The sequence below is a fragment of the Brevundimonas sp. Root608 genome (assembly GCF_001427825.1).
Classification (GTDB): Bacteria; Pseudomonadota; Alphaproteobacteria; order Caulobacterales; family Caulobacteraceae; genus Brevundimonas.
In genome coordinates, this window is sequence record NZ_LMGT01000007.1 from 1 (window position 1) to 56,663 (window position 56,663).

Below are 56,663 nucleotides of genomic sequence, written 5' to 3' on the forward strand. Positions count from 1 at the left end.
GACGTTTCCCGCTCGTTCGCACCCCGCCGCACGTTGATGGCCCTGGCGCCAGACGCCCTCCCCCGCGACGGGATGCAGATATTATGGGCCCGCCGGGAGGCGGTGCTGACAATAGAGTTTGGGAAAAGCGGAAGCAGTTGATCGGGGAGGATATTTTCCCGCCAACCCGACTATAGATCCGGCGAGCAGCGTCACGCCTTCGCGGGGATGCACGGTTGGAGGGGCGGTTTCACGCGGGAGAGCGGGCGGCCTATACCGCCAGCGTCCCCGTCCGTTCCACCACCACCGGGCCGGTCATCAGCACATGGCCGGTCGCCTCGTCCCAGACGATGGACAGGTCGCCGCCGTCGACCTCGACCGTGGCCGACCGGCCGGTCAGGCCCCGGCGCGCGCAGGCGACGAGGGCGGCGCAGGCGCCGGTGCCGCACGCCCTGGTCAGGCCCGCGCCGCGTTCCCAGACGCGCAGGCGGATATGATCGGGGGCGACGACATGGGCGAAGCCGACGTTGACCCCCTCGGGGAAGCGCGGGTGATGCTCGATCAGCGAACCCGTGCCGCGGACGAAGCCGTCGTTCGGGGCGTGATCCATGAAGAAGACGACGTGGGGATTGCCCATGGAGACGGCGCCGGGCGTATGCAGAACCGGGTCGTCGATCGGTCCGACCTGAAGCTCGATGCCCCGGGTGTCCATCTCCTCGTCCAGCGGAATCTGCGCCCAGTCCAGCCGCGGCGCCCCCATGTCGACGGTGATCCGGCCGTCGCTCTCGCGCCGGGCCGTCGTCGGGCCGCCGAGGGTGTCGATGACGACGCGGTCCTTGCCGGTCGACTCCATCAGCAGCCAGCCGACGCAGCGCAGGGCGTTGCCGCAGGTCTCGACCTGGCCGCCGTCGGCGTTCCACACCCGCATGAAGGCGTCGCCGGTCGAGGAGGGTTCGATGGCGATCAGCTGGTCGCAGCCCTCGCCCGTCTCGCGGTCGGCGATGGCGCGCGCCTGATCGGCCGTCGGCGCGAACGGCGTCTCCAGCGCATTGACGACGACGAAGTCGTTGCCGGCGCCGTTCATCTTGACGAAGGATCGGGTCATCGCAGACCCGATATAGAGACGGACTGGACCTTAGGCGAGGGAACCGCGTTAAGCGGGGCCATGAGCCCCGCCCCTCCCGCGTCCAAACCGGCTCCCGTCAAGGCCGAAGGTCTGCGTCTGCGGGCCCGGCTGCGCTATCTCTATCACGGCGCGTCGCCGCTGGCGGTGCGGTTCCGGCTGGCCGTCATCGCCATCGATTTCGCCATCATCGGCTTCTTCCTGGTCGCCCCGATCCTGCACGAGGCGGGGCGGGTCTTCTACGTCATCGACTATGTCGTCGCCGCCGTTCTGGCGGCCGATCTGGCGGCGCGGGCCTATGCCCACACCGATCTGAGGGACTGGCTGCAGAAGCCGGGAACCTGGATCGATCTGTTCGTGCTGGCGACCCTGCTGTTTCCGGCCTGGCTGTTCAACTTCGGCTTCCTGCGCCTGCTCAGGCTGTGGACCCTGCTGAACTCGGAGTTCTTCTGGCGGACGGTGGGGCGCAAATACGACGACACGCGGGTGGAGGAGATCACCCGGGCGCTGGCCTCGCTGGTGACCTTCATCTTCGTCGTGACCGGCTTCGTCTACGCCACCTTCCGCGGCAGCCATCCCGGCATCAGCGGCTATCTGGACGCCCTGTATTTCACCGTTGCGACCCTGACGACGACCGGATTCGGCGACATCACCCTGCCCGGCAACTGGGGCCGGGTGCTGTCGATCGTGGTCATGCTGACCGGCATCACCCTGTTCCTGCGTCTGGCCCAGACCATCTTCAAGCCGCACAAGATCCGGTTTCCCTGTCCCGTCTGCGGCCTGCAGAAACACGATCCGGACGCGGTGCACTGCAAGGCGTGCGGGGAGATTCTGTGCATCCCGGACGAGGGGGCGTGAAGGGGAGGGGCCAGGTTCCAGGGGCCAGGGGTCAGGGGTTGGGGCGGCGTCGATCTTCTTCCCGAGAACCTGGCCCCTGGAACCTGGACCCCCTTCCAACATGACAAAGCCGTAACCTCCGTCCGCTCCAGCTTGTGGCGGGCCCGTCGCCCGGTAAGGTGCCGCCCGACTTCCGTCGGGGACACCACATGATCCGCACCGCCGCGCTCGCCGCGCTTCTCGCTTCCACCGCCCTTTCGAGCGCCGCCATGGCCCAGACCTCCGTTCCCGCCCCGGCCGTCGCCGGGAGTTCGGGCGGCTTCGCGACCTCGGACGCGACCGACCCCTACCTGTGGCTGGAAGAGATCGACGGCGAGCGGGCCATGGCCTGGGTCAACGCCCACAATGAGCATTCGCTGGGCGTGCTGCGCGGCGATCCGCGCTTCCAGACCCTGCACCAGCAGGCGCTGGAGATCGTCCAGTCGCGCGACCGGATCCCGTCGCCGGGCTTCAATCACGACGGCACGATCGACAATTTCTGGCAGGACGCCGAGCATGTGCGCGGCATCTGGCGCACCACGACGCTGGACAGCTACCGCACCGAGGCGCCGCAGTGGGAGACCATCCTCGACTTCGACGCCCTGGCCGCGGCCGAGGGCAAGAACTGGGTCTACAAGGGCGCGACCTGCCTGCCGCCCGAGGAGACCCGCTGCCTCGTCTCCCTGTCGGACGGAGGCAAGGATGCGGTGACCATCCGCGAGTTCGACCGCGCCACCCGCACCTGGGTTGAGGGCGGTTTCGTGCTCGAGGAATCCAAGGGCGGGGCGTCGTGGGTGGACGCGGACACCCTGCTGATCGCGCGCGATTTCGGCCCGGGCACCCTGACCAGCTCGGGCTATCCGATGATCGTCAAGGTGCTGAAGCGCGGCCAGACGATCGATCAGGCCCAGACGGTGTTCACCGGCCAGCCGACCGATGTCTCGGTCTCGGGCTATACGCTGCGCGACGCGGACGGCGTGGTGCGGGCGACCCTGATCAACCGCGGCGTCAGCTTCTATGAGGGCGAGACCCACCGGCTGAACGCCGACGGCACGACGACGAAGCTGGAGCTGCCGGCCAAGTCCAACATCAATGCGCTTGTCCGTGGACAGATGGTCTTCACCACGGATCAGGACTGGACCGCGCCGTCGGGTCAGGAATTCAAGACCGGCGACGTCATCGCCTATGATCTGGCGGCCTGGATGGCCGACCCGACCGTGCAGGCGCAGCTGGTCATCCGCCCCGGGCCGCGCGAGGCCATCGAGGGCATCTCCAACACCCGCAACAAACTGGTCGTGGCCCTGTACGAGAACGTGCGCGGCTCGGTCTATGTCTATGAGCCCAACCCGGCCGGCGAATGGAGCCGCACCCGGCTGGACCTGCCGCAGAACGTCTCGGTCGGCGTCGGCTCGGCCAGCGAGCGCGACGACCAGGTGTTCGTCAGCGTCACCGGCTATCTGAACCCCTCCAGCCTGTTCCTGGCCGATGCGGCGACGGGCGAGGCGGACCTGACCAAATCCCTGCCGGCCAAGTTCAACGCCGAGGGGATGACGGTCGACCAGTTCGAGGCCCGCAGCGCCGACGGGACGATGATCCCCTATTTCGTCGTCCATCGCGGCGACATGGCCATGGACGGCTCGAACGCGACCCTGCTGTACGGCTACGGCGGCTTCCAGTCGTCGCTGCTGCCCGGCTATTCGGCCACGGTCGGCAAGCTGTGGCTCGAGCGCGGGGGCGTCTATGTCATCGCCAACACCCGCGGCGGCGGCGAGTTCGGCCCCAACTGGCACCAGGCGGCGCTGCAGCAGAACCGCCAGCGGGCGCACGAGGACTATCAGGCCGTGGCGCTGGACCTGATCGCGCGCGGCGTGACCAGCCAGCCGAAGCTGGGCATCATGGGCGGCTCGCAGGGCGGGCTGTTCATGGGGGCGATGCTGACCCAGCGGCCGGACCTGATCAACGCGGCGGTCATCCAGGTGCCGCTGTTCGACATGCTGCGCTTCCACAAGCTGCTGGCCGGGGCCTCGTGGATGGCCGAGTACGGCAATCCGGACGTGCCGGAAGAGCGGGCCTGGATCGAGCGCTATTCGCCCTATCAGAACCTGCGCGCGGACCAGCCCTACCCCGAGGTCTTCATCCACACCTCGACCAAGGACGACCGCGTCCATCCGGGCCACGCCCGCAAGGCGGCGGCGCGGCTGGAGGAGCTGGGCTATCCGGTGCTGTTCTACGAGAACACCGACGGGGGCCATGCGGCGGGGGCGAACCTGCGCGAGACCGCCCGGCGCCTGGCGCTGGAATACACCTATCTGACGCGGCGGCTGATGGACACGCAGATTCCCGCGCCGGAATAGCCCGGGACCATACGCTCATCCCGGCCAAGCCGGGACCCAGCGCCTTCGTGAGGCATCGGCGGCTGGGATCGAGAGACGGCAAGCGTGGGCGGCGCCGATCGCCCAAAGGTCTGGGTCCCGGCTGGCTGCTACGCGCCGCCCGTCGGGTTGCCGGGATGAGCGGAGTTGAAAATGCGTCACCTGATCCTGGCCGCCGCGATCCCGGCGCTTGTGCTCGCGGCCTGCGCCGCCGGGCCCGATCCGGTTGTTCCGATCCGGCCGCTGGATATCGCCGAGGTTCCGTCCGTCATGCCGGCCGCTCCCCCGCCGCACATGCCGGCCGACCTGACCCCCGCCGGGGTGCGCGCCGCCGACGACCATCTGGCGCTGGAAGAGGTCAACGGAGCCGAGGCCATGGCCTTCGTGGCGGAGTCCAACCGGCGGGCGCTGGCGGCGCTGGAGGGCGACCGGCGCTATGAGCCGTTCCGCCGGCAGGCCGAGGCGATCCTGACGGCGACGGACCGGATCCCGAGCCCGAGCTTCCTCGGCGAGGGGATCGGGAATTTCTGGCAGGACGCGGCCAATCCGAAAGGCGTGTGGCGGCGCACGACATTGGACAGCTACCGCTCGGCGAACACCCGGTGGGAGACGATGCTGGACATCGACGCCCTGTCGCGGGCCGAGGGCAGGGACTGGGTCTGGAAGGGCGCGGACTGTCTGGCGCCCGACGAGACGCGCTGCCTGGTCAGTCTGTCCGACGGCGGCAAGGACGCGGTGGTGGTGCGCGAGTTCGATACGTCTACGGGGCTGTGGGTCGAGGACGGCTTCATCCTGCCCGAGGGCAAGCACCGGCTGGAATGGCTGGACCGGGACACGCTGCTGGTGGCCACGGACTTCGGGCCGAACACGCTGACGGAGTCGGGCTATCCCTTCATCGTCAAGTCGCTGAAGCGCGGCCAGACGCTGGCGCAGGCGACCGAGGTCTATCGCGGGGATATCGGCGACGGGGGGTATGGGGTCAGCCCGTCGGTCTATCGCGACAGGGACGGGATCGTGCTTGGCGTGCTGATCAACCGGCCGCTCGACACCTTCCGCAGCGAGACGTGGGAATTGGTGGACGGGACACCGGTGAAACTGAGCCTGCCCGAGCGGGTCAGCATTCGCGGCATGATGGATGGGCGGCTGGTCCTCACGCTCGACGAAGCGTGGAGCCGGGACGACGACGTGATTCCCGCCGGCGCCTTGATGGCGGTCGTCATCGACAAGCTTCGTCCGCTCGGACCCGACGAGATAATCGTCTCCAACGCCGCCGAGACGGTGTTCACCCCGACGGCCCGTCAGTCGGTCGAGGATGTGGCGGTCATGGACGATCGGATCGTCGCCAGCATCTATGACAATGTCCGTGGCCGGACGGCCGTGTTCCAGAACCGCGGCGAATTCGGCTGGCCCGAAACCGCCCTGCCGGCGCCGGCAAACGCCGCCGTTCATCTGGGCTCGTCCAGCCGGGAGTCGGGCCGCATCTTCTATTCCTATGAAGGCTTCCTGACGCCTTCGACGCTCGCTCTCGCCGATGCGCGGGCCGGGACCGCCGAGGTTCTGCGCGCCGCGCCCGCCCGCTTCGACGCCTCGACCCATGTGGTCGAGCAGTTCGAGGCGACGTCGTCGGACGGGACGAAGATCCCCTATTTCGTGGTCCGGCCGAAGGACCTGGTCATGGACGGGCACGCCCCGACGATCATCTATGGCTATGGCGGGTTCCAGGTGTCCAAGCCGCCGATCTACATCCCCGAGATGGGCAAGCTGTGGCTCGAGAACGGCGGGGTCTACGTCAACGCCAACATCCGCGGCGGGGGCGAGTTCGGGCCGGCCTGGCACCAGGGCGTGCTGAAGGAAAACCGGCAGCTGGCCTTCGACGATTTCGCGGCGGTGGCGCGGGACCTGCAGACGCGCGGGATCAGCTCGCCGCGCCGCACCGGCATCTACGGCCGGTCGAACGGCGGGGTCCTGACCTCGGTGTCGATCACCCAGCATCCGGAGCTGTTCAACGCGGCGGTGATCGAGAGCCCGCTGATCGACATGCTGCGCTACCACGAACTGCCCGCCGGGGCCTCGTGGATCGGGGAGTACGGCGATCCGCGCATCCCCGAGGAGGCGGCCTGGATCGCCCGCTATTCCGCCTATCAGCAGCTTCGTCCGGAGGCGGAGTATCCGCGCGTCTACATCACCACCAACACGCGCGACGACCGGGTGCATCCGGGCCATGCGCGCAAATTCGCCGCCCGCCTGGCCGAGCAGGGGCACGACCATCTGTATTACGAAGAGACGTCAGGCGGGCATTCCAATGACGCCGACCCGGTCGCCAACGCGAGGCGGTGGGCAAGGCATTATGTGTATCTGAGCCAGCAGCTGATGGATTGAGCCAAACCGGCCTTCCCCCATCTCGGGGGGAAGGTGGGCCGCGGAGCGGCTCGGACGGGGGCTGCCGGCGGCGCGTTTGCGCCCACCGGTCTGGATGCGGGCAGAGCCCCCATCCGTCAGGCTTCGCCTGCCACCTTCCCCCGAAATGGGGGAAGGGCCCGCCCGTCAGGCCGGTTCCACCACCTTGGTCTTCTTCGGCTTGGGGGCCTTGGCCGGTTTTTCGGCCTTGGGGAGTTTGGCCGGCTTGTCCGCCTTCTTCGCCAGCTTTTCGGCCTTCTTCGCCTCGCGCGCGGCCTTCTTGGCGGCGCGGGCGTCGGCCTTGGCCTTGGCCGGGGCGGCGTCGGCCTCGCCGGCCAGTTCGGCCAGCAGGTCGAGGAAGCCGTCGCGCTTGCCCTTGGGCAGCAGGGCCATGATCCGCTTGTCGGCGGCCTCGACCTTCGGTCGGGCGGCGTCCAGCGCGGCCTGACCGGCGACGGACAGCCGCACCGCCTTGGCGCGGGCGTCGATGGCCGACTTCTCGCGGTCCAGCAGACCCTTGGTCGTCATGCGCGAGACCAGATCGGCCAGGGTCGAGCGGTCGATCCCGGTGGCGCGGACCAGATCGGTCTGGGTCAGGCCGGACTTGTGGCTGACCGCCTCAAGCACGGCGAACTGACGCTGGGTCAGGCCGTCCGCGCCCGTCTCTTCGGAATAGATGTCGAGCGCCAGCTGCAGCACGCGGTGCATCAGATGGCTGGGCGAGGCGCCCAGTCCGCCGCCGCGTTTCGCCTTGTTTCCGGACTTGACCATGGACCGTATCCCCTCGGTGTGACGCTACAGCTAGCAGCCGCGTTTTACGGTTTGACGACGGACGATCCGGCGGCGGTTCACGGCGCCCGGTCCGGCTCGGCCGGCGCCATGGGATCGACCGGGGCGTCGGTCGAGGTGAGGTTTTTCATGATCAGCGGAATCTGCGACAGGCCGAACACCGAGGAAGCGACCCACAGCACGCCGCGGAAGCTGACCCAGACGTCGGCCGGATCGATGTCGCCGCGGCCCATGCGGGCGGCCGCCCAGCCGACGAGGGCCTCGCTGCGCACCAGTTCGTTGACGATGGCGACCGCCAGGAAGAAGAGGCCGTAGCGGAAGGTCAGGACGCGCCAGGCCCGGTCATTGATCGGGATCACCGTGCCGAGCAGGGCCCGCAGCGGCTGCTTGCCGAGCCACAGGCCGCCCAGCAGGGCGATGGCGAGGCAGGTGTTGAGGATGGTGACCTTGAGCTTGACCCACAGGCCGTCGCCCGTGAACAGGGTCAGAAGGCCGAAGACCAGGGCGAATCCGCCGACCAGCAGGGGCAGCAGGGCCAGTCGCTTCTCGACGATCAGGCCGATGGCGACGCCGATGGCGGAGCCCGCGACGAGGAACCAGGTGGCGTTGACCAGGGCCGCGTCGCCGTCCAGGCCGCGCAGACGCATCACCAGGAAGGCGAGGCCGAAGGCCAGCAGGCCGCTGAAATCGACCGCCTGGCGCAGGCGGGACTCCTTCGGCGCCGGCGGCGGCAGGGTCTCGGCGTCATTCATGCGTCAGTCCTCAAGCCCCACCAGTGATCTTGAAAAGGCCCGCGCGTCGAAGGGTTGCAGGTCGTCGATCCCCTCGCCCACCCCGATCAGCTTGATCGGGGCGTCCGAGGCCTGGGCGACGGGCACCAGAACGCCGCCGCGCGCCGTGCCGTCCAGCTTGGTCATGACGAGGCCGGAGACATAGGCGGTGCGGCCGAAGATCTGTTCCTGGGCGAGGGCGTTGCGGCCCACGGTGGCGTCGAGCACCAGCAGGGTCTCATGCGGGGCCTCCGGATCGATCTTCTTCAGCACGCGCACGATCTTGAGCAGTTCGTCCATCAGGGCCGACTTGTTCTGCAGCCGGCCGGCGGTGTCGATCAGGACCACGTCATAGCCCTCGGCCCGGGCCCGGGTGTAGGCGTCGAAGGCGAGGCCGGCGGGATCGGCCCCGTCGCGGCGGCTTTCGAAGGTCGCGCCGGCGCGTTCGGCCCAGACCTTGAGCTGCTCGCGGGCTGCGGCGCGGAAGGTGTCGCAGGCCACGATCATCACCTTCGCGCCCTGGCCGGTCAGGTCGGCGGCGATCTTGCCGAGGGTGGTGGTCTTGCCCGAGCCGTTGACGCCGACGAACAGGGTGACGAAGGGGCGGGGGCCCGACAAGGGCTCGTAACGGGCCTCGTGGTTGACCAGTTCGGCGGCGACGGCCTCGGCCAGGGCTTCCTTGACCTCGCGCTCGTTGGCGCCGGTCCCGAAGCGCAGTTCGCGGAAGCGGGCGACGATGCGGTCGGTCGCGGCCGGCCCCAGATCGCTCTCCAGCAGGTGCTCTTCCAGCTGGTCGAGGGCGGCTTCGGAGAGCGGTTCCTTGACGAAGGCGGCGACGACCTGCTCGGTCATCTGTTTCGAGGAGCGGGAAAGGCCCTCGCTCAGGCGCGAGAGCCAGCCCTTTTTCGGCGTGTCGTTCATGGGTTGGCTTTAGCGGGGCAATGCGGGCGCGTCACGTTATCTCGCGTCGCCTTCCCTCCTTCCGTCATCCTCGGGCTTGACCCGAGGATCAGACGTCGGGCCGGGCTATGCGGTTGAGACGGCCACGCGGGTGGGTCCCCACGTTCAACGACGGAGCGCCGGACGGTCCGATCCTCGGGTCAAGCCCGAGGATAACGGTCCGGGAGCCGGGATCGGGGGGGCGCCAGGAGTGACCGCCGCGCGTTGTCACGCTAGAACGCCCTGAGCCAGGAAGCCCGCCCTTGACCAAGCCCCACCCGTTCCATTCCCCCGCCGCCCACGGCTTCGTCCGCGTGGCCGCCGCGACGCCGGTGGTGCACACCGCCGACCCGGTCGCCAATGCGGAGGAACACATCGCCCTGATCCGTCAGGCGGGCGCGCAGGGCGTGGACCTGATCGTGTTTCCGGAGCTGTCGCTGAGCGGCTACGCCATCGACGACCTCGTGATGCAGGCGGCCCTGCTGGACGAGGTCGAGCGGCAGATCGACCGCATCGCCCAGGAGACGAAGGACGTCGGCGTCATCGCCGTCATCGGCGCCCCCGTCCGGCACGAGGAGCGGCTCTACAACACCGCCGTGGTCATGTCCCACGGCTGGCTCTGGGGCGTCGTCCCCAAGACCTACCTGCCCAATTACCGGGAGTACTATGAGAAGCGCTGGTTCTCCGCCGCCTCGCCTGAGCTGTATTCCGGCAGCGGCTGCAATCTGGCCGGCTTCTGCACCGGCTTCGGCGCCAATCTGATCTTCAGCGTTGAGGACCGGCCGGGTTTCGTCTTCGGCGCGGAGATCTGCGAGGATTACTGGGCTCCGCTTCCGCCCTCGACCCGTCAGGCGCTCGCCGGCGCCCGCATCCTGCTGAACCTCTCGGCGTCCAATGTGGTGATCGGCAAGTCCGACGACCGGGCCATGTTGTCGTCCAGCCAATCGGCGCGGGCGATGGCCGCCTACGTCTTCACCGCCTCGGGCTGGGGCGAAAGCACCACCGACCTCGCCTGGGACGGACAGGCCACGATCCACGAACTGGGCGCGAAGCTGGCCGAGGGCGAGCGGTTCTCGATGGAGAGCCACCTGACCATCGCCGACATCGACGTCGAGCGGATCGGCCTCGAACGCCAGCGCAACGGCACCTTCGCCGATTGCACGCGGCGAGAGGTGAAGCCGGGCGATTTCATCGACGTTTCCATTCGCGACGCCGGGCGCGGGCGCGCTTCCGGCGACCTGATCCGTCCGCTGGACCGTTTCCCCTTCGTGCCCGACGACCCGGCGCGGCTGGACCAGGACTGCTACGAGGCCTTCAACATCCAGGTCCAGGGCCTGATGCGCCGGATGAAGGCGACCAACGGCGAGCGCGTCGTGATCGGCGTCTCGGGCGGGCTGGATTCGACCCAGGCCTTGCTGGTCGCCTGCCGGGCGTTCGACCGGCTGAATCTGCCGCGGTCGAACATCCTGGGCTTCACCCTGCCCGGGTTCGCCACCTCGGAAGGGACCAGGTCCAACGCCTGGACCCTGATGAAGGCGCTGGGGATCACTGGGTCCGAGATCGACATCCGTCCGGCGGCGACCCGGATGCTGAACGACATCGGCCATCCGTTCGCCATGGGCGAGCCGGTGCATGACATCACCTTCGAGAACGTGCAGGCCGGTTTGAGGACGGACTATCTGTTCCGCCTGGCCAATCGGCACCATGCCTTCGTGCTGGGCACGGGCGATCTGTCGGAGCTGGCGCTGGGCTGGGCCACCTATGGCGTCGGCGACCACATGAGCCACTACAACGTCAACGGCGGGGTGGCCAAGACCCTGATCCGGCACCTGATCCGCTGGGTGGCGGCGAAGGAACTGGTCGGCGCGGACGCCAGCCCGACGCTGCGCGCCATCCTCGACACGGAAATCTCGCCCGAACTGGTGCCCGCAGGCGCGGACGGAAAGATTCAGTCCACGGAAGAGACCGTCGGCCCCTATGCGTTGAACGACTTCTTCCTGTTCTACGTCACCCGCTTCGGGCTGAGGCCGTCGAAGGTGGCGTATCTGGCGCACCAGGCGTGGAAGGACGCGGCGACCGGCCACTGGCCGGCGGACACGCCGGAGGCCGAGCGGGTCGCCTATGACCTGCCGGTGATCAAGGCGTGGCTGCGGAAATTCCTGTTCCGCTTCTTCCAGACCAGCCAGTTCAAGCGCTCGGCCCTGCCCAACGGGCCCAAGGTGGTGACCGGCGGCTCGCTGTCGCCGCGCGGCGACTGGCGCGCGCCGTCCGACGCCACGGCGCGGGTGTGGCTGGACGAGCTGGACGCCAACGTTCCGGATTAGGGATCATGCAGCAGGAATAGAGCGGCCCGATCTGCTGCTGCCTGCTGCCTCGTTCAGGGCAGCTCGTTCAGGAACGGGAAGATCGCCGCCTTGACCTCGGCCTCGTCCAGCATGGGCGCGTGGCCGATGCCGGGGGCCTCGACATAGTCCATCTTCGGGGCCCGCTTGCGCATCTTCGCCGCGATCCCGGGGCTCAGCAGGTCCGAGTTTTCGCCACGCACCAGCAGGACGGGACGGCCCCTGGCCAGGCGGTTGAACATCGGCCACAGGTTGGGGACCAGGGCTTTCGCGCCGGCGGCTCGGATCGGCACGGCGATGTCGGGATCATAGTCCAGCACCGGCGCGCCCTCGGTCCCGATCCTGAAGGTGCGGCGGGCGAAGGCGTCCCAGTCGGCGTCCGTATAATGGGGGAAGGCGACGGCGTTGATCGTCTTCACATAGGCCGCGGCCTCGGGCCAGCCGGGGGTGTCGACGGGCTGGCCGGAATAGGCGGCGATGCGCATCAGCCCCTCCTTCGCCACCTCGGGGCCGATGTCATTGAGGATGGCGCCGGCGATGACCTTCGAACGGATGGCGGCCAGGGCCATGGTGATCAGGCCGCCCATGGAGGTGCCGAGGAAGACGGCGCGCTCGATCCCCGACTGGTTCAGCAGGGCCAGCACGTCCTGGGCGTAGGTCGCGGGCTGGTAGGTCATCGGGTCCGGCGCGCGGTCGGACCGGCCGCGGCCGCGGATGTCGACGGCCAGGACCCGGCGGCCGCTCTGGGCGATCAGGGGGGCGATGGCGTCGAAATCCGCCGAATTGCGCGTCAGCCCATGGATGGCGATGACCGGCAGTTTCGCGGGACCCGCCGCCGCCGCATAGTCGCGGGCGTAGAGGCTGAGGCCGTCGGCGCTGGTCCAGCGGCGGTCGGCGAAGGTCTGGGTCATGCGAGGCTCCGGGCGGTCAGACCCCAGCTTATTTCATCAGGGAAGGAAATCCCACAGCCGGGGCTGCGGCTAATGGCCGAGCAGGTCCCGGACGAAGGCGTCCAGATCTCCGCCCTCGAACAGGAAGCCGGGGACGCCGGCGCGCCGGGCGGCCTCCAGGTCGGACGCCTGGTCGCCGATCAGGAAACTCTTCGCCGGGTCGATATTGTGATCGGCGACGGCCCTCAGGATCATGCCGGGATTGGGTTTGCGGTCGGGATGGTCCGGATGGATCCAGGCCTCGACCCGGCCCTCGGAATGGAAGGGGCAGGCGTAGACGGCGCCGATGATCGCGCCCCGGGCCGCCAGCCGCCGCACGATCAGGGCGTTGAACGCCTTCATCTGCTCTTCGGTGAACAGGCCGCGCGCCACGCCCGACTGGTTGGTGACGATGACGCACAGATAGCCCAGCTGGTTCAGGCGCCGCACGGCCTCGCCCGCGCCGGGCGTCAGGCGCAGATGCTCTTCCAGATGGGGATAGCCGGTGTCCTCGATCAGCACGCCGTCGCGATCGAGAAACACGGCGGGAACGCCGGTGGTCATGGTCGTTGCGCATACGGCGCCGTACACCCTCGTTGCAACCCGTCACGCGAAGTGACGGGCGGCGGTTTGGCGTGGCGGCGTCCGATTTGGTAGGAGGCGCGACCAAAGCGTCGCCCTCCGGGGCGGCGTCGCTTTCGCCATGCGCGACCGGAGGACCAAGCCGCCATGACCATCCCCTTCATCGACCTGCAGGCCCAGCGCCTTCGCCTGAACGGCAAGATCGAGGCCGCGGTGCAGGAGGCCGTCGTCGCCGGCGCCTGGGTCATGGGGCCGCAGGTGCGCCAGTTCGAAGCCGACCTCGCCGCCTTCGGCCAGGCGAAACACGCCCTGGGCTGCGCCAACGGCACCGACGCCCTGGCCCTGCCGCTGATGGCCTGGGGGATCGGGCGCGGCGATGCGGTCTTCACGCCCAGCTTCACCTTCGCCGCCACCGCCGAGATCGTGCCGTGGTTCGACGCCGAGCCGGTGTTCATCGACGTCGACGCCACGACCTACAACATGGACCCCGGCCATCTCGAGGCGGCCATCGAGGCGACACTGAAGGAAGGCCGGCTGAAGCCGCGCGTGGTCATCGCCGTCGACCTGTTCGGCCAGCCCGCCGACTACCCGGCCATCAAGGCGATCTGCGACAGGTACGGCCTGAAACTGATCGCGGATTCGGCCCAGGGATTCGGCTGCACCATTGATGGCGAGCATCCGCTGAAATGGGCCGACATCACCACCACCAGCTTCTTCCCGGCCAAGCCCCTGGGCTGCTACGGCGACGGCGGGGCGGTGCTGACCAATGACGACGACCTGGCCCAGATGATCGATTCCCTGCGCGTGCACGGCAAGGCGGTGGCGCGCGATCTGGAAGGCAAGACCTTCGACCACGACCCCAAATACCTGAACATGCGCATCGGCCTGAACAGCCGTCTGGACACCATCCAGGCCGCCGTCCTGATCGAGAAGCTGAAGGTCTTCGGTCAGGAGATCGAATGGCGCAACCGCATCGCCGCCCGCTACAATGAAGGTCTGCGCGCGCACGTGGCGGCCGTGCCGGACGTGCCCGCCGGAAACGTCTCCAACTGGGCCCAGTACACGATCGAGCACGAGGACCGCGACGGTCTGGCGGCGCATCTGAAGGACCAGGGCGTGCCGACCGCGGTCTATTATCCGATCCCGCTGCACCTGCAGCCGGCCTACGATCGGTATCCGCGCGGGCCGCAGGGTCTGCCGGTGACCGAACGGCTGATGCAGCGGGTGATCAGCCTGCCCATGCACGCCGACCTCGACGAGGCGACGCAGGACAGGATCATCGCGGCGGTCGCCAGCTTCGACTAAGGTTCGCGCATGACCCAACATCTTCCCCCGCTCAGGATCGGCGTCGCCGGCGTCGGCGTCATGGGGCGCAACCACGCCCGCGTGCTGTCGGACATCCGCGACTTCGACCTGACCGCCGTCTTCGACCCGGACGCCGCGACGTCCGGGGGCGTGGCCGGCCTGTATGACGCCGCGGCCTTCACCAGGGCGGCGGACTTCATCGCCGCCGGTCTGGACGCCGCCGTGGTCGCCACGCCCAACCGGCACCACGCCGACCTGGGCGTCGCCCTGCTGGAGGCCGGGGTGCATGTGCTGGTCGAAAAGCCGATCGCCGCCACCGTCGCCGACGCCCGGCGCCTGATCGACGCGGCCATGGCCAACAACCGCGTGCTCATGGTCGGCCAGGTCGAACGCTTCAATCCGGCGGTCGAGGCGGTCAAGCGCGCCATCGACGGCGAGGACGTCATCTCGATCCAGATCACCCGCGTCGGACCCTTCCCGCCGCGCATGGGCGAGGTCGGGGTGGTCATCGATCTGGCGGTGCATGACATCGACATCATCCGTCATCTGACGGAGTCCGAGATCGTCGAGGTCCAGCCCCAGCTGGCCCGCACCAAGGCCGAGCGCGAGGACACGGCCCTGCTGCAGTTCAGGCTGGAGAACGGGACCATCGCCCACATCACGACCAACTGGGTCACGCCCTACAAGGTGCGCACCCTGCAGGTCGCCACGAGGAACAAATTCGTGGTCGCCGACCTGATCACCCGTCAGGTCACGGAGTATTTCGGTCAGCAGCCCGACGGCTCCTACCAGACCCGCGCCGTCAACAGCTGGCCGGCCGAGCCGCTGAAGAAGGAGCTGGAGGCCTTCGCCCACGCGATCCGCACCGGCGAGCCCCCGGCGGTGACGGGCGAGGACGGGTTGAGGAACCTGGAAGTGGCGTTGCGGTGTCTGGGGGAGGGCTAGGCCTGCCTCCATAACGCTCATCCCGGCGAAAGCCGGGCTTTCCGGCGGGGCCCGGCGGTCCGAAGATTCATCACAAAGCACACGAAGCGACTCCACGAAGGGCACAAAGGGGCCCGTGCCCGGCGCTGATACCTTCGTGCCCCTCCTGACCCTTGGTGTCCTTTGTGATGAACCTCCGGGCTTCGAACCACGACGCATCGGTTCCGGCTTCGCCGGGATGCAGGATCAACCCTGTCCCACCACCTGCATCCCCAGCCATTCCGCCACCAGCGCGGGCTTGTCCGCCCCCTCGATCTCGACCGTGACCTCGTGCTTGAGCAGCCAGCGGCCGCCGCCCTTGTCCTCGGCGGACAGGAGCTTGAACCGTCCACGGACGTTTGACCCGGTCAGCACGGGGGCGAGGAAACGCAATTTGTCGAAGCCGTAGTTGACGCCCATCACCACCCCCTCCAGCGGCGGGACGGCGTCATAGGTCATGGCCGACAGCAGGCTGAGGGTCAGGAAGCCGTGGGCGATCGTGCCCCCGAACGGGGTTTTCGCCGCCGCCACGGGATCGACGTGGATGAACTGCCGGTCCTCGGTGATCTCGGCGAAGGCGTTGATGCGGGCCTGATCCACGCGGATCCAGCGACTGACGCCGACCTCCTGGCCGATCAGGCCGGGCAGGTCGGCGACGGGGGTGGGCGTACCCTTGCGTTCGGTGCGGCTCATGGACGGTTCCTCAGGCGACCGGGGTGAAACGGTCTTCGATGATGGCGGCGAACAGGGCCGGGTCGACATTGCCGCCCGACAGGACGAGGGCGGTGGCGCGCCCGCGGGTCTCGACCTTGCCGGCCAGGACGGCGGCCAGCGACACCGCGCCGCCCGGCTCGACCACCAGCTTCAGGGTGTGGAAGGCGTAGCGGACGGCCTCGGCCACCTCGGCGTCGGACACGGTCTCGACCCTGTCGACGCGGCGGTTGATGGGGAAGGTCAGCTCGCCGGGCCGGTCGGTCATCAGGGCGTCGCAGATGGTGCCGGGGGCCGGCGCATAGGTCACCCTCTGACCCGCCGCGATCGACAGCTGCATGTCGTTGTAGTGCCGCGGCTCGACCGCGATCACCGGCACGTGCGGGGCCAGGGCGGCCATGGCCAGGTTGATGCCGGCGATCAGGCCTCCGCCCGAGGCGCCGCAGACCAGCTGGTCCAGCGGGGCGGCGCCCGCGGCCTTGGCCTGTTCGATGATCTCGAGGCCGGTCGTGCCCTGACCCTCGATGACGAAGGGATCGTCGAACGGGCGCACCAGAACCGAGCCCCGGGAGGCGGCGATCTCCTCGCCGATGGCCTCGCGGCTCTCGGTGTAGCGGTCGTACATCCGCACCTCGCCGCCGAAGGCGATCACGCCGTCCACCTTCACCTTCGGACTGTCGGCGGGCATGACGATGACGGCGCGGGCGCCCATCAATCGCGCCGCGCAGGCGACGGCCTGGGCGTGGTTGCCGGACGAATAGGCCACCACCCCGCGCTTCAGTTCGTCGGGCGTCAGGCGGCTGATGCGGTTGAAGGCGCCGCGGAATTTGAAGGCCCCGGCCACCTGCAGGGTCTCGGCCTTCATCAGGACGCGGCCGCCGACGCGTTCGTTCAGCGCCGGGCTCTCGATCAGGGGGGTGCGGACGGCGTGACCGGCGATCTGGCGGGCGGCGTCCTGAACGCCGGAGAAGGAGGCGGTGTGCATGGACCGACTCATACCGGTCCGCCTGTCCCGGCGAAAGCCGGGCTTCCCAAGGTCGGAAGGTTCGTCACAAAGGGCACGAAGGGTGACGAAGGGCACAAGGAAACCTGTGCCTGGGTCCGACCCCTTCGTGTCCTTCGTGAGCCTTGGTGTTCTTCGGGATGAACCGGGCTCGCGGGCCGAGGCCAATGGGTTGCGGCTTCGCCGGGATGCACGGTTTGAGGTTTGGGGCGGGCGTTCTAACGTCGCCCGATGAAGTCTCTCATCCTCGCCATCGACCAGGGCACGACCTCCACCCGCGCCATCGCCTTCGAGGCCGCGCCCGAGGGCGGGCTGCGGCCCGTCGCGGTGAGCCAGATCGAGCTGGAGCAGCATTTCCCGCAATCGGGCTGGGTCGAGCACGACGCCGGCGAAATCTGGACCGCGACGCTGCAGACCTGCCGCGAGGTCATTCGCAAGGCCGGCGGCGTCGGACGGTTCGCGGCGATCGGCATCACCAACCAGCGCGAGACCTCGGTCCTGTGGGATGTGGCGAGCGGGGAGCCGCTGCACCGCGCCATCGTCTGGCAGGACCGGCGCACCGCCGCCGCCACCGGCCGGCTGGCCGCCGCGGGACATGAGCCGATGGTGCAGGCGGCGACGGGCCTGATCCTCGACCCCTATTTCTCGGCCTCGAAATTCGCCTGGCTGCTGGACGCGGTTCCGGGCGCCCGGGACCGGGCCGCGGCGGGCATGGTCAAGGTCGGCACCATCGAGACCTGGCTGATCTGGAAGCTGACCGGCGGCGTCAGCCATGTCACCGACGCCACCAACGCCAGCCGCACCTCGCTGATGGATCTGGCGACCCGCCGATGGCGGCCCGATCTGGCCGACCTGTTCGACGTGCCGATGGCGGTCCTGCCGGAAATCCGGGGGTGCGCCGATCTTCTGGGGGACTGCGAGCCGTCGCTGTTCGGCGCCGCCCTGCCGATCCACGGCGCGGCCGGGGACCAGCAGGCGGCGCTGGTCGGGCACGGGGCGCTGAAGGCGGGGGACGCCAAGATCACCTATGGCACCGGGGCGTTTCTGGTCGCCAATGTCGGCGCGGCGCCGGTGGCCTCGACCAGCCGGCTGCTGGGTACGCTCGGCTACGCCGTCGGCGGGGACGTGGCCTGGGCGCTGGAGGGGTCGATCTTCTCGGCGGGGTCGGCGATCCAGTGGCTGCGCGACGGGCTCAAGGTGATCAGCGAGTCGCGGCAGTCGGAGGCGCTGGCGCAGACGCTGAAGGACAACGGCGGCGTCTATCTGGTCCCCGGTTTCACCGGCCTGGGCGCGCCGTGGTGGGAGCCGGAGGCGCGGGGGACGATCACGGGTCTGACCCGGGACAGCGGTCCGGCGCATATGGTGCGGGCGGCGCTGGAGAGCCTGGCCTACCAGACCCGCGACCTGCTGGACGCCCTGGCCAGGGACGGGGCGCCGAGGCTCAAGGTGTTGAAGGTCGACGGCGGCGTCACCGCCAACGCCTTCGCCATGCAGTTCGTGGCCGACATTTGCGAGGTGGTGGTCGAGCGCCCGGCGTTCCAGGAAATGACGGCGCTGGGGGCGGCCAAGCTGGCGGCCCTGGGCGTCGGCCTGATCGGCGATCTGGAGGACCATCCGGTCGAGGCGCCGGCGCGCTGGACGCCGAAAATGGAGGCGGGCGAGCGGGAACGGCTGCTGAAGGGCTGGCGCGCCGCGGTGCGCGCGGCCATCATCGCCGCCCATCCGGAAGACGCATGACCCAGCCCCTCGACGACGCCCAGGCGACCTTCTCCGGCACCCGCGAGGTCGATCCCCGCTATGCCCTGGACGAGGCGGCGCTGGATCGCTGGCTGTCGGCCCATGTCGAGGCCTACGCCGGGCCGCTGACGGTGCGGCAGTTCAAGGGCGGCCAGTCCAATCCGACCTATGAGCTGGCCACGCCGGGGCGAACCTATGTGCTGCGCCGCAAGCCCCCCGGGACGCTGCTGGCCAGCGCCCATGCGGTCGACCGCGAATTCACCGTCATCTCGGCCCTGCACAGGCAGGGGTATCCCGTTGCGCGACCCTATGCTCTGTGTACGGACGATGCCGTCATCGGCTCGATGTTCTATGTCATGGACAAGGTCGAGGGCCGGATCCTGTGGGACCTGAAACTGCCCGGCATGGAGCCGGTGCAGCGGCGGGCCATCTATGACGCCCAGGTGGATGCGCTGGCGGCGCTGCACGCCTTCGATCCCGCCGCCATCGGCCTGGGCGACTACGGCCGGCCGGGCAACTATTTCGAACGGCAGGTCGGGCGCTGGACCAAGCAGTATCGGGCGTCGGAGATCGAGCCGATCCCGGCCATGGACCGGTTGATCGAATTCCTGCCCGCCACCCTGCCGCCCGCGGGCCCGACGCGGATCGTGCATGGCGACTTCCGCCTCGACAATCTGATCCTCGCCCCGGATGCGGCGGAGGTGCGGGCGGTGCTGGACTGGGAGCTGTCGACCCTCGGCGATCCGATGGCGGACTTTTCCTATCTGCTGATCGCCTGGGTGATCCCGGCCACGGCGCGCAACGGTCTGGCGGGCGCCGACATCAAGGCGCTGGGCATCCCCTCCGTCGAGGAGACGGTCGAGCGCTACGCCCGGCTGACCGGGGCGAGGCCGGAGACTCTGGACTGGCTGTTCGCCTACAACCTGTTCCGGCTGGCGGCCATCTGCCAGGGCATCGCCGGGAGGGTGCGCGACGGCACCGCCGCCAGCGCCCACGCCCGCACCATGGCCGCCCAGGTTCCGATGCTGGCCGCCGGGGCCCTGGGCTTCGCGAAAAAGGCCGGGGCCTGAGCCCTAGCCGGGCGGCAGGACGGCGCCGTTGAGGATGCGCCGGTCGGCCTTGGCCTGGACCAGGATGGCGACCGCCTGGGCCGGATCGCGCGCGGTGGGCAGGGCGTAGAGGCGCGGCTGGCCGGTCCAGTCGCCCAGCGTCCGGACCGAACGCACGACATTGGTGTGGCGCACGCTGCGGCCGCGGTTGTCGCCGCGGGCGATCTCCACCGTCTGGGGGCCCGGGGTGTAGAGCACGGCCACGACCTCGGCCCCGCCGGCGGGGGCCGGACCCGAGCCGACGCCGACCCGGTCGCCGCCCTCGCGGAACTCGATCTCGGGCGGGAAGATGCGGCGCGCGGCCTCCTCGTCGATGGCGCCCTGCAGGGCGGCGCCGCTCGCTCCCGCGACCTGGCGGCGGCCGTCGATCACGACTTGCGGCGTCGACACGTCGCGCAGCCGCAGCGGCCGGCGATAGGCGCGCTGGCGCTGGGCGAACTCGGGCCGGGCGAAGGTGTCCTGCCAGCCCAGATAGTCCCAGTAGTCGACGGCGTAGGTCAGGGCGATGACGCCGGGCTCGCCCGCCACGGCCTCGACCCGGGCGTTGGCCTCGGGACAGCCGGCGCAGCCCTGGGCGGTGAACAGTTCGACGACCACGGGCTCGGGCGGGGGCGCGTCGCGGCGGGCCACGCGCGTCGGCGACGGCTGGGCTCCCGCCCCCGCCGCCAGCAATGCGGCCGCGAGGGCCGCCGCAGGGATGATCCAGCCCCTTGTGCGCATGGCGGCGAGGTTAATCACGGCAGGCGAAAAGGCGCCGCTCATTTTCGCGTGAAGGCCGAATATCTAGACGCGGATGTCCAGCAGGGCGCCCGGACGGGCCGGACGGTCCTCGAAGGCGGCGGCGGTCGGCTGCGGCGTGGCGGCGCGGAGGGTCGGCCCGGCGGGCGGACCCTGAACGGCGTCGAGCGCCGTCTTGAAGAAGTCCGAGCGCGAGGCGCGCACGGGCGAGGCGCCGGCGGGATGCGCCGGGAACAGGGTCGAGATCAGGTCGGGACGAATCGCGCTCATGCCGACAGGGTTAATCAAAACCGTCGAAAAGGGGTTAACGCCGTGTTGCGGTGGGCAGCGGGCGGGGCGGGGCCTGGATGGCGTCGACCAGCCGCTCGACCTCGGCGTCGTCGACGAGGGGGCCGGATGACTTGGCCGCGACCTCGCCCATGGCGTTGACCGCGAAGGTCTCGGGCGCGCCCGAGATGCCCAGGTCAAGCCCGGCGCGGCCCTCGCGGTCGACCAGCACCATGGAATAGGGATCGCCCAGTTCGTCGAGGAAGCGACGGGTGTCCGCGGGATCGTCCTTCCAGGCGACGCCGACGACGGCGACGCCGCGCGCCTTCAGCGCCATCAGCTTCGGATGCTCGACCTTGCAGGGCAGGCACCAGCTGGCGAAGACATTGACCAGCATCGGCTTGCCGACGCCGGCCGTCTTCAGGTCGACGTGGCCGGGTCCGGGGATGACGCCGTTCAGTATGGGCAGGACGGTTTCCGGGACCGGCTGGCCGACGAGGGCGTCGGGCTTGACCGCCGGGTCGCGCTGCAGCGACCAGCCGACGAACAGGACCGCGAGGGCGGCCAGGATCACCAGCGGAATGAGGGAGACCCAGCGGCTCATGGTCGGGGCTCCACCGGGCTTCGCCCTGTCGGGGCCGGGGCGGCGTCGTTGTCGAGGCGCTTCAGCTCGGCGTTCCAGCGGCGGGCGGCGATCACGGCCCGGACGGCGAGGGCCGCCAGCACGGCGGCGCTGATGCCCCAGGCGGGCCAGACGAAGGGGGCGTAGGCGCCCATGTCGAGGTCGATCATCTCAGGCCTCCTGGGCGCGGCGGGCGCGAAGGGTCAGAACCCGGCGGCGCACGATCTCGGTGCGGATGGAGGTGATCCAGACGGCGAGGAAGAAGACGCCCCAGGCCGCCATCATGGTCAGAAGCGGAGCGAGGAAGGCGGCCGGCATGGCCGGGCCGTCGGCCCTCAGCAGGGAGGCGGGCTGGTGCAGGGTGTTCCACCAGTCGACCGAGAATTTCACGATCGGCAGATTGACCAGCCCGACCAGTCCCAGGACGGCGGCGGCGCGCGCGGCCTTCGTCTCGTCGTCGATCGAGGCGCGCAGGGCCATGTAGCCGAGGTAGAACAGGAACAGGATCAGCACCGACATCAGCCGCGCGTCGCCCCAGGCCCACCAGGCGCCCCACATCGGCTTGCCCCAGAGGCTGCCGGTGATCAGGGCCAGGGCGGTGAAGGCGGCCCCGGGCAGGGCGGCGGCGCGCGCGGCGGCGTCGGCCAGCGGATGGCGGAACACCAGGGCGAAGAAGCTGGAGACGCCGAGGGCCGCATAGATCATCAGCCCGACCGAGGCGGCGGGCACGTGCACGAACATGATCCGCGCCGTGTCGCCCTGCTGATAGTCCTCGGGCGCGGCGAACGAGAGCCAGGTTCCGACAGTCAGCAGGACGGCGGCCAGCCCCCACAGCGCCGGCGTCAGCGGGCGGGTGAAGCGCAGGAAGCGGTCGGGGTTGGCGAGGAACATCAGGGAGGTTCTTAGTGGGCTATCGCGCTTCGCGCTACTTGAGGCTGGCCTGGTGCGCTATCGCGCTTCGCGCTGGTTGAGCCCGTCGTCTTGTCGTGTGCTAGAGCGTCGCGTCTGGAAAGAGGCGAGCCATGACCGACGATGTGACCAAGGATTCCAACGGCAACGTCCTGGCCGACGGCGACAGCGTGACCCTGATCAAGGACCTCAAGGTCAAGGGCTCGGGCGGGGTGACCCTGAAGCGCGGCACGCTGGTGAAGAATATCCGCCTGACCGGCGACACGGACGAGATCGAGGCCAATGTCGACAAGGTGCGCGGCCTGGTGCTGCGGACGGAGTTCGTCAAGAAGGCCTGAGCGGTCCTCCTTTCCCGGCGAAGCCGGGCCCCGATCCATTCCCGGGTTCATCACCAGGGACACGAAGGGTTCACCATCGATTCCGGCTAGGCCGCGACGAGGCTCAGCCCTGTGCGTTCCGGATCGCCGCCGCCGCCGCGAAGGGCGTGACCACCCCGGCGAACAGGACGTAGGCGAAGAGGAAGGCGAGGGCCGGCGTCGGATCGAGCCCGTTTGTGGCCCGCTCCAGAGCCCCCGCGCCGAACACCACCGGCGGAATGAACAGCGGCAGGACCACGACCGCGATCAGCAGGCCGCCGCGTTTGGCGCCGAGGGCGAGGGCGGCGCCCAGCGCCCCGGTCAGGGCGAAGCCGAGCGCGCCGATCAGGGCCGACAGGCCGACCAGCGGGGCGAGGGCGGGCGGCAGGCCGAGGGTGACCGCGGCGACCGGGGCGGTGATGGCCAGAGGCGCGCCGACTGCCAGCCATTGCGCCTTGGCCTTGGTCAGGACCACCAGCTCCAGCGGGACGGGGCCGAGGGTGATCAGGTCGAGGGCGCCGTCCTCATGGTCGCGCTCGAACAGGCGCTCGAGCGACAGGATCGAAGACAGGGCGAGGGCCAGCCAGGCGATCCCGCCCGCGACGGGTTTCAGCCCCGCCGGATCGCCGCCTGCCGCCAGCGGCACCAGCACGGTCAGGCACAGGAAGAAGCCGCAGGCCAGCAGGGGGCCCCCGCCGCCGGCCCAGGCCAGGGCGAGTTCGCGCCGCCACAGGATGAGCAGCGCCCTCATCGCCCGGCTCCGATGTCGAGCGCGCGCGCGGGCAGCGGCAGCGGATCGTGCACGGCGGCGATGAGGCCGCCGCCCCTGTCGAGATGCGCCTGCATCAGCAGGCCGAGCGCGGCCCGCCAGCGGGCGTCCAGCGGCGCGAAGGGCTCGTCCAGCAGCCAGATCGGACGCGGCGCCGCGATCAGCCGGGCGAAGGCGAGGCGGCGGCGCTGGCCGGCCGACAGCTTGCGCACCTCGAGGTCGAGCAGCGGCTCCAGCGCCAGCACGTCGACGGCGGCGGCGATCCCGTCGGCGGAAGCGCCCGACCATTGCGCCTGGAAGGTCAGTTCCTCGCGGGCGCGGCGGCCGGTCTTCAGCCCGTCGAGATGACCCAGCCAGTGGATATGGTTGGCCCGCGCCTCGGCCGGCTCGACCTCGGCGAAGGCGACGGTCCCCGCGTCGGGGCGGATGAAGCCGGCGAGGGTGCGCAGCAGGCTGGTCTTGCCCGCGCCGTTGGCGCCGGTCAGGGCCAGGGCTTCGCCGGAGGCGAGCGAGAAGGACAGGTCGTGGAACAGCAGGCGTTCGCCGCGGGAGACGGTGAGGGCGGAGGCGGTGATCATGTGGTCTCCCTCACCCCTTGTGGGGAGGGATGTCGGCGCGCAGCGACGACAGGGTGGGGTACGCCTGAAATTCCCCACCCGGTCGCTTCGCGACCACCCTCCCCATAAAGGGGAGGGAGAAGGTTTCTGCGAACGTTTCTCAATACCCACACGCCCATCGTGGATACATGGACCTTGCCTGCAACCCTCGCTATATCCGCCCTCGCCGCAGCAGGCGTTCGCCGCGCGCGTCGGGGACCTGTGCGCCCCGCCGCAAGCCGCGCGTTCGTGCAACCGGATTGTCGGGCGGCGTTGACCAGAGGAAGCCTCTCCATGCCGTCGAACGACAGCCTCAAGACCCGTCAGGACCTTTCCGTCGGGCGCAAGAAGTACGCCTATTACAGCCTTCCCGCCGCCGAGGAAGCCGGTCTGGCCGGGATTTCCCGTCTGCCGCGCTCGATGAAGGTGCTGCTGGAGAACCTGCTGCGCAACGAGGACGGGGTTTCCGTCACCGAGGCCGACCTGCGCGCCATCGCCGCCTGGACCGAGAACAAGGGCTCGGTCGAGCACGAGATCGCCTTCCGCCCGGCCCGGGTGCTTATGCAGGACTTCACGGGCGTTCCGGCCGTGGTCGATCTGGCCGCCATGCGCGACGCCATGAGCGCCCTCGGCGCCGACCCGACCCGCATCAATCCTCTGAACCCGGTCGATCTGGTCATCGACCACTCGGTCATGGTCGACCATTTCGGCACCCCGGGCGCCTTCAACCAGAACGTCGAGCGCGAATATGAGCGCAACATCGAGCGCTACAAATTCCTGCGCTGGGGCTCGTCGGCCTTCAACAATTTCCGCGTCGTGCCCCCCGGCACCGGCATCTGCCACCAGGTGAACCTCGAGAACCTCGCCCAGACCGTCTGGACGCTGGAAGAGGGCAAGAAGACCGTCGCCTATCCCGACACCGTGGTCGGCACGGACAGCCACACGACCATGATCAACGGCCTGGCCGTTCTGGGCTGGGGCGTCGGCGGCATCGAGGCCGAGGCGGCCATGCTGGGCCAGCCGATCCCGATGCTGATCCCCGAGGTCATCGGCTTCAAACTGACCGGCGCCATGTCGGAAGGCACGACCGCCACCGATCTGGTCCTGACCGTCACCCAGATGCTGCGCAAGAAGGGCGTGGTCGGCAAGTTCGTCGAATTCTTCGGCCCCGGCGTGACCAGCCTGACCATCGAGGACCAGGCCACCATCGCCAACATGGCCCCGGAATACGGCGCCACCTGCGGCTTCTTCCCGGTGTCGCGCGCGACCATCGACTATCTGACCGCCACGGGCCGCGACAAGGCGCGCGTCGCCCTGGTCGAGGCCTACGCCAAGGCTCAAGGCCTGTGGATCGACGAGACCTCGGAAGACCCGATCTTCACCGACGTGCTGGAGCTGGACATGGGCACGGTCGTGCCGTCGCTGGCCGGTCCCAAGCGTCCGCAGGACAAGGTCGAACTGACCGTCGCCGCCCCGTCGTTCGAGACGGCGCTGGGCGAGGTCTTCAGCCGCCCGACCGACGCCCCGCGCGTTCAGGTCGAGGGTGAGAAGTTCGACCTCGGCGACGGCGACGTGGTCATCGCCGCCATCACCAGCTGCACCAACACCTCCAACCCGTCGGTCCTGATCGCCGCCGGTCTGGTGGCGCGCAAGGCCCACAAGCTGGGCCTGAAGGTCAAGCCGTGGGTCAAGACCTCGCTGGCCCCCGGTTCGCAGGTGGTCACCGACTATCTGACCGCCGCCGGCCTGCAGGCCGATCTGGATGCGCTGGGCTTCAACCTGGTCGGCTACGGCTGCACCACCTGCATCGGCAACTCGGGCCCGCTGCCGGACGCGATCTCGAAGACGATCAACGACAACGGCCTGGTCGCCACCTCGGTCCTGTCGGGCAACCGCAATTTCGAGGGCCGGGTGAACCCGGACGTCCAGGCCAACTATCTGGCCTCGCCGCCGCTGGTCGTGGCCTACGCCCTGGCCGGGTCGATGCGGATCGACATCTCCAAGGATCCGATCGGCCAGGACAAGAAGGGCAAGGACGTCTTCCTCAAGGACATCTGGCCGACCTCGAAGGAGATCGCCGACATCCAGAAGAAGTCGGTCACCCCGGCCATGTTCGCCAAACGCTATGGCGACGTGTTCAAGGGCGACAAGCACTGGCAGGGCATCAAGATCGAGGGCGGCCAGACCTACGCCTGGGACGAGGCCTCGACCTATGTCGCCAACCCGCCCTATTTCGAGGGTCTGTCGATGGAGCCGGCCCCGGTCGCCGACATCGTCGAGGCGCGCGTGCTGGCCATCTTCGGCGACTCGATCACCACCGACCACATCAGCCCGGCCGGTTCGATCAAGAAGACCTCGCCCGCCGGCGCCTATCTGACCAGCCGCGGCGTCGACGCGCTCGACTTCAACAGCTACGGCGCCCGCCGCGGCCACCACGAAGTGATGATGCGCGGCACCTTCGCCAACATCCGCATCCGCAACAAGATCACCCCGGACATCGAGGGCGGCGTCACGCGTCACTTCCCGTCGCAGGACACGATGTCGATCTACGACGCCGCCATGCGCTACCAGTCCGAGGGCCGGCCGCTGGTCGTGTTCGCGGGCAAGGAATACGGCACCGGCTCGTCGCGCGACTGGGCGGCCAAGGGCACCCGCCTGCTGGGCGTGCGCGCGGTGATCGGCGAGAGCTATGAACGCATCCACCGCTCCAACCTGGTCGGAATGGGCGTCGTGCCGCTGCAGTTCAAGATGGAGGGCTGGCTGCGTCTGGGCCTGACCGGCGAGGAGATCGTCACCATCCGCGGCCTGTCGGACGTGAATGTCGGCAAGCTGCGTCCGCGTCAGGACCTGTGGGTCGAGCTGTTCCGCCCGTCGGACGGCAAGATGGCCCGCTTCCCGGTCCGCTGCCGCATCGATAACCAGACCGAGATGGACTACTTCAAGGCCGGCGGGGTCATGCCCTATGTGCTGCGCAACCTCGCGCGCGGCTCCGAATAGCGTCCTGCGGTCTCCTCCCTGTCGCGAAGCGACGGGGAGGGGGCGCGGCGCAGGCATGCGCTGACGGAAGGGCGCGACGCCGGGGAGGCCGGCGGACCGCCGCTCCCCCTCGCTGAAGCGCCGCCTCGACCACGCCGGGGCGCCTTCCTCGACAGCCGGGGATGCACTGGGCTATGCGTCCCGCCCGTTCGGATTTCAGGACTTTTCCCCCTTGCGACTGCCCCAGGCCCGGCTCGATCAGGTGCTCGACCGCTTCCACCAGGTGGAGGCGCGGATGGGTGCGGCCAGCGACGGGCAGGAGATCGTGCGCCTGTCGAAGGAACACGCCGAGATGAAGCCGGTGGCCGAGGCGGTCATGGCCCTGGCGAAAACGCGGGCCGAGATGGCCGATCTGGAGGCCATGGCCGCCGATCCCGAGATGGCCGAAATGGCCGCGGACGAGCTGCAGACGCTGAAGGAGCGCCTGCCGGAGATGGAGCGCGACGTGGCCCTGCTGCTGGCCCCGCGCGACGCCGACGAGAACGCCTCGGCCGTGCTCGAGGTCCGCGCCGGCACCGGCGGCGACGAGGCCGCCCTGTTCGCCGGCGACCTGTTCCGCATGTATTCGCGCTACGCCGCCAACCGCGGCTGGAAGGTCGAGCTGGACTCGGCCACCGAGGGCGACGCCGGCGGCTACAAGGAGATCATCGCCACCGTCACCGGCGACGGCGTCTTCGGCCGGCTGAAGTTCGAAAGCGGCGTCCACCGTGTCCAGCGCGTGCCCTCGACCGAGGCCCAAGGGCGCATCCACACCTCGGCCGCCACGGTCGCCGTCCTGCCCGAGGTCGAGGACGTCGAGATCGACATCCAGGACAAGGACATCCGCATCGACACCTTCCGCGCCTCCGGCTCGGGCGGCCAGCACGTCAACAAGACCGATTCCGCCGTGCGCATCACCCACTTCCCGTCGGGGATCGTGGTGACCTCGTCCGAGAAGTCGCAGCACGTCAACCGCGACAAGGCGATGAAGAATCTGCGCGTCCGCCTGTACGACATGCAGCGCCAGATGAAGGACGACGCGCGCTCCGACTCGCGCAAATCCCAGGTCGGCTCGGGCGACCGCTCGGAGCGTATCCGCACCTACAACTTCCCGCAGGGCCGCGTGACCGACCACCGCATCGGCCTGACCCTGCACAGCCTGCCGCAGATCCTCGAGGGCGACATCGACCCCCTGCTGAACGCCCTGATCGCCGAGGACCAGGCGGCGCGTCTGGCCGATCTGGAGGCCGAGTTCGGCTAAAGGTTTTCCGGGTCCTTGCGGGCCCGCCGCCTCAGAAGCCGGTCTGACAAGGCCTCGGCGTGCTTCAGCGTGAACGCCAGCGCCGCCGGCGAGCCGCGCTTCGGCCCGACGGTATCCGCCACCACCGCGCCGCGCTCGCCGATCGCCAGCGGTTCGCCCGTGGTGGTGTCGATGGCCGTCTGGTGCTCGATCTCGGCGTTCAGTTCGGCGCCCATGATGATGATCTGCACGCTCAGCCACGTCCAAAGCAGGAAGCCCATCATCGCCGCCAGCGGCCCGTAGTAGGCCGTGCGCACGAAGGTCTGCAGATACCAGCTGAACACCAGCGACAGGATCAGGCTCGACAGGGCGGCGAAGATCGCGCCGGGCGTCAGCCAGCGCCAGCGCGCCTTCTGCCGGCAGGGCCCGAGGCGGTAGATCAGCGTCAGGGCCGCGCCATAGACCAGCAGCAGCGCGGGCCAGCGGAAGGGGGCCAGATAGCTCCATTCGGCCGCCCAGCCGAACAGCCCCAGCGCCAGCGGCACGCCCACGATCAGGCCCGCCGTGACCATGATCGAAGCCAGCCCCCCGACGGTGAAGGCCATGCACATCAGGTTGTATTTCACGATGTGGCGCTTCTCGACCTCGTGATAGGCGACGTTCAGCCCATAGAAGAGCACCTTGATCGCGCCGTTCGCGGTCCACAGCGACAGGGCTAGGGTCCAGATCAGGGTAAAGGTCAGCTGGGTGTTGGAGTTCTCGGCCAGCCGCTGCATCTCGCCTGACAGGAATTGCGCCACCCCCGGCGGCATCACCGAATACAGGAAGGACACGCGCGCGGCGGCGTCGGTCGGATCGGCGAACAGGCCGTAGACGGTCACGAAGGCCGCCAGGGTAGGGAACAGCGACAGCATGACGAAGAAGGTCACGCCCCCCGCGAGGAAGCCCACCCGGTCCCCGAAATAGGACATGCCCAGCCGCCAGAAGATATCGACCCAGCCCTTGTGCGGAATATGCTCGGGGCGCTGCGCCAGCCGGCCGCGGCCCGGCTCCCTGGCGTCGAACTCCTCGGGCGTCGGCGCGCGCGGCGGCAGCGGCTCGGGCCTGCGGGCCCTCAATTCCAGCCCGAATTTGTGTCCGCGCGAATAGACCAGATGCGCGGCGCCCGCTCCGGCCGCCAGACCGCCCATGATCGCCCCGATCATGCCCCACGGGCCCAGCCCGCCGCCCGGTCCGCCCTTGTGTCCCGATTGTCTTCGCATCCCGGCCTCAACGGCTCCCTCCGGCGCGCGTTCCGGCGCCGCTGCGCTTGATATCCCCGCAAAGCCGCGTCAATGCCAGCGCATGACCGACATCGCTCCCGCCCTGACCCTGGTCGCCGCCTGGAAGGCCGCCACGGCCGTGCTCAAGGCCGGCCGCATCGACAGCCCCTCGATCGACGCCCGCCTGCTGCTGGAAGCCGCCACCGGCGCGACCCGCACCGACATTCTCACCGACCCCTATCGCGCCGTGACCGCCGAGCAGCAGGCCGCCCTCGACGCCTTCGTCGAACGCCGCCTGCGCCGCGAGCCCGTGTCGCGCATCCTCGGCAGGAAGGGCTTCTGGAAGATCATGCTGAACGTCACCCCCGACGTCCTCAGCCCGCGACCGGATACCGAGGCCATCCTCGACGTCGTCATGCTGGCCTATCCGCCGCACCAGGCGTTCGAGATGATCGACCTCGGCACCGGCTCGGGCGCCATCCTGCTGGCCACCCTGGCCGAGCGGGCCGGGGCGCGCGGCGTCGGCACCGACATCTCGTCCGAGGCCCTGGCCGTGGCGAAGGAGAACGCCGCCAACCTCGAGCTCGACAACCGGGCGACCTTCCTGCGCACCGAATGGGCTGCGGGCTTCGGCGATCACAGCTTCGATCTGGTGGTGTCCAACCCGCCCTACATCCCCTCGGACGACATCCCGGGCCTCGACCCCGAGGTGCGCGACCACGACCCCCTGCTGGCGCTGGACGGCGGTCCCGACGGCCTCGTCGCCTACCGCGAACTGGCCCCCGAGATCCGCCGCATCCTGCGTCCCGACGGCATCTTCGCCGTCGAGATCGGCTGGGACCAGGGCCCGCAGGTCAAGGCCCTGTTCGAGGCGGCGGGATTCGAGGGAGTCATCGTCGTCAAGGACCTGTCGGACCGCGACCGCGTCGTCACCAACGGGCCGGACCCCAGGACAAATCCGATCCCGAAGATGTAGGCGGTCCGAAAACTAGGCCTTGGAAACCGCCCCCGCTCGCGCTAAGTCTCTGACTGTCTCCCACCCAAAACGCACGCCTTGGACCGGTTCAGGCCCATTCATGCGCGCATCAGGGCAGTGACGGTCGGGCCGGGTCGCCCGGCGGACCACGGGGCGGCGACGGATTTCCGATCACATCGTCAGCGGGGATTGGCCCCGGAACGAAGCGGAACGACCAAACGGACAGCGCCCACGGCCACCGCCGCGGACCGTCCCTCATACAAAGCACGAGCGTCCGATGAGAGATTTCAAGGGCATGAAGCGTCAGCGCGGACGCAACAGAAAGCCCGGGAGCAGCGGCGGCGGCAACAACAACGCCAACGCCACCAATCCGAACCGGTCCTGGGATTCCCAGGGCCCCGAGAACATCAAGGTCCGCGGCAACGCCCAGACCGTCTACGAACGCTACATGCAGCTGGCGCGCGACGCCTCGGCCGCCGGCGACCGGGTGCTGGCCGAGAACTACACCCAGCACGCCGAACACTATTTCCGCGTCCTGCGCGCCCTGCAGCCCTCGCGCCCCGTCTCCGAGATCGCCCAGCGCGAACTGGCCGGCCAGGGCTTCGACATCGACTTCGAGGACGAGACCGGCGCCCAGGCCGCCGCCATCATGGCCGCCGAAAAGGTCGAGGCCGACCGCATCGCCCAGATCGAGGCCCGCCAGCGCGAGAACGAGGAGCGCCAGAACGGCGGCTCCGGCGACCGTCAGGGCGAACAGCCGCGCCGCGAATGGCGCGACCGCGACGACCAGCCCCGCGCCGAGCGCGAGCCCCGTCCCGAACGCGAACCCCGCGAGCCCCGCCCCGAGGGCGAGGCGACCACCAACGCCGACGGCAGCCGCCGCGAGACCCGCCGCGAACGCTGGGAGCGCCGCCAGCTCGAACGCGGCGCCCGCTTCGACCGCGAAGGCGGCGAGCGCGCCGAAGGAGACGCCCCGGCTTCCGACGAGACCTCGGAGGCCCGCGCCGAAACCCCCGAACGCGCGGACCGTCCCGAGCCGGCCGAACGCCCGGCCCGCGCCGAACGTCCCGAACGCCGCCCGCGCCGCGACGCCGGCGTGGCGACCGACGACGGTCCCTCGGCCCTGCCCGGCTTCCTGACCCGCTCGACGGCTCCGGCCCCCTCGGCCCCCGCGCCGGTCGAAGCCGACGCCGCCGACGAGCCCGCCGCGCCCAAGCGCCGCGCCCCGCGCCGCAAGGTCGAGGCTCCCGCCGAGGACTGAGGGTCCGCCCGCGGCGCCGGCGCGCTTGACGCAGCCGCCGCGGACTGGCCCAAAGAGCGCCCGAACCTGACCGGAGCGCCCATGTCCCGCCTGTCGCGATCCCCGGCCCTGATCGCCCTCGCGACGCTGATCCTCGCCGCCTGCGCCAGCGCCCCGCCGCCTCCGCCGCCGCCAGGCGGCTCGGGCGCCGCCCTGCGCGACTGGCGCGGCGTCGTCACCGCGGCCGACCGCGACCGCTACGCGCGCCGCGACGCCGCCTGGTCCCTGGCCCTGCAGCAGGCCCGCCGCCAGGCCGGCTCGGGCGACCTGCGCGCCCTCGGCGATCTGATCGACCCCGACATCCGCCGCGCGCCCGTGGCCCCGCCGCCGGGCGACTACCGCTGCCGCACGGTCAAACTGGGCTCGCAGGGGGGCGAGCAGGGGCTCGGCTATGTCGTCTACGGCTGGTTCGCCTGCCGCATCGAACGCACGCCGCGCGGCCTGAAATTCTCCAAACTGACCGGCAGCCAGCGCCCGGGCGGACTGCTGTTCCCCGAGAACGACCGCCAGATGATCCTGCTCGGTTCCCTCGCCCTGGCCGAGGAGCCCGCCGCCAACTCCTACGGCCAGCGTCCCGACCGCGACCTGATCGCCGTGCTGGAGCGGATCGGCGACCGCCGCTGGCGGCTGGTCCTGCCCTGGCCCCGGGCCGAGTCGAACCTCGACGTGATCGAACTCGTCCCCGCGTGACGGACAGGCCGGCCCCCAAACCCCGCAAGTCGCGGGCCAGACCGGCCGCGGCGACCACGGTCCCGAAGGGCCGACGACCGCAGCTCGTCAGGGAGGCGGCGCTCGACATCCCGCCGCCGCCGCGGCGGGCGCGCGTCGCCGACATCGCCGTCGTCGGCGCCGGGCCCGCCGGCCTCGCCGTCGCCCTGATGCTGGCCCGGCAGGGACGGCGCGTCATGGTCCACGAGCGGTTCGCGACGCCCCGGCCCCTGGGCGCCGGCTTCATGCTCCAGCCCACAGGCCTGCACGTGCTGGACCGGCTGGGCCTGACCCCCGAGGTCGAAGCCTGCGGCCAGCGCATCGACCATATTTTCGGCCGCGAGGCCCGCCGCGGCCGCGTGGTCCTGGACGTCCGCTACAGCGACCTGAAGCATCCACGCCCGGCCATCGGCATCCACCGCGCCGCCATGTTCGCCATCCTGTACGAGGCCTGCGTCGAGGCCGGCGTCGACTTCGAGACGGACCGCGAGATCGTCCGCGCCGACGCGGGCCGTCTGATCGACAGCGGCGGCCGCCGCAGCGCCCCGTTCAATCTCGTCATCGATGCGTCCGGCGCCCGCTCGGCCATCGCCGCCGGCATGGGCGCGGAGCGCCGCGACCTCGCCTGGGGCGCCCTCTGGACCACCGTCCCCTGGCCCGGCGCGCCGTTCGATCCGACGGCGCTCGAACAGGTCTATCTGGGCGCCAGCCGCATGCTCGGCGTCCTGCCCTGCGGCGTCCTCCCCGGCGCGCCGGGCGCGCCGCTGGCGACCTTCTTCTGGAGCCTGAAGACCGAGATCTGGCCCGACTGGCACGCGCTCGGGCTGGAGAGCTGGAAGGACCACTGTCTGCGCCTGTGGCCCGAGCTGGCGCCCGTCATGGACGCCATCACCGATCGCGAGCAGATGACCCTGGCCTCCTATGGCCACCAGACCCTGGGCCGCCCCGTGGAGGACCGGCTGGCCGTGCTGGGCGACGCCGCCCATTCCACCAGCCCCCAGCTCGGCCAGGGGGTGAACATGGGCCTGCTGGACGCCCAGGCCCTCGCCGACGCCCTGGTCCGCCATCGCGACCTGCCGACGGCGCTCGACGCCTACGCCCGCGCCCGCCGCTGGCATGTGCGGCTGTATCAGGCGCTCAGCCTCGGCTTCACCCCCTTCTACCAGGCCGACGGCCGGCTCCTGCCCTGGGTCCGCGACCATGTGCTGGGCAAGGTCGCGCGCCTGCCCCTGGCGCCGCGCCTGCTGGCCGCCACGGTCGCCGGCGTGCTGCTGGATCCGCGATCGTCCGAAGGCGGCTGAAACTCCTTCAGGCCGCGACCGTTTCCACGGTTCAGCCGCCAAGGAATGCCTCATGCGAACCCTCGTCGCCGTCGCCTCGCTCGCAGCCCTGCTCGCCGCCTGCGGGGACGGTTCGGCGCCCGCCGGCGATCCCGCCGCACCCTCGACGGCGGCGCCTTCCCCCGCCACGGGCCGGGCGGTCCCGTCCCCGGGTGAAACGCCTGGCCCCGGCCGGCCCTCCGCGCCGCCGGCCGACGGCGAACAGGGTGGAGCCGCCGACTGGCGTCGCGTCGCTTCCGCCGCCGACGCCTCGGCCCTCGGCCGTCTCGACCAGGCCTGGCGTCTCGGCCGCGCCGAGGCCGAGGACAAGGGCTTCGCCGCCCAGGTCGAGGCGCTCGGCCCGCTGGTCGATCCCAACGCCGGACAGACCGGCCGCCTCCAGCCTGCGCCGGGACCGTACCGCTGCCGCACCATCAAGCTCGGGACCAACAACCCCGGCGGACCCGGATACCTTGAATATCCCTGGTTCCGCTGCGCCATAGAACTGACCCCCGGCGGCGATCTGGTCCTGACCAAGACCACCGGATCGCAGCGCACCCGCGGCCTGCTTTATCCGGACACGGATCGTCGCCTCGTCTTCGTCGGCGCCCAGGCCTGGGGCATGGATGAGACGACCTTCCCCCGCTACGGCGAACAGACCGTCCGCGACCAGGTCGGCGTCTTCGAGCGCATCGGCTCGAACCGCTGGCGCCTCGTCATCCCGTGGCCCAAGGTCGACTCCAAGCTCGAGATTCTCGAACTGACCCGCTGACCGCGCTTGACCCCCGGACCGCCCGCGACGACTCTCGTGCACGCGGACCGGTCCGCGGACTGTCAGGGGGTCTTCATGCGCGGTTCCAGCATCACCATCGGGGCGATCATCGCCGTCGTCATCGTCGCCGCCATCGCCCTGGTCGGCATGCCGACCTACAACGTCTATGCCAAGCAGATGCAGGGCAAGGCGGCCTATGAGCAGGCCGTGCAGGACCGGCGCATCCGCGTGCTGGAGGCCCAGGCCGCGCTCGACTCGGCCCAGCTGACCGCCCAGGCCGAGGTCGCCCGCGCCCGCGGCACCAACGAGGCCAACCGCATCATGGCGGAAAGCCTCGGCGGCCCGGACAACTACCTGCGCTGGGCCTATATCGACATGCTCAAGGAAACGGCGGGCAAGGCCGGCCGCGAGACCATCTACATCCCCACCGAGGCCGGCATGCCCGTGCTCGAGGCCGGCCGGGTCTCGCGCCGCCAGACCGAATAGCCGCGACCGGCTCCCTCAGGAGGCCGGGTCCGCCACGGCGACGGCCAGCATCAGCTGATCGACGAAGCTCGCCAGGGCGTCCTGGGTGAACGGCTTGGCCAGCCGCGGCAGGCCCAGGCTCAGCCGGCTGCCGCGATCCGCCATGTCGGCGTAGCCGGTGGCGACGCCGATGGGCAGGTCGGGCCTCGACCCGAGAATCTCGGCCGCCATCTGCGAGCCGCTCATCCTCGGCATGACCTCGTCGGTGATGACCAGATCGAGCGCCGCGTGCGCGCGGGCCGCCTCCAGGCCCTCCGTCGCCGACGCCGCCCCGATCACCGTGTGACCGAGGTCCTCCAGCATGGCGACGGTGTTGATCAGAACCAGCGGGTCGTCATCCACGGCGAGGATCAGCAGACCCCGGCGCCCTGACGCGGCTGACGGCCCGCTGTCCGGCGCCGCTCCGTCCTGGCCCGCCCCGGCGACAGGCAGCCAGATATGGGCGGTCAGGCCCTCGCCCGCGCGGCTGACCAGACCCAGGCGGCCGCCCGACTGCTCGGCCAGCCCATGAACCATCGACAGGCCCAGACCGGTGCCCTTGCCCGCGCCCTTGGTGGTGAAGAAGGGCTCGGTGGCGCGTTGCAGCGTCTCATCGTCCATCCCCCCGCCCGTATCCTGGACGCTGATCCGCACGAAGCCGGCCGCGCCCGACTCCGCCCGGGGCGCGTCGGCGCTCGCGTCAGTCCGGGCGCTGATGGTGATCTTCCCGCCTTGCGGCATCGCGTCCCGGGCGTTGACGACCAGGTTGAGGATCGCGGCTTCCAGCTGGTACGGATCGGTGTGCACCCGCGGCAGCCCCGGCGGAAACCGCACCGAGACGTCGATGCTCGGACCGATGGTGCGCGCGATGAATTCGGACATGCCCCGGACCAGCGACGGAATATCCACCGCCACGAAGGTCAGTTCCTGCTTGCGGGCGAACGACAGCATTCGTTGGGTCAGGACCGCGCCGCGCTCGGCGCCCTGGATGGCGTTCTCGAGCAGGGGGGTGATCCGCGGATCGTAGTCTAGGCGCTTGCGCACCAGCTCCAGGCTTCCCAGCACGGCCATCAGCAGATTGTTGAAGTCGTGGGCGATGCCGCCGGTCAGCTGGCCGATGGCCTCGATCTTCTGGGACTGGAACAGGGCCTCCCTGGCGCTCTCCAGCGCCCGTTGCGCCTCCAGCCGCTCCGTCACGTCGCGCGTGACCTTGGCGAACCCCAGCAGCGCGCCGTCGTCGTCGCGGATCGCGTCGATGACGACATGGGCCCGGAAGCGCGAGCCGTCCTTGCGGACCCGCCAGGCCTCGGTCTCGAACCGCCCCTCGCTCGTGGCGACGGCCAGCGCCTCGGCGGGCGCGCCGGCGCTCCGGTCCTCCTCGGTGTAGAAGGTCGAGAAATGGCTGCCGATGATCTCCTCGGGCCGATAGCCCTTGATCCTCTGCGCGCCGAGGTTCCAGGTCGTGACCCGCCCCTCGCCGTCCAGCATGTAGATGGCGTAGTCGACGACGCCCTGCACCAGCAGGCGGAATTCCTCCTCGCTCTTGCGCAGGGTCTCGGCGGCCAGTTTCCGCTCGGTCAGGTCCCGCGTGATCTTGGCGAAGCCGATCAGCGGCCCTTCGGGGGACCGGATCGGGTCGATGACGACGTGGGCCCAGAACCGGCTGCCGTCCTTGCGGACCCGCCAGCCCTCCTGCTCGAACCGCCCCTCGGTCGCGGCCTCGCCCAGCGCCCTGGCGGGCACGCCCGCGGCCTGGTCTTCCGGCGTATAGAAGCGCGAGAAATGATCGCCGATGATCTCGCCCGGGGTATAGCCCTTGAACCGCTCGGCGCCGGCGTTCCAGCTGACCACGCGGCCGTCGGGATCCAGCATGTAGATGGCGTAGTCGGTGATGGCGTTGACCAGCAGCCGGTAGCGAGCGTCGTCGTGGGTCGTCGCGGCGCCCTCCATGCCCGTCATTCACGCCCCTCCCGCCCCGGGCCCCCGCCCGGCACGCGCGGGGACAACGGTCCCCGCGCGCCGATAGTTCCGGCGCCCGCGCGCCCTCAGACCCTGGTCAGACGCAGGTCCTGGTAGTCGTACGAGAAGTCCGCGTCCGGACTGACCGCCTTCATCGTCGCCGAGACCGGCCGTCCGTTCTCGAGGGTGAAGGTGATGAAGACGTCCTCCTCGCGCCGGTCCGTGAAACGCGTTCTCAGGGTGTCGCCGTCATACGGCTCCAGCGGGCCCTGCAACGCCGGGGTGCGGCTGAAGGTCAGCCACAACACCACGTCCCGCGCCTCGATGGTGATGTCGCCGTACCAGGGATCGCGCCACGTGCCGGCATAGGCCGCCAGCGGCAGGGACGGCGGCGCGCCCGCGGCCTGTCTGGCGTCGATTTCGGCGGCGGCCGCAACGGATCTGGCATCGCCCTCGGCCCGCAGACGCACGCCGTCGGCGACCCAGTCGAAATCCGCCTTGCCCATGACGATGTCGGTGATCCCGCTGCGCAGCGCCCGGGTCAGGAAGCTCTCCTCGGCATTGGTGAAATACGAGAAGCCCGCGTTCCGTCCGGGGATCAGCACCGTGCCCGAGACATAGCCGGGCGCTCCTCCGCCGTGGGTGATCATCCGCTCGCCGCGATAGTCCTGCACCTGCCAGCCGGTCGCATAGGTCGAGGCGATGGCCCGCCCCGGCAGGGTCTCCGTCGGCCCCGCCGAGCTGGAGATGATGATGTTGGGCCGCCACATCTCGTTGGCGCGGGCTTCCGAATACAGCCGCGTCCCGTCCGGCAGGGCCCCGCGCGCCAGCTGCACCGCGATCCATTTGGCCCAGTCGACCGGGGTGGTGACGAAGCCGCCCGCGGCCCCCGCCGAGGACCAGTTCCACACCTCCTGGATCGACCGGCCGATGGTCTGCATCTCGCCCTGGTAGCGCAGCGGCGGCCCCAGCCGGCCGTGCGGCAGGGCCGACTTCGCCGGGTCGGCGGCGGTCATCAGCGGCAGGGTCTCGCTCATGCCCAGCCGGTCCAGAATCCGGGTCTGGACGAAATCCTCCCACGCCATGCCCGAGGCCGCCGCCACCACCTCGCCCGCCACCACGAACATCAGGTTGCAGTAGTGGTAGGTGGTGCGGAAGCTGTCCTCGATCGGCACATGCGGCACGGCGGCCATGATCTCGGCCCGCGTCCGGTCGCTGTTGGGCCAGAACAGCAGGTCCCCGGCGCCCAGCCCGAAGCCGATCCGGTGGCTGACCAGATCGCGCACCGTGACCATGGCGTTCAGTTCGGGCTTCGACAGGCTGAACCCTGGCAGATACGTCCGCACCGGCTCGTCCCACGCGACCTTGCCCTCGTCGATCAGCATGGCCAGGGCGGCGCAGGTCACCGCCTTGGTGTTGGAGGCGATGGCGAACAGGGTGTGTTCGTCGACCGCCGCCCCGCCGATGGCCCGCACGCCGTAGCCGCGGGTCAGCGCCGCCTCGCCGTCCTTGACCAGCGCCACCGACACCGCCGGCTGATCCGGAAAGGCCGCCATGACCCGCTTCACATAGGCGTCGACCTGGTCCGCCAGCGTCGCGCTGTCGTTGGCCGCCCGGGCCCAGCCCCGCGACGGCAGGACGGCCGCTCCGGCCACGGATGAAATCAGCGCGGCGCGGCGCGTGAGGCGGATGGACATGCAGGCGACTCCCGGGGAACCCGGCGCGGACGCTAGCCCGCCCGCGCGGACCCTGTCCATCGCCGCCTCAGCGCCGCGTCTCCCAGGCCATCCACACGGCCACGACGGCGATGCCCCCGGCCATCACGGCGCGCAGCACCGGCCCCTGCATCCGCGTCACCACCAGGCCGCCGGCGCGGGCCGCGCCCAGCACGATCAACGAATGAACCGCCGCCGCCACGAGCAGATGCAGCCCGCCGAGGGTCAGCGCCTGCGCCAGCGGCGAGCCGTGGTCCGGGCGCATGAAGGTCGGCAGCAGGGCGACATAGAAGACCGCCGCCTTGGGGTTCAGCAGATTGCCCGTCAGGCCGCGCAGGAACAGGCCGCGCACCGTCCGGTGCTCGTCCCCGTCGCCGGCCGCCGGGTCGCCGTCGCCGCGCCAGGCCTCCCACGCCAGCCACAGCAGGAAGACCACCCCGGCCCAGCGGATCAACTGGAACAGCGGCGGCCAGATCACCAGCGCCTGGGTCAGGCCGAAGGCGGCGGCCAGCATCCAGATCGCCAGCCCGACCGTCACCCCCGCCACGGCGGCGAACCCGGCCAGTCGCCCGCGCGCCAGCGACACCAGCGCCAGCCACCCCATGTTCGGCCCTGGCGTCAGCTCGATCAGGGCGACGGCCACGAGGAAGGGAAGGATGACGCCGGGATCGACCGGCCAGGCGGCGTGGGAGATCAAGAGGGTCGCTCCGGTGACCACGAAGGTCTGTCGCTCGAACTATCGCCTGCCCGGCGGGAAGACCAGAGACGGAACGCCGGTCTTCCCGGCCCGGGACGACCGGCAATCTGCGGCGGAAAGGTGGCTGGTTCTGAAGGCCACGTCATGAAGAAGATGTAACTCGCTCGAGCCCCGGCCGGACGATATGGAAAGGAAACTTGACGGGCCGCACCGCCCGACCACGCGCAGGGGGCGCACCTCATGACTTCAATCCGGTTCCTGCTGCTTGTCGGCACAGCCCTGGCGACCTCGTCGGGCGCGGCCTTCGCCCAGACGCCGGCTCCCGCGCGCCCGGCTCCGGCGCAGACTCCGCCGCCGGCCGCGGCCGCTCCGCAGGAAGAGGCTCCGGCCGAGGACGCTGAAGAGTCCGAAGACGCGGCGGCGCTCGACGACGTGGTCGTCACCGCCCAGCCGAACGAGGTCCGCACCTCGATCGACTCCGTCAGCTACAGCCTCGCGAACGACCTGCAGGCCGCGACCGGAACCCTGGCCGAAGCCCTGCGCAACGTGCCCTCGGTCGAGGTCGATCCCGACGGGAACGTCAGTCTGCGCGGCGACGCGAATGTGACCATCCTGGTCGACGGCCGGCCCTCGACCCAGTTCAACGGCCCCAGCCGCGGCCAGCTGATCCAGCAGATTCCGGCCAGCCAGTACGCCCGCATCGAGGTGATGACCAACCCCTCGGCCGCCTACAGCCCCGAGGGGTCCGGCGGCGTGATCAACCTCATCTCCAGGCCCAACGCCCCGCGCCCGGGGAATACGACCACCGGTTCGCTCAGGGCCAATATCGGCGACAACGGGCGCTACAATTTCGGCGGCAGCATCGCCCAGGTGATCGGAAAGACGACCCTGTCGGCCGACCTCGGCGTGCGCCACGACCTCTTCCTGCAGCAGGTGGAGCGCGTCCGCGAACGCTTCGACGCCGGTTCGGGCCAGTTCCTCGAGGCGCGCCAGTCCCAGAACATCGAGGGCGACAACGACAACATCTTCGTGCGGCTGGCGGTCGAGCACAATCTCGACGACAAGACCCAGCTGACCGGCGACGTCCGCCATGTCGACGTCGACAGCCTGGCCGACGCGGTCGACCTCTATGAGGCGGACGCCGCCGGCGGGGGCCTGGCCACGGCCTACACCCGCAACTCGCGCGGCGGCTTCGCCGGCCAGTTCTCGGGCGGTTCGGCGCGGCTGCTGCGCCGCTTCAACGATCAGGGCCATGAATGGTCCAACGAGGTCCGGTTCGACCGCAACCGCTTCACCTTCGGCTTCGACACCGAGGTCGATCAGCGCATCCCGGCCGCGCCCCGCGCCTTCGAGACCATCGACAACCGCAACCGCCAGAACCAGATCGGGGTCACCAGCGCCTATGTCCGCCCCCTGGCCGACGGCGGCCGGCTGCGCCTCGGCTATGAGCTGCAGGCGGTCAATCTGGAGCTCGACAATTTCGTCGCCCGCGGCCCTTCGCCGGCGGCCCTGGTCCGCGATCCCATCGTCTCCAACGAGTTCCACGTCGACCAGGCGGTGCACGCCCTCTACGCCACCTGGGAGCGGCCGTTCAGCGAGAAGCTGTCGGCCCAGTTCGGCCTGCGGCTGGAACAGGCCGATATCGACCTCGACCAGGTCACCACCGGCATCCAGTCGTCCAACGCCTATTTCCGCGCCTATCCGACCGGCCACCTGCAGTACACCCTGCGCGAGGGCGAGACCCTGCGCGGCAGCTACAGCCGCCGCATCCAGCGGCCCGGCCCCCAGGACCTGAACCCCTTCCTGACCTACCAGGACAACCTCAACTACCGCTCCGGCAACCCCGACCTGCTGCCCCAGGAGACCGACTCCTTCGAGGTGATGTGGCAGAAGCGCGTCCAGCAGACCTTCTACCAGGCCACCCTCTACTATCGCGACACCACCGACGCCTTCACCCAGGTGACCAGCGAACTGCCTGGCGGCATCTTCCTGACCCGGCCCGAAAACCTGGGCTCCAGCACCTTCACCGGCCTCGAACTGGTCGCCAACGGCGCGCTGCACCCGACCCTGCGCTACAACGCCAGCGTCAACGCCTGGCGCCAGGCGATCGACGCCTCGGGCATTCCCGGCGCCGTCGACCGCGAGGGCGAGAGCGTCGGCGGCCGCCTGACGTTGAACTGGCAGCCGACCGAGGTCGACTTCCTGCAGGTGTCCGGCATCTGGACGGGAGATCAGCTGCTGGCCCAGGGCGTGCGCGAGCAGGCCACCCTGGTCAACCTCGGCTACCGGCGGAAGCTCAACAAGGACTGGTCCTTCCAGGCCACCGTGCGCGACCTCTTCGACCAGTTCGGCTCGACCACCACCCTCGAGACGCCGACCTTCAGCGACCGCACCAGCCAGACCTTCGGCGGGCGCGCGGCCTATGTCGGCCTGACCTGGACCTTCGGCTCGGGCCAGCGGCGGCCGCCGGAACAGTTCGACTTCACGGCCCCGACCACCGGCAACTGACGGCGTCGGGGAGGCGGTCCCGTCCTGGCCCCTTGTGTGGCGGGATCGCCACACCCAGATTTGCGCCATCTCAAGGCGTCGCTTCCTGAAAGGGCGTGCTTGAGCGCACAGTCCGCCTGATCAGGGGAGCCGCCGTGAATCTCGACCTCTACTCCGACCGCGCCAAACAGGCGGTCCAGTCCGCCCAGTCGCTGGCCCTGGCCCGCCGCCACCAGCAGTTCGCCCCCGAACATCTGCTCAAGGTGCTGCTGGAAGAGCGCGACGGCCTCGCCCGCAACCTGATCACCGCCGCCGGCGGCGACGCGGCCAGGGCCGAGGCCGCGACCGAAACGGCGCTCAAGAAGCGGGCCCAGGTCACCGGCGGCTCGGGCCAGATCTATCTCGACGGCGACACCGCCCGGGTCTTCTCCAGCGCCGAGGAAGCCTCGAAAAAGGCCGGCGACGCCTTCGTCACCACCGAACGTCTGCTGTCCGCCATCGCCCGCGAGGGCGGCGTCGCCGCCGAGGTGCTCAAATCCGTCGGCGCGACCCCCGACAAGCTCGACGCCGCCATCGCCGACGTCCGCAAGGGCAAGACCGCCGACAGCGCCGGGGCCGAGGACGCCTATGACGCCCTCAAACGCTACGCCCGCGACCTGACCCTGGCCGCCCGCGACGGCAAGATCGATCCGGTCATCGGCCGCGACGAGGAGATCCGCCGCACCATCCAGGTCCTCGCCCGCCGCACCAAGAACAATCCCGTCCTGATCGGCGAGCCCGGCGTCGGCAAGACCGCCATCGTCGAGGGCCTGGCCCTGCGCATCGTCAACGGCGACGTGCCGGAATCCCTGCGCGACAAGGTCGTCATGGCCCTCGACATGGGCTCCCTGATCGCCGGCGCCAAATACCGCGGCGAGTTCGAGGAGCGGCTCAAGGCCGTGCTGGCCGAGGTCACCGCGGCCGAGGGCGGCATCATCCTGTTCATCGACGAGATGCACACCCTGGTCGGCGCGGGCAAAGGCGACGGCGCCATGGACGCCTCCAACCTGCTGAAGCCCGCCTTGGCCCGCGGCGAGCTGCACTGCGTCGGCGCCACCACGCTGGATGAGTACCGCAAGCATGTGGAGAAGGACGCCGCCCTCGCCCGCCGCTTCCAGCCCGTCTTCGTCGAGGAGCCCAGCGTCGAGGACACCGTCTCCATCCTGCGCGGCATCAAGGAGAAGTATGAGGTCCACCACGGCGTGCGCATTTCCGACAGCGCCATCGTCGCCGCCGCCACGCTCAGCCACCGCTACATCACCGACCGCTTCCTGCCCGACAAGGCCATCGATCTCATTGACGAGGCCGGCAGCCGCGTCCGCATGGCCGTCGATTCCAAGCCCGAGGCGCTGGACGAAATCGACCGCCGTCTGGTCCAGCTCAAGATCGAGCGCGAGGCCCTGAAGAAGGAGACCGACAAGGCCTCCGTCGCCCGTCTCGAAAAACTGGAAGACGAGATCATCGACCTCGAGGGCCAGTCCGACGACCTGACCAGCCGCTGGAAGTCCGAGAAGGAAAAGGTCGGCCAGGGCGCCCAGCTGCGCGAAACCCTCGACCGCCTGCGCGCCGAACTGGCCGCCGCCCAGCGCGCCGGCGACCTGGGCCGCGCGTCAGAGATCGCCTACGGCCAGATCCCCCAGATCGAGAAACAACTCGCCGACGCCGAGGCCGCCGAGGCCGACAAATCCGGCCCCCTGACCCCCGAGGTCGTCGACGCCGAACAGATCGCCCAGGTCGTCTCCCGCTGGACCGGCGTCCCCGTCGACAAGATGCTGGAGGGCGAGCGCGAAAAGCTGCTCAAGATGGAGGACGCCCTGTCCCGCCGCGTCGTCGGCCAGGATGAGGCCCTGACCGCCGTCTCCGACGCGGTCCGCCGCGCCCGCGCCGGCCTGAACGACCCCAACCGCCCGCTGGGCAGCTTCCTCTTCCTCGGCCCCACGGGCGTCGGCAAGACCGAGCTGACCAAGGCCCTGGCCGAATTCCTGTTCGACGACGAGGCCGCCATCACCCGCATGGACATGTCGGAATACATGGAGAAGCACAGCGTCTCCCGCCTGATCGGCGCCCCTCCCGGCTATGTCGGCTATGACGAGGGCGGCGCCCTGACCGAGGCCGTGCGTCGCCGCCCCTATCAGGTCGTCCTGTTCGACGAGGTGGAAAAGGCCCACCCCGACGTCTTCAACGTCCTGCTCCAGGTGCTCGACGACGGCCGCCTGACCGACGGTCAGGGCCGCGTCATCGACTTCAAGAACACGTTGATCATCATGACCTCCAACCTCGGCTCGGAGGCCCTGGCCGGCCAGGGCGAGGGCGACGACGTCGAGAGCGTCCGCCCCTATGTCATGGAACAGGTCCGCGGCCATTTCCGCCCCGAGTTCCTCAACCGCATCGACGAGATCATCCTGTTCCGCCGCCTCGGCCGCGACCAGATGGCCGGGATCGTCCGCATACAGATGGCCCGGTTCGAGAAACTGCTGGCCGACCGGAGACTGACGATCTCGCTGGACGACAGCGCCTACGCCTGGCTGGCCGACAAGGGCTACGACCCGGTCTATGGCGCGCGGCCGCTCAAGCGGGTGATCCAGAAGGATCTCGTCGATCCGATCGCGCGGAAGCTTCTGGCGGGCGAGATCGAGGACGGGTCGGTGATCGCCGTGTCAGCGGGGGATGGCGGGCTGGAGATCGGGAAGGCGCGGGTGCACTAGGGTCGTTCTCAGCCGTTGCTCCGCCATGGGGGAGAATCGGGAATTCGCGGATCCCTCATTTGCGGATTCTCGTATGCCTTTGATTGGAAGTACTCGCCACAAGATCAGAATAACCAGAATGCCCAAGCATGGCGATCAGCCAAGCCGTTTTAGCCAACCGTTTCGATCCCACCCTCGTCCGCGGGCGCAGCGAGCCGACCAACGCTTTGGACAAGACCGAAATACTGACTGGCGACGGTCTTCGGACCCTCACCACGATACCGGCCGTGGTGGATCTTCTGGAGCTCTCGCTCAAAGATGCCGGCGACGTAACTTGTCTTGTAGTCTGCGTATTCGCTCTTGAGAACATTGATAACCGGCTCGTTTAGTCGACCTATTACCTGTGAATTCAAAGTTTGAACGTTAATCGGCCCACGATTAAGCCGGCCACGATCAACATACTCAGCGGTTATCATCCAAGGCGATTTTGGTCCGTTGGCACGTTGGCTTTCCGAGAAGTAGGCGGCCATGTCGTCAAACTGCCGTCGGTGGAAATGGATGATCAGCGGCAGGATAACATTTAGTTCAATGGGAACTCGCTCATCCCACATGGTGACGCAAGACTTAAGGATATCAAAGATCTGCTCAGCGTCGCGGAGCGTCACTTTGTAGGCATCCATCGCGCCGACGAAAATTTCCGATGGCGACGTCTCAAACGGCGTGCCGAGTTTGGAAAGATCTATGTCGTTGAGGGCAAACAAATAGTCGCTGAATGCTGCCAGATCGCGACTTTCGAAACGATAGTGACGGTGGAAAAATCTTAGGAGATAGCCTGCGCCATCAAATCCTTCGCCGTAAACTGCCCGCACGGAATGCGCGAGCTGGTCACCGTCAGTGGCAATGAGGAAGATCGTATTGTCGATATCGAAGAGGTGCTTGACCTGCTCCAGCATTTCTATGGCGTAGGTTGGCCGACAGCGATCTAGTTCGTCGATCAGGACAAAAAGCGGAAGCTTGACCTCAGTCTCGGCTTCAAGAGAGGCCAAGATGGTCTTCAACCGGTTCTGGAACTGCGCCGCACTATCGATCCGCGATTTATAATCGGCGATTTTCCGGTCCACGAATTTGGTCAGGAGCGTGGTGATCTCGGTTGCGACTGCTCCGCTGACCGCTGCTTCGTTGCCCTCAAGGTATTCCTCGATCTGCTCAGGGAGAAAATCGTCGCGCTCTAACAGCGCGCCGATCTCATCGACCGCCTGCCCGGCGTACTTCTCGGCCAATCGACGACCCACCCCTTTGATTAGCGCTGCAAAGATAGTTGCGCCGTGGGCTTTGGTTGCGTCCCACGATTTTCGGACTGCGTCATTCTTGGCGAAATAGGGAGCAAGGCTTTCCTCTATCGAAGCCATGACCGCCACCACGGGTTCTTTTGTGCTGTCGTCCCGCCATGCGTTGACGAAGGCCGTCAGGTGCCCCTCGGCGCGCATCTGCGCCGCGAGGCGCTGCATGAAGAAGGATTTTCCGTGGCCCCAACTTGCGTTCAGGTTGACGACATAAGCGCCAGGAATTGAGGCTGCTCTACGCTCGGCGTGACGCCGGACCAGAAACTCATAGAGGAGTTGCCCGTCCGCCTTTCGGCCAAGCAAATCGCCCTTCCAAATCTGAGCCAAATCAACCGTCATATTGCCCCGCCACGTGTCCCACGGTTGCAACGTCCGGTGTCTGCTGATCGTGGTCAAGAGAGGAAGGAGACAATGCCGGCAATCCGCCGCCAGCGAGACGACTTCGCACGCCGAACCCCCTGATCCGTCGCGCGATCCCGCAACCAGCAGCGTCATCTCCCAGCCGCAGGAACGGCCCGTGCGACAATCCCGCCCTGACCTTCGCCCGCGATCTTTGACAATCAAATCCCACCCAAGGCAGGCGCACGATGTGAACGGTGTGAACGGTGTTTTTCCTCACCCCGCTGAGTCCGATGTGTCCGCCTTGTCCCCCGTTTTCCCCGCCGACTCCGGACTCTCCGCCCAAAGAAAAAGGCCCCGGCGTCACCACCGGGGCCTCATCCATTTCAGCGAAGTCGCCGCTTAGCGACGGCTGCGTCCGCGATCACGATCGCCGCCGCCGCCTTCACGCTTCGGACGGCCGCCGGTGTCGTCCGACAGGGCCGGTTCACCGCGTTCAGCGCGCTCGGCGTTGATCTTGTCGGTGATGTCCTCGCCGGTTTCCTGATCGACGACCTTCATCGACAGCTTGGTCTTGCCGCGGTCGTCCATGCCCAGGAATTTGACCTTCACTTCCTGGCCTTCGGTCAGGACGTCGGCCGGGTTGGCGACGCGTTCCAGGCTGATCTGCGACACGTGGACCAGACCGTCCTTGGCGCCGAAGAAGTTCACGAAGGCGCCGAAGTCGACGACCTTCACGACCTTGCCGGAGTAGATCATGCCGGGCTCGGGCTCGGACACGATCGACGAGATCCAGTTCTTGGCCGCGTCGATCTTCTCCTGGTCCGAGGCGGCGATCTTCACCGTGCCGTCGTCCTCGATGTTGATCTTGGCGCCGGTCTTTTCGACGATCTCGCGGATGATCTTGCCGCCGGTGCCGATGATGTCGCGGATCTTGTCGGTCGGAACCTTGATCGACTCGATCTTGGGCGCGTATTCGCCCAGCTCGGTGCGGGCGCCGTCGATGGCCTTGTCCATCTCGTCGAGGATGTGCAGGCGGCCGGCCGAAGCCTGGGCGATCGCCTTGCGCATGATCTCTTCGGTGATGCCCGCGACCTTGATGTCCATCTGCAGCGAGGTGATGCCTTCGCGCGTGCCGGCCACCTTGAAGTCCATGTCGCCCAGGTGATCTTCGTCACCCAGGATGTCGGACAGGATGGCGAACTCGCCCGAGGGCTCGAGGATCAGGCCCATGGCGATGCCCGAGACGGGACGCTTCAGCGGCACGCCCGCGTCCATCAGCGCCAGCGACGATCCGCAGACCGTGGCCATCGAGGACGAACCGTTGGACTCGGTGATCTCCGACACCAGACGGATGGTGTAGGGGAAGTCTTCCGCCGACGGCAGCATCGGACGGATTGCCCGCCAGGCCAGCTTGCCGTGACCGATTTCCCGACGGCCGGCGCCGCCCATCCGACCGGTCTCGCCGACCGAATAGGGAGGGAAGTTGTAGTGGAGAAGGAATTTCTCCTTGTAGGTCCCCGACAGGGCGTCGACGTACTGCTCGTCCTCGCCGGTGCCCAGGGTGGCGACCACGATCGCCTGGGTCTCGCCGCGGGTGAACAGGGCCGAGCCGTGGGTGCGCGGGAAGACGCCGACTTCCGAGACGATGTCGCGGACCTTGTCGAGGGCGCGGCCGTCGACGCGATGGCCGTTGTCGATGATGTCGCGGCGCAGGACGTGGGCCTCGCATTCCTTGAAGGCGACGCCGAACTTGGCGCTGTCCACGCCGTCCGGGTTGTCGTCGGTCTTCACCAGCTTCTCGGCGGCCTTCTTCTTGGCCACGTCGACGCCCGTGCGGCGCTCGTACTTGCCGGCGTGGGTGTAGGCCGCCTTGATGTCCTCGCCGACCAGCGACTGGATCGAGGTGACGATGTCCGACACGTCGTCGGGCTGGAAGTCGAAGGGCTCCTTGGCGGCGTGCTCGGCCATCTCGATGATGGCGTCGATCACCGGCTGCATGCCGCGATGCGCGAACATCAGGGCGTTCAGCATGATCTCTTCCGACAGCTCCTTGGCTTCGGATTCGACCATCATCAGGGCGTCCTGGGTGCCGGCGACGACCAGGTCCAGCTGCGAGTCGGGCAGTTGGTCCAGGGTCGGGTTCAGCACGAACTCGCCGTCGATGTAGCCGACGCGCGCGGCGCCGATCGGGCCCATGAAGGGCACGCCCGAGATGGTCAGGGCGGCCGAGGCGGCGACCATGCCGACCACGTCCGGGTCGTTCTCCATGTCGTGCTGCAGCACGGTGATGACGACCTGGGTCTCGTTCTTGAAGCCCTTGACGAACAGCGGGCGGATCGGGCGGTCGATCAGGCGGCTGACGAGGGTTTCCTTCTCGGTCGGACGGCCTTCACGCTTGAAATAGCCGCCCGGGATCTTGCCGGCGGCGAAGGTCTTTTCCTGGTAGTTGACGGTCAGCGGGAAGAAATCCAGGCCCGGCTTGGGCGCGCGACCGTAGACGACGGTGGCGAGGACGACGGTCTCGCCGTAGGTGGCCAGAACGGCGCCGTCGGCCTGACGGGCGATGCGGCCCGTTTCCAGCGTCAGCGGGCGGCCGGCCCAGTCGATCGTCTTGCGTTTGATATCGAACATGTTTCGTCTTTCGTATCCCGCGGGCGGATTCCGCGCGGGGTCCCATCAGTGGGTGGAGCGTCGGGCGTTCAGTCCTTCGGTCCATGGGCGTCCGCGCCATCGCGGAAGACCCGGGAAGAAGAGGACCGGTATGGCCCTCGCGTCATGCGCCGATCGTACCGCGGCGCGCGGCTGGTCTCTGGATGCGGAAAGAGGCGCGGACGTGGCCCGCGCCTCGAAACTCTTCCGCGATCTGCGCTTAGCGGCGCAGGTTCAGCTTGCCGATCAGGGCGGTGTAGCGCTCGCGATCGACCTTCGACAGGTGGTCAAGAAGGCGACGACGCTGCGAGACCATCTTGAGCAGGCCGCGGCGCGAGTGGTTGTCCTTCTTGTGGGTTTTGAAGTGTTCGGTGAGGTTGGCGATGCGTTCCGAGAGGATCGCGACCTGGACCTCGGCCGAGCCGGTGTCGCCGGCGGTGCGGGCGTTGTCGGCGATGACTTCGTTCTTGCGTTCAGCAGTAATCGACATCGGGAGTCTCCATGTTGGAGCCCCTGCTGGTTCCCTGCTTGAGGGGGGTCAGGGGAGATTAAAAACGCGGTCGGGTTCTAGCCGGCCGGCCCGCAACTGACCGAGAGCGACGAGGGTCTGTCCCTGGAAGGCTGAAACGGTTCTGGAGCCATCCCGAAGGCGGCTTTTGAGCGTTTCGACCTGTCGGGGGAGCAGAACGATCGGTCGTCCCTGACGAAGCGAGAAGGCGTCCTGGTCCGTCACGGCCAGCTCCGGGATGTCGTCCAGGGCGGTCGCGACGGGAAGCAAGCCTTCCGAGGCGGCGTCCCTATGCACCAGATCGGTCAGGAAATCCAGCGTGACGGCGTTTTCCGTCGAGAACGGCCCGACCCGCTCGCGGCGCAGGGCCGAAACATGCCCCTCGGCGCCCAGCATGATCGCCAGATCGCGGGCCAGCGACCGGACATAGACGCCCTTGCCCGTGCGTATGGTGATCTCGACATGGTCGGCGTCCGGCGCGTCGGTGACCGCCGCCTCATGGATGGTCACACGGCGACTGGCCAGTTCGAAATCGGCGCCCTCGCGGGCCAGGTCATAGGCGCGCTGGCCGTCCACCTTGATGGCCGAGAACTGCGGCGGCACCTGATCGATCTCGCCGACGAAGGCCGGCAGCGCCGCCCGCACGGCTTCCACGTCCGGCCGCACGTCCGACCGGGCGGTGATCTCGCCCTCGCGGTCGAGGCTGTCGGTGGTGACGCCCCAGTTGACGGTGAAACGATAGACCTTCTGCGCATCCATCATGAACGGCACGGTCTTTGTGGCCTCGCCCAGGGCGATGGGCAGGATGCCGCTGGCCAGCGGATCCAGCGTCCCGGCGTGGCCCGCCTTCTGGGCGTCGAACAGGCGGCGGACCTTCGACACGGCGTCGGTGGATCCCATGCCGTACGGCTTGTCGAGGCAGACCCAGCCGTTGACGATCTCGCCCCGTTTCCGGCGACCCATCAGGCCGGGCCGTCCTCTTCCGCGTCGTCATCCTCGAACGGCGACACATAGACGTCGGCGCGCACCCGGGGATCGTCCAGCAGCCGGTTCAGGCGCTCGGCGGCCGCGAAGCTCTCGTCGTGGCGGAAGCGCAGGTCGGGGGTGAAGCGCATGTCGATATGCCGCCCCAGCGCCCCGCGCAGGAATTTGGCGTGAACGTTCAGCGCCTTGACGATCTCGTCGATATGGCCGGCGACCGGCGCCGTCTCGACGCCCGCGCCCAGCGGCTCGACGAAACAGGTGGCGTGTTTCAGATCGGGCGACAGCCGCACCTCGGTGACCGTGACCGACACCCCGACCAGGGCCGGGTCGCGGATCTCGTTCTCGCGCATGACCTCGACCAGGGCGTGGCGGATCATTTCGGAGGCGCGCAGCTGGCGCTGGCTGACGGTGCCGGCCTTGGCGGCGGGCTTCTTCGGTTTGCGGTTGCTCATGCTCTGTCCTCGTCGCCTGTCGGGGATCGGACCCGGCCTGAAAAAGCGAAGCCGCGTCGGGTCGGAAAGGCGGAGCCTTTCGAACGCGGCAAAAATAAAAGAGCGCGGGGTCTAGTCCCGTGCGGCCCTGGTGTCCAATTCCGCGCGATCGATGGTCGCCATGACCTCGGCCGAGGTGATCGACCGGATCGGGCGCACGGGCAGGCCCGCCGCGTTCAGAATCCCCGCGCTCCAGTGGTTGCACAGATGGCCGATCGAGAAATGCTCCCGGCTGGCGAAGAAGCGCGCGTCGTCGCCCGCGCGGGCCGCCGCGATGCGCGGGTGGCCGTCGCTCAGGTCGAGCGAGCCCTGGATATGGTCCGCCATGGCGTCGAAGCCTGCTGCGGAGAGGCGAAGGGTCCGGCGAGTTCCGGGCGCGTAGGCCGCGCGCGGATCCCGCTGCGCCGGGTCCAGCATGATCACCGAGGCGTTGCCCGGCTTGAAGAAGGCCCGCAGGCCGTCGGGCAGGCGGCTCTCCATGGGGCTCTGGTCGACATAGAATTTCGCGTCGCCCCAGCCGATCAGGATCCAGTCGCCCGGCGCCAGGCCACGGACGGCGTCCGCCAGCGGCCCGCGCCGCGCCTCGAGCGCCCGGCGGGGAACCGCCAGGTCGGTGTGGAAGCCATTGTCGAGCAGGTGGACCTCGACCAGGGCCTCATCCGCGCGGGCAGGCCAGAGCGCCGGGTCGCCGGGCGCCGTCCACGTCCAGACGGCCGCGAAGGCGGCCAGAACGGCGACGGCCAGAAAGCGCTTCAGGCCCCAGGATTCCCGGCGGCGGCGTTTCATCTCTGACGGAAGCTCCACGCGCCGCACAGGGCCGAGGGTGCGGCATCGGGGCCGACGACAGTTCGGGCCCGGAAGATCAGCACGTCCACCTGGTTCTGACGGTGCAACAGGGCGACCACGCCGGGCGTCGCGCCGCCGCAAAGCGCCGAGGCCGCGACGGTCCGACCATGCGCCGCGGGAACGATGCGGCGCAGTTCGATCTGCGCGTCGGCCGGAGCCCCCCAGCGGCCGGCATACGTCTGGCCCGCGACGAAGGCTTCCCGTCCGGCGGCGATGCGAAGCGGTCGGGTGTGGAAGGTTTCGCCCCTGTCGAACCGCAGGTCGGCGCCGACGAAGGCGACAGCCCCGGCCGTGACGCGGGTCGCCTCATCAGTCGGGCCGTACTCGCCGGCAAGCATCGCATCCGTCGCGTCCGCCGCCACGATCCCGGGGTCCGTTGCGACAGCCGTCCTGAGACCCGATAGCCCATCGGCGGCGCCCGACGGCAGCCGGCCCGCCCAATCGGCCACCCGGCCGGCCGCGGGGACAGCCTCGTCCCGCACGGCCCGCCAGGCCTCGATCGCGTGGCGGTTCTCGATGGCCAGAAGGAACAGCACCAGGCACAGGAAGGCCAGCGCGCCGGCGAGGCGTTTCAATCCGGTCTGTCGGGGGAGGGCGGCGGCGGACATCGCCGCAACCTTAGCGAGGCGGAATGCGGAGGTGAACGCCTATCGCGCCACAGGCGCGTTGGCATCGTCCGCGGCGCCGCCCGCGGGAGGAACCGCCCACTCGCCGCGCCAGTCGTAGGACAGCTGGACGCAGTGCCGATAGGTTCCATCCGGCCAACGCCCGACGGCGTGAACCGCCAGCGGGCGGGCCAGCCGCACCCGGCCCAGCACCATCCAGGCTTCGTCCGAACCAGGACAAAGCGCCCGGCCCAGGGCCCGGCCGCCGCCCTCGGGCGTGATCGAATAGACAGACGACTCGGTCGAGCCGGCCGGGAGGGCGCGTCGCACGGCGTCGGGGCCGCCGCGCCGGATATCGGCCTGGCCGCGGTTCGAGGTGGAGATGATCCGCCGCACGCTGATCGCGCCGAACAGGCCGCGCTCGGCTTCCAGGGTGATGCCCCGCGTCAGGGCCTGGGTGACCCGGTCCGAGGCGTTGTAGGCGAGAAAGCGCGTCTCCGCCGCGGCGGGGCCGGCCGAGGCGACCTGGGTGACGGCGGACAGGGTCAGGACGGCGATCAGGAAACGGCGCATGCGGTTTGATCTCCGACAGGTAAGGCGAAAAGGCGGCGCGGCCCTCTCCCTCCCCTTCATGGGGAGGGACGATCGCGAAGCGATCCGGGTGGGGAATTGCTTCCTCAGGCCCGGACGGCGGAAGCTTCACATTTCCCCACCCGGGCTTCGCTGCGCTGCGCCGTCCCTCCCCACTTCGGGGGAGGGAGAACCCTAGTCCAGCGTGCGCTTGATCTCTTCGACCGTGAAGCACTCGATGTAGTCGCCGGCCTTGATGTCCTGGAAGCCCTGGAAATGCATGCCGCACTCCTGGCCCGACGGGACCTCGTTGACCTCGTCCTTGAAGCGCTTGAGCGTCGTGAGGGTGCCCAGCTCCAGAACCACGACGTCGTCGCGGATGATCCGGACCTTGGCGCCCTTGCGGACCACGCCCTCGGACACCCGGCAACCGGCGATCTTGCCGGTCTTGGAGATGTCGAAGACCTGCAGCACCGCGGCGTTGCCCAGGAAGGTTTCCCGTTGCAGCGGGGCCAGCATGCCGGACAGCACGCCCTTCATGTCGTCCAGCAGGTCGTAGATGATCGAATAGTAGCGGATCTCGACGCCTTCGCGCTCGGCCAGGTCGCGGGCCTGTTTCGAGGCGCGGACGTTGAAGCCGAGGATCGGCGCGCCGGCCGACTTGGCCAGCTGGACGTCGCTTTCGGTGATGCCGCCGGCGCCCGACATGACGGTGCGCGCGCGAACCTCCTCGTTGCCCATCTTGTCCAGCGAGCCGACGATGGCCTCGGCGGAACCCTGCACGTCGGCCTTGATGATGACCGGCAGTTCCGAGACCTTCTTGGACTGCAGCTTGGACATCATGTCGACCAGGCTGACCTGGTTGATGCCGCCCGTGGCCTTCTCGCGCTTGATGCGGTCACGGTACTCGGTCAGCTCGCGGGCGCGGGCCTCGTTCTCGACCACGGCGAACGGATCGCCCGGGCTCGGAGCCTCGTCGAGACCCAGGATCTCGACCGGCACCGACGGACCGGCTTCGGTCAGCTGCTCGTTGCGTTCGTTCAGCAGGGCGCGAACCTTGCCCCAGGCGGAACCGGCCACGACGATGTCGCCGCGCTTCAGCGTGCCGCGCTTGACCAGGACGGTGGCGACGGGGCCGCGGCCCTTGTCCAGCTTGGCCTCGATGACCACGCCTTCCGAGGAGCGTTCCGGATCGGCCTTCAGGTCCATGACCTCGGCCTGCACCAGGATGGCGTCGATCAGACCGGTCAGATTGGTCCGTTCCTTGGCCGACACCTCGATGATCTGGGTGTCGCCGCCCAGGCTCTCGGCGATGACTTCGTACTGCAGCAGTTCGTTGACGACCTTCAGCGGGTTGGCGTCCGGCTTGTCGATCTTGTTGACCGCGACGATGATCGGGGCGCCGGCCGCCTTGGCGTGCTGGATGGCCTCGATCGTCTGGGGCATGACGCCGTCGTCGGCGGCCACGACCAGAACCACGATGTCGGTCACATTGGCGCCGCGGGCGCGCATCGCCGAGAAGGCGGCGTGGCCCGGGGTGTCGAGGAAGGTGACGCGGTCGTCGCTGGGCAGGCGAACCTGATAGGCCCCGATGTGCTGGGTGATGCCACCGGCCTCGCCCGAGGCGACGTCGGTGGTGCGCAGGGCGTCCAGCAGGCTGGTCTTGCCGTGGTCGACGTGGCCCATGATGGCCACGACCGGCGCGCGGGGCGTGGTCGCCTCGTCGTCGATCGCGTCGGACAGGAAGCCCGTCTCGATGTCGCTCTCCGACACGCGGCGCACGGTCATGCCGAACTCGTCGGCCACCAGTTCGGCGGTGTCGGTGTCGATGACGTCGTTGATCTTCATCATCAGGCCCTGCTTCATCAGGAATTTGATGATGTCGACGCCGCGCACGGCCATCCGGTTGGACAGCTCCTGCACGGTGATGACGTCGGGGATGACGACTTCGCGCGGACGGTTCGGCGCATCGGTGGAGCCGCCCTTGCGCTTTTCCTTCTCGCGTTCGCGGGCGCGGCGGACCGAGGCCAGCGAGCGCATCCGCTCGGCGGTGTCGCCGTCGCCTGCAACCGACTGGATGGTCAGGCGGCCTTCGCGGCGCTTGGGCTCGCCGCGGGTGCGGCTGACGGCCTTGCCGGCGTCCGAGAAACGCTTGTCGCGATCATCCTCGGGCTTCAGCGGGCGGGCGAAGCCGCCGCCGGGCGCGCGGCTCGGACGGGCGACCTCGGCCTGGGCCGGGGGTGCGTTCGGGGTCGGACGGCCGCCGGGGCCGGTGCGCGGACCCGGACGGGCGGCGCCCGGCGCCGGGCGCGGAGTCAGGGCAGAGTAGCGGACGGGTTCGGCCGGCCGGCCGGTCGGGCGGGCCGGAGCGGCGGGACGGTCGGAATAGGCGCGTTCACCGCCGCCCATGGCTTCCTCACGGGCCGAGCGGCCGCCGAAGGCGGGGCCGGCCGGAGCGCGGGAGGGGTTCGGGGCCTTGGGCACGCGCTGGCCGAAATTGACCACCGGGCGCGCGGGCGGAGCCGGGCGGGCCGGGGCGGCGGGGGCTGGAGGCGGGGCGGCGGCCTCGACCGGAGCCGGGGTCGGCGCCACCGGGGCGGCCGGAGCAGGCGTCGGCGCAGCGGCGGCCGGGGCGCGCTTGGCGGGGGCCGGGGCCGGAGCGGCGGCGGTCAGCTTGGACGCCTCGGCGCGGGCGGCCTCGGCGGCGGCGCGGGCGGCGGCGGCTTCCGCCTGTGCGGCGTTGGCCGCCTGGGCCGTGGCGGCGGCCTGTTCATGCGCGGCCTGGTCGCGGCGCGCCTGTTCGGCGGCAGCGGCCTGGGCGCGTTGGGCCTGGGCCTGGGTCGCCAGCTCGATAGCGCGGCGGCGGGCCTCCTGCTCCTCGTTCGACAGGCGGCCGCCGGCGGGTCCGGACGGCATGGCCGGACGCGGCGCCTGGGGCGCGGGCGCGTCGGTGCGCGGACGTGCGGCGACGTCGAAGCCCTGCGGGCGCTGATGGCCCGGCGCGACGCCGGCCCGGGGTCGCTTGGTCTCGACCACCACGGTCTTGGTGCGGCCGTGGCTGAAGCTCTGGCGCACGGTGCCGGTCGAAACCGATCCCGCCTGCCGGGGCTTCAGGCTGAGCGGCGCCCGCGGACCCGTCGTGGACGGAGTTCCGGTCGGAGCCTGCGGTGCGCCGTCGTTGGTCTTGTCGTTCTCGTCAGTCATCCGGTCGCTTTACTCGGAACAGCGGGCAGTCCGCTGTCGTCTCGTTCAAACACAAAAAATCGCGCGTCGCCCTGCCCCCAAATCAGGGAGCAGAACCCCGCCCGTTCAAAACCTTGTTCGGCATCCCAGCCGCTTCATCGCCCCACTGCGGAGGCGTCAACGGTCGAAATCCCGCCAGTCGTTCGACCTCTATGGTCCAGCGATCGGCCCGCCCGCCCTCAAGCAGGACGGCGTGTATCGCATTTTCCAGCCCAAGGGCCA

48 protein-coding genes (1 of these 48 running past the window's edge) are annotated in these 56,663 nt (G+C 69.4%); 19 read left to right on the top strand and 29 right to left on the bottom strand.

Going from position 1 to position 56,663, the window contains the following annotated elements; all coding sequences use genetic code 11:
* Positions 1–250: 250 nt before the first annotated feature.
* Positions 251–1,084, bottom strand: a complete 834-nt coding sequence (dapF, locus tag ASD59_RS10660; RefSeq protein WP_055831619.1) for a diaminopimelate epimerase — start codon at positions 1,082–1,084, stop codon at positions 251–253.
* Positions 1,085–1,144: 60 nt separating this feature from the next.
* On the opposite strand from dapF, the gene ASD59_RS10665 reads away from it, so the two are divergent.
* The 3 genes from ASD59_RS10665 to ASD59_RS10675 all read left to right on the top strand — a co-directional run bounded on the left by ASD59_RS10665 (position 1,145) and on the right by ASD59_RS10675 (position 6,729).
* A complete protein-coding gene (locus tag ASD59_RS10665; protein WP_055831620.1) occupies positions 1,145–1,960 on the top strand; it encodes a potassium channel family protein in 816 nt (271 codons plus the stop codon).
* A gap of 188 nt (positions 1,961–2,148) precedes the next feature.
* A complete protein-coding gene (locus ASD59_RS10670; RefSeq protein ID WP_055831621.1) occupies positions 2,149–4,332 on the top strand; it encodes a prolyl oligopeptidase family serine peptidase in 2,184 nt (727 codons plus the stop codon).
* Between the two features lie 171 nt (positions 4,333–4,503).
* Positions 4,504–6,729, top strand: a complete 2,226-nt coding sequence (locus ASD59_RS10675) for a prolyl oligopeptidase family serine peptidase (protein ID WP_055831622.1) — start codon at positions 4,504–4,506, stop codon at positions 6,727–6,729.
* Positions 6,730–6,894: 165 nt separating this feature from the next.
* Here the strand turns inward: ASD59_RS10675 and ASD59_RS10680 are convergent, their stop codons facing one another.
* The 3 genes from ASD59_RS10680 to ftsY all read right to left on the bottom strand — a co-directional run bounded on the left by ASD59_RS10680 (position 6,895) and on the right by ftsY (position 9,227).
* Positions 6,895–7,518, bottom strand: a complete 624-nt coding sequence (locus ASD59_RS10680; protein WP_055831623.1) for a MarR family winged helix-turn-helix transcriptional regulator — start codon at positions 7,516–7,518, stop codon at positions 6,895–6,897.
* 77 nt (positions 7,519–7,595) lie between these two features.
* The gene (locus ASD59_RS10685) at positions 7,596–8,288 is read right to left on the bottom strand and encodes an inner membrane-spanning protein YciB (protein ID WP_055831624.1); all 693 of its coding nucleotides are present in this window, start codon (positions 8,286–8,288) and stop codon (positions 7,596–7,598) included.
* Positions 8,289–8,291: 3 nt separating this feature from the next.
* The gene (ftsY, locus tag ASD59_RS10690; protein ID WP_055831625.1) at positions 8,292–9,227 is read right to left on the bottom strand and encodes a signal recognition particle-docking protein FtsY; all 936 of its coding nucleotides are present in this window, start codon (positions 9,225–9,227) and stop codon (positions 8,292–8,294) included.
* Between the two features lie 281 nt (positions 9,228–9,508).
* Between ftsY and ASD59_RS10695 the strand changes: the two genes are divergently transcribed.
* Positions 9,509–11,569, top strand: coding sequence for an NAD(+) synthase (locus ASD59_RS10695; RefSeq protein ID WP_055831626.1), 2,061 nt, complete (start codon positions 9,509–9,511; stop codon positions 11,567–11,569).
* Between the two features lie 53 nt (positions 11,570–11,622).
* Here ASD59_RS10695 and ASD59_RS10700 read toward each other — a convergent pair whose 3' ends face one another.
* Together ASD59_RS10700 and ASD59_RS10705 are read right to left on the bottom strand one after the other, a co-directional pair.
* A complete protein-coding gene (locus tag ASD59_RS10700; protein WP_055831627.1) occupies positions 11,623–12,498 on the bottom strand; it encodes an alpha/beta fold hydrolase in 876 nt (291 codons plus the stop codon).
* A gap of 69 nt (positions 12,499–12,567) precedes the next feature.
* Positions 12,568–13,080 carry a D-glycero-alpha-D-manno-heptose-1,7-bisphosphate 7-phosphatase gene (locus ASD59_RS10705; RefSeq protein WP_055831628.1) on the bottom strand — a complete coding sequence of 171 codons (513 nt, stop codon included), beginning with the start codon at positions 13,078–13,080 and terminating at the stop codon, positions 12,568–12,570.
* 165 nt (positions 13,081–13,245) lie between these two features.
* Between ASD59_RS10705 and ASD59_RS10710 the strand changes: the two genes are divergently transcribed.
* Together ASD59_RS10710 and ASD59_RS10715 are read left to right on the top strand one after the other, a co-directional pair.
* Complete coding sequence (locus ASD59_RS10710; protein ID WP_055831629.1) at positions 13,246–14,403, top strand: DegT/DnrJ/EryC1/StrS family aminotransferase; 1,158 nt, start codon at positions 13,246–13,248, stop codon at positions 14,401–14,403.
* A 9-nt stretch (positions 14,404–14,412) separates the two neighbouring features.
* Positions 14,413–15,348, top strand: coding sequence for a Gfo/Idh/MocA family protein (locus tag ASD59_RS10715; RefSeq protein ID WP_055831630.1), 936 nt, complete (start codon positions 14,413–14,415; stop codon positions 15,346–15,348).
* Positions 15,349–15,573: 225 nt separating this feature from the next.
* Here the strand turns inward: ASD59_RS10715 and ASD59_RS10720 are convergent, their stop codons facing one another.
* Both ASD59_RS10720 and ASD59_RS10725 read right to left on the bottom strand, forming a co-directional pair.
* Complete coding sequence (locus ASD59_RS10720) at positions 15,574–16,059, bottom strand: MaoC family dehydratase (RefSeq protein WP_055831631.1); 486 nt, start codon at positions 16,057–16,059, stop codon at positions 15,574–15,576.
* A gap of 10 nt (positions 16,060–16,069) precedes the next feature.
* Positions 16,070–17,062 (bottom strand): threonine ammonia-lyase, encoded by a 993-nt coding sequence (locus ASD59_RS10725; RefSeq protein WP_055831632.1) that lies wholly within the window; start codon positions 17,060–17,062, stop codon positions 16,070–16,072.
* Between the two features lie 249 nt (positions 17,063–17,311).
* On the opposite strand from ASD59_RS10725, the gene glpK reads away from it, so the two are divergent.
* Together glpK and ASD59_RS10735 are read left to right on the top strand one after the other, a co-directional pair.
* Complete coding sequence (glpK, locus tag ASD59_RS10730; protein ID WP_055831633.1) at positions 17,312–18,817, top strand: glycerol kinase GlpK; 1,506 nt, start codon at positions 17,312–17,314, stop codon at positions 18,815–18,817.
* Entirely contained in the window at positions 18,814–19,887 is a 1,074-nt protein-coding gene (locus ASD59_RS10735; RefSeq protein WP_055831634.1) for a phosphotransferase family protein, read from the top strand. Before glpK ends, ASD59_RS10735 begins: the two co-directional genes overlap by 4 nt.
* 3 nt (positions 19,888–19,890) lie before the next feature.
* Here the strand turns inward: ASD59_RS10735 and ASD59_RS10740 are convergent, their stop codons facing one another.
* The 5 genes from ASD59_RS10740 to ccmC form a co-directional block, all read right to left on the bottom strand.
* Positions 19,891–20,646, bottom strand: a complete 756-nt coding sequence (locus tag ASD59_RS10740; RefSeq protein ID WP_055831769.1) for a DUF1223 domain-containing protein — start codon at positions 20,644–20,646, stop codon at positions 19,891–19,893.
* A gap of 63 nt (positions 20,647–20,709) precedes the next feature.
* Positions 20,710–20,934, bottom strand: a complete 225-nt coding sequence (locus tag ASD59_RS10745; RefSeq protein WP_055831635.1) for a hypothetical protein — start codon at positions 20,932–20,934, stop codon at positions 20,710–20,712.
* A gap of 34 nt (positions 20,935–20,968) precedes the next feature.
* Positions 20,969–21,535 (bottom strand): DsbE family thiol:disulfide interchange protein, encoded by a 567-nt coding sequence (locus ASD59_RS10750; protein ID WP_055831636.1) that lies wholly within the window; start codon positions 21,533–21,535, stop codon positions 20,969–20,971.
* Positions 21,532–21,723: a heme exporter protein CcmD gene (gene ccmD / locus ASD59_RS10755; protein WP_055831637.1), complete on the bottom strand. Its 192-nt coding sequence runs from the start codon at positions 21,721–21,723 to the stop codon at positions 21,532–21,534. Before ccmD ends, ASD59_RS10750 begins: the two co-directional genes overlap by 4 nt.
* Before the next feature lies 1 nt (position 21,724).
* Entirely contained in the window at positions 21,725–22,444 is a 720-nt protein-coding gene (ccmC, locus tag ASD59_RS10760) for a heme ABC transporter permease CcmC (protein ID WP_055831638.1), read from the bottom strand.
* Positions 22,445–22,575: 131 nt separating this feature from the next.
* Here ccmC and ASD59_RS10765 point away from each other — a divergent pair, with 131 nt between their 5' ends.
* Complete coding sequence (locus ASD59_RS10765) at positions 22,576–22,800, top strand: alkylphosphonate utilization protein (protein ID WP_055831639.1); 225 nt, start codon at positions 22,576–22,578, stop codon at positions 22,798–22,800.
* Positions 22,801–22,903: 103 nt separating this feature from the next.
* Here ASD59_RS10765 and ccmB read toward each other — a convergent pair whose 3' ends face one another.
* Positions 22,904–23,569 (bottom strand): heme exporter protein CcmB, encoded by a 666-nt coding sequence (gene ccmB / locus ASD59_RS10770; RefSeq protein WP_055831640.1) that lies wholly within the window; start codon positions 23,567–23,569, stop codon positions 22,904–22,906.
* Positions 23,566–24,165, bottom strand: a complete 600-nt coding sequence (ccmA, locus tag ASD59_RS10775; protein ID WP_055831641.1) for a heme ABC exporter ATP-binding protein CcmA — start codon at positions 24,163–24,165, stop codon at positions 23,566–23,568. The genes ccmB and ccmA overlap by 4 nt, the downstream gene beginning before the upstream one ends.
* 312 nt (positions 24,166–24,477) lie before the next feature.
* Between ccmA and acnA the strand changes: the two genes are divergently transcribed.
* Both acnA and prfA read left to right on the top strand, forming a co-directional pair.
* Positions 24,478–27,180 (top strand): aconitate hydratase AcnA, encoded by a 2,703-nt coding sequence (gene acnA, locus ASD59_RS10780; RefSeq protein WP_055831642.1) that lies wholly within the window; start codon positions 24,478–24,480, stop codon positions 27,178–27,180.
* 211 nt (positions 27,181–27,391) lie between these two features.
* Complete coding sequence (gene prfA / locus ASD59_RS10785) at positions 27,392–28,459, top strand: peptide chain release factor 1 (protein WP_055831643.1); 1,068 nt, start codon at positions 27,392–27,394, stop codon at positions 28,457–28,459.
* On the opposite strand, the gene ASD59_RS10790 is transcribed toward prfA, so the two are convergent.
* Positions 28,456–29,700, bottom strand: coding sequence for a YihY/virulence factor BrkB family protein (locus tag ASD59_RS10790; protein ID WP_055831644.1), 1,245 nt, complete (start codon positions 29,698–29,700; stop codon positions 28,456–28,458). The two genes, prfA and ASD59_RS10790, sit on opposite strands and share 4 nt — an antisense overlap.
* Positions 29,701–29,782: 82 nt before the next feature.
* Here ASD59_RS10790 and prmC point away from each other — a divergent pair, with 82 nt between their 5' ends.
* The 6 genes from prmC to ASD59_RS10820 all read left to right on the top strand — a co-directional run bounded on the left by prmC (position 29,783) and on the right by ASD59_RS10820 (position 35,261).
* Complete coding sequence (gene prmC, locus ASD59_RS10795) at positions 29,783–30,676, top strand: peptide chain release factor N(5)-glutamine methyltransferase (RefSeq protein WP_055831645.1); 894 nt, start codon at positions 29,783–29,785, stop codon at positions 30,674–30,676.
* 277 nt (positions 30,677–30,953) lie between these two features.
* Positions 30,954–31,937 carry a DUF4167 domain-containing protein gene (locus ASD59_RS10800; protein ID WP_055831646.1) on the top strand — a complete coding sequence of 328 codons (984 nt, stop codon included), beginning with the start codon at positions 30,954–30,956 and terminating at the stop codon, positions 31,935–31,937.
* An 81-nt stretch (positions 31,938–32,018) separates the two neighbouring features.
* A complete protein-coding gene (locus ASD59_RS10805) occupies positions 32,019–32,666 on the top strand; it encodes a DUF4893 domain-containing protein (RefSeq protein WP_055831647.1) in 648 nt (215 codons plus the stop codon).
* A complete protein-coding gene (locus tag ASD59_RS10810) occupies positions 32,663–33,985 on the top strand; it encodes an FAD-dependent oxidoreductase (RefSeq protein ID WP_200943722.1) in 1,323 nt (440 codons plus the stop codon). The genes ASD59_RS10805 and ASD59_RS10810 overlap by 4 nt, the downstream gene beginning before the upstream one ends.
* Positions 33,986–34,037: 52 nt before the next feature.
* Positions 34,038–34,775 (top strand): DUF4893 domain-containing protein, encoded by a 738-nt coding sequence (locus ASD59_RS10815; protein ID WP_055831648.1) that lies wholly within the window; start codon positions 34,038–34,040, stop codon positions 34,773–34,775.
* Between the two features lie 75 nt (positions 34,776–34,850).
* The gene (locus ASD59_RS10820; RefSeq protein ID WP_055831771.1) at positions 34,851–35,261 is read left to right on the top strand and encodes a hypothetical protein; all 411 of its coding nucleotides are present in this window, start codon (positions 34,851–34,853) and stop codon (positions 35,259–35,261) included.
* Between the two features lie 15 nt (positions 35,262–35,276).
* Here ASD59_RS10820 and ASD59_RS10825 read toward each other — a convergent pair whose 3' ends face one another.
* The 3 genes from ASD59_RS10825 to ASD59_RS10835 form a co-directional block, all read right to left on the bottom strand.
* On the bottom strand, positions 35,277–37,238 hold the full coding sequence (locus ASD59_RS10825) for a hybrid sensor histidine kinase/response regulator (RefSeq protein WP_156377018.1): 1,962 nt from the start codon (positions 37,236–37,238) through the stop codon (positions 35,277–35,279).
* A gap of 86 nt (positions 37,239–37,324) precedes the next feature.
* The gene (locus tag ASD59_RS10830; protein WP_055831649.1) at positions 37,325–38,935 is read right to left on the bottom strand and encodes a serine hydrolase; all 1,611 of its coding nucleotides are present in this window, start codon (positions 38,933–38,935) and stop codon (positions 37,325–37,327) included.
* A gap of 67 nt (positions 38,936–39,002) precedes the next feature.
* Entirely contained in the window at positions 39,003–39,650 is a 648-nt protein-coding gene (locus ASD59_RS10835; protein WP_235561806.1) for a LysE family translocator, read from the bottom strand.
* A gap of 240 nt (positions 39,651–39,890) precedes the next feature.
* Here ASD59_RS10835 and ASD59_RS10840 point away from each other — a divergent pair, with 240 nt between their 5' ends.
* Both ASD59_RS10840 and clpB read left to right on the top strand, forming a co-directional pair.
* Entirely contained in the window at positions 39,891–42,158 is a 2,268-nt protein-coding gene (locus ASD59_RS10840) for an outer membrane beta-barrel family protein (protein WP_055831650.1), read from the top strand.
* A gap of 134 nt (positions 42,159–42,292) precedes the next feature.
* Complete coding sequence (gene clpB, locus ASD59_RS10845; protein WP_055831774.1) at positions 42,293–44,881, top strand: ATP-dependent chaperone ClpB; 2,589 nt, start codon at positions 42,293–42,295, stop codon at positions 44,879–44,881.
* A gap of 149 nt (positions 44,882–45,030) precedes the next feature.
* Here clpB and ASD59_RS10850 read toward each other — a convergent pair whose 3' ends face one another.
* The 10 genes from ASD59_RS10850 to ASD59_RS10895 all read right to left on the bottom strand — a co-directional run.
* Positions 45,031–46,698, bottom strand: coding sequence for a KAP family P-loop NTPase fold protein (locus ASD59_RS10850; protein WP_082560161.1), 1,668 nt, complete (start codon positions 46,696–46,698; stop codon positions 45,031–45,033).
* 246 nt (positions 46,699–46,944) lie between these two features.
* Complete coding sequence (gene pnp / locus ASD59_RS10855) at positions 46,945–49,176, bottom strand: polyribonucleotide nucleotidyltransferase (protein WP_055831652.1); 2,232 nt, start codon at positions 49,174–49,176, stop codon at positions 46,945–46,947.
* Between the two features lie 238 nt (positions 49,177–49,414).
* Positions 49,415–49,684 carry a 30S ribosomal protein S15 gene (gene rpsO / locus ASD59_RS10860; protein WP_055831653.1) on the bottom strand — a complete coding sequence of 90 codons (270 nt, stop codon included), beginning with the start codon at positions 49,682–49,684 and terminating at the stop codon, positions 49,415–49,417.
* Between the two features lie 48 nt (positions 49,685–49,732).
* On the bottom strand, positions 49,733–50,665 hold the full coding sequence (truB, locus tag ASD59_RS10865; protein WP_055831654.1) for a tRNA pseudouridine(55) synthase TruB: 933 nt from the start codon (positions 50,663–50,665) through the stop codon (positions 49,733–49,735).
* Entirely contained in the window at positions 50,665–51,138 is a 474-nt protein-coding gene (gene rbfA / locus ASD59_RS10870) for a 30S ribosome-binding factor RbfA (RefSeq protein ID WP_055831655.1), read from the bottom strand. Before rbfA ends, truB begins: the two co-directional genes overlap by 1 nt.
* A 111-nt stretch (positions 51,139–51,249) precedes the next feature.
* Positions 51,250–51,963, bottom strand: a complete 714-nt coding sequence (locus ASD59_RS10875; RefSeq protein WP_082560162.1) for a DUF2459 domain-containing protein — start codon at positions 51,961–51,963, stop codon at positions 51,250–51,252.
* Positions 51,960–52,598 carry a hypothetical protein gene (locus ASD59_RS10880; RefSeq protein WP_055831656.1) on the bottom strand — a complete coding sequence of 213 codons (639 nt, stop codon included), beginning with the start codon at positions 52,596–52,598 and terminating at the stop codon, positions 51,960–51,962. Before ASD59_RS10880 ends, ASD59_RS10875 begins: the two co-directional genes overlap by 4 nt.
* Positions 52,599–52,670: 72 nt before the next feature.
* Complete coding sequence (locus ASD59_RS10885) at positions 52,671–53,201, bottom strand: hypothetical protein (protein ID WP_055831657.1); 531 nt, start codon at positions 53,199–53,201, stop codon at positions 52,671–52,673.
* Between the two features lie 192 nt (positions 53,202–53,393).
* Positions 53,394–56,402: a translation initiation factor IF-2 gene (gene infB, locus ASD59_RS10890; RefSeq protein WP_055831658.1), complete on the bottom strand. Its 3,009-nt coding sequence runs from the start codon at positions 56,400–56,402 to the stop codon at positions 53,394–53,396.
* An 82-nt stretch (positions 56,403–56,484) separates the two neighbouring features.
* Positions 56,485–56,663, bottom strand: the 3' end of a protein-coding gene (locus ASD59_RS10895; RefSeq protein WP_055831659.1) for an RNA-binding protein. 490 nt of this gene lie beyond the right edge of the window; 179 of the gene's 669 nt are visible here — the last part of the coding sequence; the start codon falls outside the window, past its right edge — the gene reads right to left on this strand; it ends in the stop codon at positions 56,485–56,487.

What these genes read in the sequence shown, in the direction of transcription:
- ASD59_RS10665 (WP_055831620.1), top strand. Translation starts at nt 1,145, where the DNA reads ATGAGCCCCGCCCCTCCCGCGTCCAAACCGGCTCCCGTCAAGGCCGAA.
- ASD59_RS10885 (WP_055831657.1), bottom strand. Translation starts at nt 53,201, where the DNA reads ATGCGCCGTTTCCTGATCGCCGTCCTGACCCTGTCCGCCGTCACCCAG.
- ASD59_RS10765 (WP_055831639.1), top strand. Translation starts at nt 22,576, where the DNA reads ATGACCGACGATGTGACCAAGGATTCCAACGGCAACGTCCTGGCCGAC.
- ASD59_RS10710 (WP_055831629.1), top strand. Translation starts at nt 13,246, where the DNA reads ATGACCATCCCCTTCATCGACCTGCAGGCCCAGCGCCTTCGCCTGAAC.
- ccmA (WP_055831641.1), bottom strand. Translation starts at nt 24,165, where the DNA reads ATGATCACCGCCTCCGCCCTCACCGTCTCCCGCGGCGAACGCCTGCTG.
- ftsY (WP_055831625.1), bottom strand. Translation starts at nt 9,227, where the DNA reads ATGAACGACACGCCGAAAAAGGGCTGGCTCTCGCGCCTGAGCGAGGGC.
- dapF (WP_055831619.1), bottom strand. Translation starts at nt 1,084, where the DNA reads ATGACCCGATCCTTCGTCAAGATGAACGGCGCCGGCAACGACTTCGTC.
- ASD59_RS10700 (WP_055831627.1), bottom strand. Translation starts at nt 12,498, where the DNA reads ATGACCCAGACCTTCGCCGACCGCCGCTGGACCAGCGCCGACGGCCTC.
- ASD59_RS10735 (WP_055831634.1), top strand. Translation starts at nt 18,814, where the DNA reads ATGACCCAGCCCCTCGACGACGCCCAGGCGACCTTCTCCGGCACCCGC.
- glpK (WP_055831633.1), top strand. Translation starts at nt 17,312, where the DNA reads ATGAAGTCTCTCATCCTCGCCATCGACCAGGGCACGACCTCCACCCGC.
- ASD59_RS10850 (WP_082560161.1), bottom strand. Translation starts at nt 46,698, where the DNA reads ATGACGCTGCTGGTTGCGGGATCGCGCGACGGATCAGGGGGTTCGGCG.
- rpsO (WP_055831653.1), bottom strand. Translation starts at nt 49,684, where the DNA reads ATGTCGATTACTGCTGAACGCAAGAACGAAGTCATCGCCGACAACGCC.
- ASD59_RS10680 (WP_055831623.1), bottom strand. Translation starts at nt 7,518, where the DNA reads ATGGTCAAGTCCGGAAACAAGGCGAAACGCGGCGGCGGACTGGGCGCC.
- ASD59_RS10800 (WP_055831646.1), top strand. Translation starts at nt 30,954, where the DNA reads ATGAGAGATTTCAAGGGCATGAAGCGTCAGCGCGGACGCAACAGAAAG.
- ASD59_RS10790 (WP_055831644.1), bottom strand. Translation starts at nt 29,700, where the DNA reads ATGCGAAGACAATCGGGACACAAGGGCGGACCGGGCGGCGGGCTGGGC.
- ASD59_RS10840 (WP_055831650.1), top strand. Translation starts at nt 39,891, where the DNA reads ATGACTTCAATCCGGTTCCTGCTGCTTGTCGGCACAGCCCTGGCGACC.
- ASD59_RS10825 (WP_156377018.1), bottom strand. Translation starts at nt 37,238, where the DNA reads ATGACGGGCATGGAGGGCGCCGCGACGACCCACGACGACGCTCGCTAC.
- ASD59_RS10685 (WP_055831624.1), bottom strand. Translation starts at nt 8,288, where the DNA reads ATGAATGACGCCGAGACCCTGCCGCCGCCGGCGCCGAAGGAGTCCCGC.
- ASD59_RS10805 (WP_055831647.1), top strand. Translation starts at nt 32,019, where the DNA reads ATGTCCCGCCTGTCGCGATCCCCGGCCCTGATCGCCCTCGCGACGCTG.
- ASD59_RS10675 (WP_055831622.1), top strand. Translation starts at nt 4,504, where the DNA reads ATGCGTCACCTGATCCTGGCCGCCGCGATCCCGGCGCTTGTGCTCGCG.
- rbfA (WP_055831655.1), bottom strand. Translation starts at nt 51,138, where the DNA reads ATGAGCAACCGCAAACCGAAGAAGCCCGCCGCCAAGGCCGGCACCGTC.
- ASD59_RS10750 (WP_055831636.1), bottom strand. Translation starts at nt 21,535, where the DNA reads ATGAGCCGCTGGGTCTCCCTCATTCCGCTGGTGATCCTGGCCGCCCTC.
- ASD59_RS10720 (WP_055831631.1), bottom strand. Translation starts at nt 16,059, where the DNA reads ATGAGCCGCACCGAACGCAAGGGTACGCCCACCCCCGTCGCCGACCTG.
- truB (WP_055831654.1), bottom strand. Translation starts at nt 50,665, where the DNA reads ATGGGTCGCCGGAAACGGGGCGAGATCGTCAACGGCTGGGTCTGCCTC.
- ccmB (WP_055831640.1), bottom strand. Translation starts at nt 23,569, where the DNA reads ATGAGGGCGCTGCTCATCCTGTGGCGGCGCGAACTCGCCCTGGCCTGG.
- ASD59_RS10670 (WP_055831621.1), top strand. Translation starts at nt 2,149, where the DNA reads ATGATCCGCACCGCCGCGCTCGCCGCGCTTCTCGCTTCCACCGCCCTT.
- ASD59_RS10875 (WP_082560162.1), bottom strand. Translation starts at nt 51,963, where the DNA reads ATGAAACGCCGCCGCCGGGAATCCTGGGGCCTGAAGCGCTTTCTGGCC.
- ASD59_RS10715 (WP_055831630.1), top strand. Translation starts at nt 14,413, where the DNA reads ATGACCCAACATCTTCCCCCGCTCAGGATCGGCGTCGCCGGCGTCGGC.
- ASD59_RS10740 (WP_055831769.1), bottom strand. Translation starts at nt 20,646, where the DNA reads ATGCGCACAAGGGGCTGGATCATCCCTGCGGCGGCCCTCGCGGCCGCA.
- acnA (WP_055831642.1), top strand. Translation starts at nt 24,478, where the DNA reads ATGCCGTCGAACGACAGCCTCAAGACCCGTCAGGACCTTTCCGTCGGG.
- pnp (WP_055831652.1), bottom strand. Translation starts at nt 49,176, where the DNA reads ATGTTCGATATCAAACGCAAGACGATCGACTGGGCCGGCCGCCCGCTG.
- ASD59_RS10745 (WP_055831635.1), bottom strand. Translation starts at nt 20,934, where the DNA reads ATGAGCGCGATTCGTCCCGACCTGATCTCGACCCTGTTCCCGGCGCAT.
- ccmD (WP_055831637.1), bottom strand. Translation starts at nt 21,723, where the DNA reads ATGATCGACCTCGACATGGGCGCCTACGCCCCCTTCGTCTGGCCCGCC.
- ASD59_RS10815 (WP_055831648.1), top strand. Translation starts at nt 34,038, where the DNA reads ATGCGAACCCTCGTCGCCGTCGCCTCGCTCGCAGCCCTGCTCGCCGCC.
- infB (WP_055831658.1), bottom strand. Translation starts at nt 56,402, where the DNA reads ATGACTGACGAGAACGACAAGACCAACGACGGCGCACCGCAGGCTCCG.
- ASD59_RS10830 (WP_055831649.1), bottom strand. Translation starts at nt 38,935, where the DNA reads ATGTCCATCCGCCTCACGCGCCGCGCCGCGCTGATTTCATCCGTGGCC.
- prmC (WP_055831645.1), top strand. Translation starts at nt 29,783, where the DNA reads ATGACCGACATCGCTCCCGCCCTGACCCTGGTCGCCGCCTGGAAGGCC.
- ccmC (WP_055831638.1), bottom strand. Translation starts at nt 22,444, where the DNA reads ATGTTCCTCGCCAACCCCGACCGCTTCCTGCGCTTCACCCGCCCGCTG.
- ASD59_RS10820 (WP_055831771.1), top strand. Translation starts at nt 34,851, where the DNA reads ATGCGCGGTTCCAGCATCACCATCGGGGCGATCATCGCCGTCGTCATC.
- ASD59_RS10705 (WP_055831628.1), bottom strand. Translation starts at nt 13,080, where the DNA reads ATGACCACCGGCGTTCCCGCCGTGTTTCTCGATCGCGACGGCGTGCTG.
- ASD59_RS10725 (WP_055831632.1), bottom strand. Translation starts at nt 17,062, where the DNA reads ATGCACACCGCCTCCTTCTCCGGCGTTCAGGACGCCGCCCGCCAGATC.